We start from the raw sequence: 57,671 nt of genomic DNA on the forward strand, positions 1-57,671 counted from the left end.
TGGATACGATTCGATACTTTTGGGCATCCTTTTTAGTTTATTTAATGTTTTCGCCAAACTTTAAAAACGTCATCTCATCTTCCACAAGTCCACATGCGCCACATTGCACTCTGTATTCAGGCCCTTTATAAGAAATGTGGAAAAGATCGGATGAATGATTTCCATAATCTTCAATAATTTCTCCTGATTTCGGATCCATTTTTACAGCTTGTGGAACTTGTTGTATGATATTAAATCGAGTTCGGTTTGTTTTGCAATTCGGACAGCAATATGGACCGTGCATAAATACAACCTCCAATATTATATATTTTAAGTTCAAGTGGTTTTAACTTTATCATAACCAATTTACAATCTATTTATGTCTACAATTAAAGGATGAGAATTAGTGGATTATTCAAAACTATTAGAAGCTTATTTAAGCATTTGGAACAATAGAATCGATTCCGACGATACACTTTCACCTAAAGAAAAACTCCATGAATTAATAATAATGGAGCTTCATGACGAGCAAACCCACCCTCGAACAAGAAAAACAAAAGAAGTGAAATTTTACCTTGCGATCAAACGAGTAGCGAATTCATCGTTAACAGACTCTGAAAAAATCGCATTAATTCGATATTATACTGAGGTAATGGAAGAAATCAGTCATTAGTAATCCTAATGGCTTTTTTTTATGAGAAAAAAATTATTGAAATCTATTTGAAATAATTGATATATAAAAACGTGGAAATAAAATTTGTCAATAGCTAATCTTTGTTATTATGTGGAAGCAACTAAGAAAATATGGAAATTTAGCTAATGAAAGTTAGTGCTATATTTAAATTAGAAAACCGATAAAATAAGGATATTAGTAGAATACAGTTTTTGAAAATTAATAGTTAAAATTAATTTCTACGATTTTAGTATTCTCTTCCAAAATTATTACAAAAAACATATGATATGATTTTCTTGCAAGACAAAATCAGACATTGTAGATAACAAGGAGGAGACTTACATCCATGAAAAAAACATTCATTACTACAGCAACTGCATTAACACTTCTTGCAGCACCATTGATGAATAAAGCAGACGCTGCTACAATTCAAAATGATTCAAATAAATCTATTAAAATCGCACAATATCAGTATAAAGTTAATAATATAGATGAAGCACAATCAATAATTAATCAACTATTGGCTAAATACAATGTTAATGGCAAACATACGAATAATATTAAAAATGAAGTAAATCAATCCAAACAAAATGTACAAAAGAAGGCAACACCGGCTGATCATTCTACAACAACAGCGAAAAAACCTACGGAAAATGAAAAACATGCTAATCAAAACAAACCAAAAACTGGAGAATCAAGCAATACAACTCCAGCAAAATCAACAACACCGACTACTTCAACTACACAAAAAGCTGATTATAGTTTAAACGCTTTTGAAAAGCAAGTAGTAGATTTAACAAATAAAGAACGTGCGAAAAATGGTCTTCCTGCACTTAAGATTGATACGGAATTAAGTAAAGTAGCTCGAACAAAATCTAATGATATGGCAAAAAATAAATACTTTGATCATACAAGTCCAACATATGGTTCACCATTTGATATGATGAAGAAATTTGGTATTTCCTATCGTTCTGCAGGTGAAAATATTGCAATGGGTCAACGTTCACCTGAAGAGGTAGTTAATGCTTGGATGAACAGTGCAGGTCACCGTGCAAATATTTTAAACAAAAACTATACACATATTGGTGTTGGATATGTAGAAAATGGGAACTATTGGACTCAAGAATTCATTGGTAAATAATGTATTTATCAAAAAAACCTTCTTTTCAAGAAGGTTTTTTTGTCTTTTGAATCTAAAAGGCATCATATTTCGCAAAATTAGCGCATATAGTTTAGGGACAAGTACTAATTTTGGGGGATTGATATTATGGCATATAAATATTCTAAAGGATGGTATGTTCAGAAGTTAAAAGAAAAAGGAATCCGCTATCACCCAATAGGAAGAAAAAAACTAGACTTATACAAAACATGGGTAGTACGGAATCTTTATAATGAGCAATTAAAGAAAAATTAATATAAAAAAAAGAACTCGCTTTTTGCGAGTTCTTTATGCTTCAAGGGCATGTGTTTCATCGTTAGCTGTTTGCTGCCGCATAATATAGAGTGAATAAAGATCTTTTGAAATTTCATATAAATCATATATATATTCTTTTGCATTTAATTGATCAAATACAACTTTGCGAGATTCATTCGCTTTTATTACATATGGAAGTTTTTCTGCAGCTTTTATAGAACGAATATTTTCTTTACGAATTCGCATGAAAATCGTTTCAATACCTAATTCATAAAATACCTCGTTAAAAAATGCCTCTTTTGCATGTTTATTATACCCTTTCCCATGATACGGTTTTCCGATCCATGTACCTAAAAATCCAGCACCATTTTCAATATCGTATAAATTAATCGTGCCTATAGGATTTCCCCATTCATCAATTATTGTTCGCGAAATGAGTTCTCCTTTTTCTTCAGCTTCTATTGTATGTTTCGTTAAAAATAGAAACTCGTCATGGGAATTTGCTTTATGACGAACAAAAGGAAAGACTTCCGGGTGTACCATCAAATCGAATAGAATGTGGCTTTCTTGACCAATTAATTCGCGTTTCTTGAGCATGACGATCCCTCCAATGAGGGCAGTTTTCCCCTAAGTAGGAAGATCCACCCTCGAAATTTTTTAAAGTTGCGTAAAAAATTTCGGGGTGGGAATCGAACCCACTAGGACCAGTCAAGAAACTTTTCTGGTGGCGCACCATTTGCCTTCCCTAAATGCTGTATATAAACTTGTGTAATTATTTTCTGATTGTATATTACAATAAATTTCAGCAATTGAAAATAGGTTTTTTATTAATTTTTTTTGACTATTTATCCCTCGTTTCGACAAATTATTTTTACTTCTTCTTTTTGATAAAGTAATGATAACTAAAGTAAAGTAATAAAGAAAAACAAGCAATTAATATAATTGGTTTTATGTAGGCAGACGCTACGACACTTATCGAATTCCAATGCTGGTTTAATTGCATCCCTATTAAAAGAAAAAGAATGGTCCAAGGCAGCATAGCCGCAATCGTATAGATTAAAAATTGATGAAAGGGCATCCTTGCAATGCCTGCTGGAATTGAAATCGCATGGCGTACGATAGGAATAAATCTCGCCGTAAAAATAACGATCGTTCCATATTTATTAAACCATAATTCAGCAGCATCTAAATGACTACGTTTTATTAACAAAAACTTTCCGTATTTTTCAAAAAAAGGACGTCCGCCATACACACCGAGCCAATAAAGAAAAAGTTGGGCGATCGTTCCCCCAATTATTCCCGCAAGTAAGGCAGCAAAAAAGGATATGTCCCCATTAGAAATTAAATAGCCACCATATCCTAAAACGACTTCGCTTGGTATAACTTCAATCATTAAAGCAATAGTAATACCGAAAAAACCATATTGACCAAGTAGTTCAAGTATATTTGTGACCCAGTCAGCAGTCATATTATTCAACTCCAATTAAAAAATTCCTAAAGTTTGTAATAGAATAATCGAAATTCCAAGAATCCAAACATAATAGGCAAAGATTTTAAGAGATCGCTTCTTTAAAAAATTCACCATTCCAACAATTGCTAAATAGCCAAAAATAGCTGAAGCAACTGTCCCAAAAAGAAGTCCAGTAAGTGTTACAGACTCTACTTGTCCAGAAAAAATATCTTTCCCTTGTAACACGATCCCACCTAGAATGGCTGGTGTAGATAATAAAAATGAAAAATATGCTGCCGTTTCCCTATCTAATTTTCTAAATAGTCCTGCTGCAATCGTCAAACCTGATCGAGACAATGCTGGGAAGATTGCTGCTGCTTGAAATGATCCAATGATAAAAGCATCTGAATAACGTATATCTTCTAAATTTTTTTCGCCTTTTTTTGCTTTTTCTGCAAACCAGAGGACGAAACCAGTAACTAGAAATTCCCAACCTATTGTGCTGCCAGTCTTCGATATTTCATCAAAATAATCTTTAAATAAAAGACCGATAACAACAGCTGGTATTGTACCGACTATCATTACAAGTGATAATTTACTAAAAGGATTGCAAATCATTTTCCATAATTCACTTTTATAAACGACAATAATGGCTAATAATGTCCCCACATGTAGCATCGTATCAAGAAAAAGTCCTGCCTCATCCAACCCAAATAAATGTCTGCCGATATACAAATGCCCGGTACTCGAGATTGGTAAAAACTCGGTTAAACCTTGGATAATTCCTAATATGAACGCTTGAATATTCGATAACAAAAAATCACCTACTTTATGTATTGTAAATTTGGACAACTATTAAATACATATGCAAAGCATTCTAAGAAAATAATGAAAAAAATTATTTAGAAAAAGAAATTAATAAGTTGTTTAAATGTGAATAAACTCTATCAATTTTCATATAATAGACTGATACTTCTTGGATAGGGTGAAAAGAAATGAATATAAAAGAGTATTATTCCTCTTTGAAGAATGTGTATTTTAATCAATTAGTTATTATTGGCGTTTCGGCAACAATCTGCATATTTATTATGATCTATTTTGAAATAACGATATTTCATAAATTGATTTTTATTTCGATCGGTACATTATTAGTCTATTTCTATAGTAAATACTTTTATTTTTCATATCGAGAATCAAAAGCATCGAACCTTTTAAACTCGCAAGAAAAAGTATTGCAACATAATCAATTTTTATTATTCCAGGAAACAAACCCTAGTTTTCAATTAAAACTTTTTAAAAGTAATGGGATTTGTGAATGGGAAATTTCTGAAGTTAAAAAAGGCTCAATGATGAAAACAAAGTATCGGTCCCATTTATTTGAGTTAAAAAAACGGGATGGAAGTACACTAGCACTATTTAAAATCCCTCGTTTTCAAAAATCAGAATTAGAAATAATCGCTTCGGGTAAAAAAATGAGACTTAATTTCGTTACCAAAGGGAAAGGCAAAGAAATTTTTTCCTTAAATCAACAACAATTCTCAATCGATAAAAATTCTTCAATCCTTCAACTGTTAAAAGATGGAACTGTGTTAATGAAAAGTGAAATCGGGTTAATGCCGCTTAATTGGCAAAAGCAGTTTGCGCCCAATACGCCAATTATTGAAATGAACGAAAAAGTTGAATTGCTAGATTTTTATATTGCTGTTTGTCTACTTATCTATTGCCTACAAAAGTATAAAAAGTTGTAACTCACATCTATAGGTTTTAATTTTGTTGCTCCTATAGATTTTTTTATGGACTTTAAACCTAGTTCTTTGGTATTATTTCTTTGTGATTTCACATTAATAGGAATAATTTACATCGAATAAGGGGAGAATTTCATGGAAGTTTTTGTTGCACGACAACCAATTTTTAATGAGAATGAAAAAGTAATATCGTACGAATTACTTTACCGTAATAATAAAGTAAATGCATTTCCTAATATTGACGGAGATCAAGCAACAGCTGATGTCATCATAAATAGTTTTTTAAATATCGGTATTGATAACCTTTCATCCGGATTACCTTGTTTTATAAACTTTACAGAAAATCTACTTCAACAAAAAGTTCCCACCTATTTCCCCCCGAGAGAAATTGTTGTTGAAATACTAGAAAATATTTTACCTTCCCCTAAACTTCTTACCATTTGTACGGAGTTGAAAAATCAAGGTTATCGAATCGCTTTAGATGATTACATATTCCATGAGAAGAATATTTATTCGTTGGAATTATTAAAAGTAGTTGATATTGTGAAAATAGATTTTTTGAATACAGATGCAGTGAATCGAAAAAAGATTGAAACGATTGTTAAACAGTTTAATCTAAAATTATTAGCTGAAAAGGTTGAAACTCGAGAGCAATTTGAACTTGCAAAAAGAAGCGGGTACAGCTATTTTCAAGGTTATTTTTTTAGTAAACCTGTAATTGTTTCAACATTTGATATTCCCGCGTCATTTAACTCTTATTTTCAAATTATAAATAAATTATCTTATGAAGATGTAAGTTTTGAAGCTGTAAGTCAAATCATTGAACAGGACTTATCTTTATCGTATAAATTGCTAAAATTAATCAATTCCCCCGCATATCGACCAAAACATAAGATTCATTCCATACCTCAAGCAATAATATTATTAGGTTTAATTGAGATTAAAAGGTGGATTTACGTGTTAGCCGTCAGAGAAAATGCTGGATGGCGTCAACAGCTTTCAGATGAGGTAAAAACTATTTGCTTAACAAGAGCTAAATGTTGTGAAATTATTGCGGAAAAATATATTGGAAAGGGTCAGTCTCCAAGTTATTTTTTATTAGGCCTTTTTTCTCTAATGGATACTATTTTATCCATTCCGATGGAAACGATATTAGATAAACTCCCACTTGATGACACGATTTATAATGCTTTATGTGGGGAGGAAAATGAAATGAGAGGAGTACTGGAATTGGTTATTTCAATCGAAAAAGGGGAATGGGAACTCATGGAGCGATTATTAAATAAAAGTGGTATAGATTCTAGTAAGCTACCATCTATTTATCAACAGGCATTGAAGTGGAGTGTAAATGTGTTAAATGAAGACTATTTAGATTGAATCTTGATTGAATTCTTTTTTTGTGGCACCCTTAATAAATAAGAAGTAAAGTACTGTTTTGTGGGGGATTAAATATGAATATACAAATTAGAAAATGCCACGGTTCGGGAAATGATTTTTTACTAATTGATGAAATGTCCTCTCAGTATCATTTTAGCGAGAAGGACCGACAAAATTTAGCTATCGCTTTATGTGATAGAAAGTCATTATTAGGTGCGGATGGTATTCTTTTTACGATGAATAGTGATCATGCAGATGCAAAAATGCGTGTATTTAATGCAGATGGCTCCGAAGCTTCGATGTGTGGAAACGGTTTACGTTGCGTAGGAAGGTACGTTTGTGAGTTGCTCCAAAAAGATGAGATCGCTATTGAAACGATGAAAGCAACACTTTTAGTAAGTAAAGCTGAACCAATCTTTAATGAAATTCCAACTTATTGTGTTGAAATTTCTCCGGTTCTATTTTCTTTGTCTGCCTTACCGATGAATATGGATAAAAATCATCTAATAAATGAGAAAATTGTTGAATTGTCGGATCAATTATTATTTTCCGCTGTAGCTGTCCCTAATCCGCACTTAATTAGTTTTGTGGATAAAGATGTGCTGCGTGCTAATACGCAAGAAACGATTGCAAAATATGTTAACGGTCCGAATCCATTATTTCCGGATGGAGTCAATGTGAGTTTTGTTAAAGAGTTGGAAAAGGGAGAAATTTTTGTTCGTACGTATGAAAGAGGGGTTGGTTTTACGAATGCGTGTGGAACCGCGATGTCTTCATCCTCGCTTATTTCTTGTCTACTTTCAATGAATGAATTTGAAAGTAGTATAGAAGTTTATAATAATGGCGGAAAAGTTCGATGTGTCGTACATAAGCTTGAAGATCAATATAAAATTGATTTAATTGGAAATGCTACCTATATTTACGATGCTGAAATTAAACTAGACCGACTAAATCCCGAGTTGTTTCAATTGATCCATAAATCAAGTTTTGATGAGCAAAAGTATTATGAAGAGCTTGAAACATATGCTAATAAACGAATTGAAAAGGTACTATTAGGATAAATAAAAAACATCGACGAGTGTCGATGTTTTTTATTTACTTCTTTTCAAAAAGTTTAAAATAGGTTCAAATGGTTGACTTTCTTTTGCTGAAAAAAAGTTTCCAAAAGGGCAAGGTAATTTTTTTATTCGTTGTAAAACCGTTTGCATTGTAAATTGTTCTGGATGAAGATGTTCATTCACTTCGTTCCAAAACAACGGTGTTGCAACAAGTGCATCTTCATGACCACGCATTGAATACGGAGCAATGATTGTTTTTCCTTCTGCATGCTGAACAAAGTCAACATATAGTCTACCTTTTCGATTTTTTTTCATTCGTTCAATAGTGAATAGATCTGGCTTTTCTGTAATTAAATAGTTTGCAATAAATTCAGTAAATAAGCGTGTGTCATCCCAAGTGAATTTCCTTTCGGGTAAAGGTATATAAACCTGTAGACCTTTATTTCCCGATGTTTTAATGAAACTTATTAAGTCTAATTGGTCAAATATTTTTTTCATCATTTGACTAGCTTTGATTGCTAGGTGGAATTCCTTTCGCGAAGGTGGGTCAAGATCAAAGACAATTTCGCTTACATATGGGTCTAATATTGTTTGAAAGGGTATATGGTATTCAATTGATAATTGGTTCGCAAGCCACATTAACGATTTTAAATCGTTGCAAACGATATAGTCGATTCCATCTTTTGCATGTGTTTGAATAAAATCAGGTGCATATTCAGGACAATTTTTTTGATAAAAAGGCTCACTAAATATTCCGTGGGGGAATCGAATGACTGTCAATGTACGATTTTGCAAAAAGGGCAGCATGAATGACGAAATCTTTCTCATATAGCGTACAAAATCTAACTTGGATATTGCATCTTTTTCCCACAACGGTTTATCCGGATGGGTAATTGATATATCTGGAATATGTGCTTCGTCTAGTAAAAATTGATCATACGTACATTCTTCCGGAGATAAATCAAAGCGAAAAGCATGAAAATGCGGTTCTCGTAGTTTTTCTTCAAACCACTCCAAATAATGTATATCAATGCAAATAGATGGGTGGATTTTAAGTAAACCATTATTATTCGCGTATGAATTCTCTTTGATTACCTTGTTTAAGACTTGTTTTTTATCCGCGTCAAGGCTAAATAAAAATAAACCAAGAGGATAAACAATTTTACCCTTGTATACACCAACATGATAATATCCGTTAGAAGAATCCAACCCTATAATAAAGCATGATACTTTTTTCCAATTTTTTAGTTTAATCCATGTTTCAGTTCTTTTCCCTTCCTCCCATTTGCTATCAATTGTTTTGGCCACAACACCTTCTCCATCAAATGATTTTACGCGATTCCATACTTTCTTAAAATCCTTTTCACTCGAAATTTGTTGGATTAACGCTGGGCTAGCATTTGTAGGATTAGTCGGTACTTCGATCTTATCGATAATGTTTTTCAGCTTTTTTTTTCTTTCTACTAATGGGTGATTTCGAATCGATAGCCCATTAATTTCTAATAAATCAAACACTAATAATTTGCATGGTCGCCTTCTTGCAAATTCTTTTATTCTGTCCTTCGATTTCATACGCCCTCTAATTTGTAATTCCCCAAAATTTGCAAGTCCTGGATTTTCTAAAACAACTAATTCTCCATCTAATATTAAAGGAAAAAAATCCTTAACACGTTCGTTAATACATGTTAAATACGCTTCTATTTCAGGAAATTGGGGAAGTAGATCCTTTTCATTGCGACTCCATAAGTGCATAACATTGTGATTCCATTCTAATATCGCGCGAAATCCATCATATTTAATTTCGTATATCCAGTTACTATTCAATGGAGCGTCGGATTTCAGCGTAGGAAGCATCGGTTTCATTGATCATCACCTTCCGTTATTATTCCCACAAAAGCTTGCAGTAGTATTTCCAAAAAATTATAAGCATGAAATTCTTAATAAATTTTATGCTTATATTAAGTAGGAATTTAGGAAGGGTGAGATAGATGCATACGATATGGAAAGGAAGTATTAGCTTCGGTTTAGTAAATATACCGATTAAATTGCATGCAGCAACAGAAGATAAGGATATTAAGTTGAGAACTCTTCACAAAAAATGTCATACACCGATAAAATATGAAAAAATATGTCCAGTTTGTGAAACAGAATTAGCGATGGATGATATTGTTAAAGGATATGAAATAACAAAGGGTAAATTCATCATATTAGACGAATCGGAATTAGATGAACTAAAAAAAGCGACAGAAGAAAAAGCCGTTGAAATAATAGACTTTATAAAAATAGAAGAAATCGATCCCATCTATTTTAATCGAAGTTATTATATGTCACCGAATGAAGGAGGAATGAAAGCCTACGGTTTATTAAGAAAGGCATTGTTGGAAACAGAAAAAGCAGGTTTAGCAAAAATCATTATGCGCTCAAAAGAGCAGCTAGCAATTATCAGAGTATATGAAAATACGCTGTTAATGGAAACCATTCATTTTCCTGATGAAGTGAGGAATGTTGGGGATGTACCGAATGTTCCGGCAGATGACCAAGTATCTAAAAAGGAAATTGACACCGCCATTTTGTTAATTGAACAATTAACAACTAAATTTGAGCCGGAAAAATATACCGATGAATATCGAACAAAACTGATGGAATTAATAAATAGTAAACAAGTAGGAAAACAAGCCGTAACTCCAAAGGAAAAAGCGCCGACGACAAATGTTACTGATTTGATGGCGGCACTTCAAGCATCCATTGATAAAACAAAACCAAAGGAAGAAAAAAAAGCGCCAACGAGAAGAAAAAAAGCTCCTGCGAAAGCAAAAAAAGCACAATAATGGACCTGTGTATAGAAAAGAAACAACCTCTAAGTATATGCTAAGATAGAAAAGAGATGCAGGAGGTTAGCTGTATGAGGAAACGAACATTAACATTAGGGATTAGTGCCATTTTTCTTATCGTAATTTTTATTTGGGCTTTTTTTGAAATTGCGACCGGATTAAACGGTACAGAAATTAGGAGTTTTGATAATCAAATTATTTCATTCGTTCAAGGAAAAATATCCGATAGACTAACATCAATTATGTTGGTTATTACTTTTTTTGGTTCGGTTAAAGGTGTAGCAACCATCACCTTCTTAGTTATCTTATTACTTTTTTTCTCTCGCCATCGATTATTATGTTTGTTTTTAGTCATAACAATTGGTATTGGTGCCGGAGTATTTAACCGGATATTAAAATTGTACTTTAAGCGTGAGCGACCGGATATTCATCCGATTATCCAAGAAAATGGTTTTAGTTTTCCGAGTGGCCATTCAATGGGATCGATGATCTTATATGGGAGTCTCGGTTATATATTAGTTAAGTTGGCCAAGCATAATTGGTCAAAAATTTTTGGATTATTAGTTGGATTGATCATTATATTTGTTGTCGGTTTAAGCCGAATTTATTTAGGTGTTCACTATCCAAGTGATGTTGTAGGGGGATATATTGCTGGAGCTTTTTGGCTGTTAATTTGTATATCTATATTTGAAATCGTTGAAAAATGGCATAAACGAAGAAAAAGAATATGATCCTTGGAATCATGTCTTTTTCAATTGTTCAAGTAGGCATTCGTCCATTTTTGCCCAAAATTAAAAATAAATATTCCCAAATACCTATATATGAATATGATGCTAGGGAAGTTTTAAATAAGGGAGGAATGACCAGATGAGCGGTGCTGTTGGTGGTGTTGGTTACGGTGGCGGCTTTGCCTTTATAGTCGTCTTGTTTATTCTTTTAGTCATTGTTGGCGCAGCGTATGTTGGCGGAGGATTCAGCGGATACGGCGGCTACGGTGTTGGACCAGGGTATGGGTACGGATACGGTTGCGTTTGTTAATAATCATGTACAGTCGTTTAGAAAACTGTTTTCCTAATAATTTCAAGCACCTTTTCATAGGTGCTTTTTTTGTCTTTGGGTCTATTTTGTTTATGAATAAGAGCGGTAAATATCCCTTATTTTTCCTTGATTTTTTTTATTGCCTGTTTTAAAATAATTAATAAATATAAAATAAAAAGCAATTATTATTTTTAAGGATGCAAATACGGTTTTAGATTCACATGTTATAAAGAGTGTCTACTTTTTTGTGTGGATATTCCTTATAATATGTGAATTTTTATTTACTTCGTAAATATAAGTAACATATTAAAAAAATATTGGAGGTTGTCTATACATGACACAAGGTACAGTTAAATGGTTTAACAGTGAAAAAGGCTTTGGTTTCATTGAAGTTGAAGGTGGGAATGACGTATTCGTACATTTCAGCGCAATTGTTGGTGAAGGCTATAAAACACTAGATGAAGGTCAACGTGTAGAATTCAATATTGTTGAAGGTCAACGTGGACCACAAGCTGACAACGTAGTAAAGCTTTAATCTTATAAACAAAAAAACTGCCAACTTGGCAGTTTTTTTATTTATAAGATTAATATAGTTTTCGCCAATTTTTGACAAGGAAATCATTTGAATATAAATATTTATCAACATTGTGTTATAATGAACATATCAATGAAATCTAAGGATAGTAACTGAAATGAAATCATTAAAATGTCGATTAACCAAAAAATTAATCGATTTTTTTATGTAGTACGGAAATACTGATTTAAATAAAAAGACTTGATTTTTTCTTAGAAAGTAATAAAATAATTGAGTATCAAATGATCTTGTGCCAATAATTAGTTTAAAAAACGTCACCTTGGGTCATTAATTGACTAATAGGAGGTATACTATGGGAAATATTAAATCTAAAATTCATAGTTTGTTAAATAAAAAGTATTCGTTATTCTATTTAATTGTAATTCTTTTTTGGTTAAAGTCTTATGCTGTGTATCAAAGTGAATTTAATCTTGATATTAAGAATAGTATGCAGGAGTTTTTATTGTTTTTTAATCCAATAAGTTCTGCATTATTCTTTTTCGCATTTGCCTTGTTCTTTAAAGGACGTGCTCGTTCTATAGCATTGGTCGTTATCGATTTAGTGTTGTCGATCCTTTTATATGCAAATGTGTGTTATTACCGCTTTTTTAATGATTTTATTACGATTCCTGTTCTTTTCCAAACGAAGAACTTTGGTGATTTGGGCGGTAGTGCGGCAGCATTGATGAAACCATATGATGTTCTTTATTTTCTTGATACAATTATTTTAATTGGATTGCTTGTCTTTAAAGTAGTTAAATCTCAATCAGAAAAAATGAATCGTCGCTCTATATTTGCAGTATTTGCAGCTGCAATTGCGTTTTTTATTATTAATTTAGGCCTTGCCGAAGCAGATAGACCTGAATTGTTAACACGTACTTTTGACAGAAACTATATCGTAAAGTATCTTGGCGCATATAATTACACCATTTATGATGCTATTCAAACGACTAAATCTTCAGCGCAACGTGCGTTTGCTGATAGTAGTGATGTTGTTGATATTGAAAACTATGTTAAAGCCAATCATGCTGAACCAAATAAAAAATATTTTGGTGCAGCAAAAGGTAGAAATGTAATTTATATTTCATTGGAATCTTTTCAAAACTTCCTAATAAATTATAAACTTGATGGGCAAGAAGTTACACCGTTCTTAAACAAATTAACACATGATAAAAATACATTTTATTTTGATAACTTCTTTCATCAAACTGGACAAGGAAAAACTTCTGATGCGGAATTTATGATGGAAAATTCATTATTCCCGTTACCAAAAGGTGCCGTATTTACAACGAAAGCAGCAAACACATATCAAGCAGCACCTGCTATTTTAGGACAAAAAGGATATACATCAGCTGTGTTCCATGGAAATTATAAAACATTCTGGAATCGTGATGAAATGTATAAATCCTTTGGTTATGATAAATTTTTTGATGCAAATTATTACGATATGAGTCCGGAAAATACAATAAACTACGGTATGGAGGATAAGCCATTTTTTAAAGAGTCTATGCCTTATCTTGAAAAGCTTCCACAACCGTTTTATACAAAATTTATTTCTTTATCAAACCATTTTCCGTTTGAGTTAAATAACGATCCGAATTTCCCTGAAGGTGACTTTGGAGATACTATTGTTAATAAATACTTCCAAACAGCACATTATTTAGATGAATCAATTGAACAATTCTTTAATGACTTAAAAGCATCTGGTTTATATGATAATTCTATTATTGTGATGTATGGTGACCATTATGGTCTATCTGAAAATCATAATAAAGCTATGGCGAAGGTTATGGGAGTAGATGAGATTACACCTTATATCAATGCTCAATTACAAAGAGTACCATTATTCATTCATGTACCTGGTGTAAAAGGAAAAATTGATCATACGTATGGTGGAGAAGTTGATGTACGTCCTACATTAATGCATCTACTTGGTATTAATACAAAAGATTATATTACTTTTGGAACAGATTTATTGTCAAAAGAACATCATGAACTTGTTCCATTTAGAAACGGAGATTACGTTTCGAAAGAATATACACAAATTAGCGGTGAATGTTATAGTAATCCTTCAGGAGAAAAAGTAGATAACAAACTTTGCCAAGATAATGACAAAGTTGCAAAAACGGTACTTGAACTTTCGGATAAAGTCGTTTACGATGATTTACTTCGTTTCTATACGCCAAAAGGGTTTACACCGGTAAAACGTGAAAATTATGATTATACAAAAGATCAAACGATAAATGATACAAACAACAATAATAGTAGTAAATAAAAAATAATCCCCTTTATTAAAGGGGATTATTTTTTATTTGGTATAGCAGAGAGGATTCGTATGAGTAGAATGTTTTAAAAGAATAAAAGTATAATCGCTTCTTTTCCGAAATAAATTCCAAAGCCAATTAAACCTAGGCCGGAAACAAAAGATATCCACGTTAACAGACGAGAGCTTAACCATTTTCGAAAACTGCTAGCTACAACGGCCATTGTTACATCCCATAGAAATAATCCAATGAAAATGGCCATACTATGTAGGATAATATCGTGTGAATGAGCGGTTTGAATGGATTTAGCTAAAACAGAACCATAAATTCCAATCCAAAAAAGAATAGAAAGTGGATTGGATATCGACATAATAAAACCGGATGAAAAAGATTTCCGTAATGAATCTTTTGACCGATGATTAGTAGAAGAAAGGTTTTTTGCAGCAAACATACTTTCGATACCAGTGTAAATTAAAACAAAACAGCCAAATAAATAAAGAAAAATCTTTAAAATAGGTACCTCCAAAAAGTTTACGAATCCAAAATAAACACATAACATATAAAAGATATCTGCTGTCATCGCTCCGATGCCTAATACCCAAGAATGAAGGAAACCATTTTTTATTCCCTTATCCAATTGAGCAGCATTAATTGGACCAATAGGAGCTGCCAAGGATATACCTAAAATAATATAACTGAAAAAGACAGACATTCATGCAACCCTCCAAATATCATAACTAATATAGATTATTCAGAGGTGGTAGCTTGTACGACAAATTATAATTTAAAAAAATGAAAGGTGGTCTTTATGACCACCTTTTCAATTTCTCATCTATTAGTTTTCGTCTTTTGTCTCTTTTTTTTAGGTGTAATTTCCTCCGAAGCTTCCGTTGCATAATGCATTGCTGAGATCCGCCGTTTGCTTATTTGCTCTTGAGGATAAAATCTTCTAAACAGATAAATGTGAAAAAAGTACTCACAGAAAGCAATACCCAATCCACCGGTAATTGAAGCCCAAAACAATGCACGATAGTTGTCAATGTTCCCGTACGAGACGATTGACCATATGATCAGAAAGGACAAACCAAAATCGACGGAAGTTGCCACTACGTTATTGGTGCGGGGTAAAAGCAATTTATCCCCAATAATATATGAGATTACACCAATAACAGCAGTAATTAAAATGACACTTTGAATTGACATGCCGTAGAATAACCCGAGTATAACAAACAGAGCGATAAAGGAAGCAATGAACTTAATAGCTAATGCAGTTAATGTCTTCATTGTATGAACCCCTTTTAGGATGATATGCTGTTATTTTTTTATTAAATCGTTCATTTTATTCATAAAAAAACTACTTAACCAAAATGATTAAGTAGTTTTTTTAAACTAAGAATGCGTAAAACTATTCATTGTCGCTCTCAGTAATTTTATATTTTAAATAATTATAATTATCGGTAGGGACGGTTTTGTCGATCGTTCCATTTTTATTCTTATAAATTTCATATTCTCTATATGTTTCAACCACATAACCTTCCTCTTTATCTTTTTTTGAATTGACGAGTTTATATTCCAAAATAGGATTTAAATCATTCGTAATTGTTTTTTCATTTTCGATTGCATTTACAGGCAAACTCACATGAACATTATTTATTTCACTTTCGGTAATCGTATTTATATAAGCAAGAAAGACCAATACCCCTATTAAAAATATTGATGTAATTATTTTATATTTTTTTCTTTTCAAATTCTCCCACTCCTAACTTTATCGTAAAAACAGAAACTATCTATCAGAACCTATGCAAATTGACAAGTGTTTATGCAATTTTAATTTGTTCACCCTTTTCTTTTTTCATATTTCAATTAAATTCGTAAAAACTAGTGGTAAAAATTTAAAAAGGAGCCGATTATGCCAGTTGCTATTTGTGGGAATTCAAAGATATTTTATGACGATTATGGAGTAGGACCTGCTATTTTATTTGTTCATCCACCTGGAATGGGGAGGAAAACATTTATGAAACAATTAGCTCTTCAAAGCAAATTTCGTTTACTAATACCTGATTTTTCAGGGCATGGAGACAGCACCTCATCGGATGGAAGTATGACCATATCACTTTATATGAAAGAAATAGAAGCGGTACGAAAACATGCTGAAGAAAGTGCATTGTTTTTATTTGGGTATTCTGCAGGTGGTATAATTGTACAAGAATATGCAATTCAATACCCAATGAATGTAAAAGGTGTTATATTATCAAGTGGGTACCCAAAAATCGCAAATGAATTGTTGAAAGTGGAACATCAAATAGGGATTAATATGGTTATGTTTGCGCCAAAAATATTAGCCAAAATATTATCTATTAGCCATTTTAGTGAAAAAGCATTGCAATTAGAGCTATATGAACATATTTTGAAATCAAACCGGTTTACTTGGAGACAGTTTTATATTGAATCATTATACTTTAATTGTGTAGGAAGATTATCTTTATTAAATGCACCATTATTGCTAATGTATGGAACGATGTCAGATGTAATTAACCATCATGTTAAATTATATCCGAAAATTATTGACACTGAAATTCACTTTATTAAAGGAGCGGGACATCAGTTACCAACGAAAAAAGATAAAAAGGTGAATGAATTAATTACTTTGTTTATTAATAAACAAGTGAATAATAATTTGATTATGTAAACTTAATTGAAAAGTTTTCCATTTTTCTATGGACAAGTTTAAATGGTAAGAAAGGGGGGACAAAAGTGAATGATCGCCGATATAAGATTGCTCATAGGGAGGCATGGATTGGTGTTGGACTTGCTATCATCCATTTCCTTTGGTGGTTTGGATTTGCTTATGGGTTTGGAAGTGGAAAGGTAGAAGAATATACATATATTTTAGGATTACCTGCTTGGTTTTTTTATAGTTGTGTTATTGGCTTTATCGTTATTGTATTTTTAGTATTTATTGCAGTTAAGTTTTTTTTCAAGGAAGTTCCTTTTGAAAATGAGGAAAGTGGTGGAAAATGAATATTCAAGTAATTATTCCTCTAGTTATATTTTTACTATTATTTTTTATTGTAGGTTTATTAGCGTCACGTTATATAAAAAGCACTGATTCTTTTATTCAAGAATACTTTTTAGGTAGTAGACAAATGGGCGGTTTTATATTAGCGATGACAATGGTTGCGACTTATGGTAGTGGAAGCAGCTTTATCGGTGGCCCTGGGGCTGCATATAATTATGGATTAGCATGGGTGCTATTGGCTATGACACAAGTTGTTACCGGTTATTTTGTATTAATGGTTTTAGGTAAGAAGTTTGCGATTATTTCACGTAAATATAATGCGATTACACTGATTGATTTTTTAAAAGCAAGATATCAGTCAAATTGGGTTACAATCATTGCAGCCATTAGTATTGTTATCTTTCTGTTCTCATCTATGATTGCTCAGTGGGTAGGCGGAGCGAGATTAATGGAATCAATATTAGGTGTTTCCTACACGACTGCATTATTTATTTTTGCTGTATCTGTACTCATTTATGTTATTATTGGGGGATTCCGTGCCGTTGCTATAACCGATACTCTCCAAGGAATCGTCATGCTTGGAGGAACAATTCTATTATTAGTCGCTACTTTAATTGCAGGTGGCGGTATTGAAAATATTATGGCTGATTTGAAACATCAAAATCCAAATTTATTGAGTCCTTATGGCGCGGATCGATCATTAACTCCTTTGTACATCTCTAGTTTCTGGATTCTTGTAGGAGTCGGTGTCGTAGGGCTACCGCAAATTGCCGTTCGAGCAATGTCATATAAAAATGCAAAGGCGATGCATCGGGCAATACTAATCGGAACAGTTGTTATTGGAATCATTATGTTTGGGATGCATTTAATCGGAGTCCTCGCAAGAGCAATTGCACCAGGAATTGAAGACGCTGACACAGTAATGCCTATTATTACAATGAAGGTTCTACCTGCCTGGGCTGCCGGCATCGTTCTTGCAGCACCTATGGCAGCAATTATGTCAACGGTAAATTCCGTATTAATACTTGTTTCATCGGCGATCGTTAAGGATTTATACATAGGTTTTATAAATAAGGAGCCAAGCATTAAAAAAGTAAAACAAATAAGCTTTTTTACGACTTCTATTATCGGCATCGCAGTTCTAGTACTTGCCATTCATCCACCTGAACTCTTAATATGGTTAAATTTATTTTCTTTTGGTGGGTTAGAAGCTGTATTTATTTGGCCAATTGTTATGGGGCTTTATTGGAAAAACGGAAATAAGTATGGAGCCTTCTCTTCTATGATAATAGGAATGGGGTTATATATATTTTTTGATCGTTTCCATCCTAATCCGTTCGGCATGCATACGGTTGTGATCCCGATACTATGTTCGTTATTTATTTTTATAATCGTTTCCTTGTTTACAAAAAACAAAGCCACATTATAGGTGACTTTGTTTTTTTATAAACTGGAAATGAAAAAAACCATTCAATAAGAAATTATTATTTCTATAAAATATTTCTCGCATAATAGAATCATATTTTTAATATGTTAAAAAAAGGATGTTTTTTGCATTCTTTTTTTATTTAGGTAAAACATTCTGAAAATAATTTATAAAAACTATTTTCAAATAAGTTAAAAGAAGGTAGAATATTTAAAAATGACATTAAATTTATGATATTTAAATAGGACTAGCTTATTTAAGAGATTTTCTAAATTTCTAAGCTATCTTCATACAACGATGAAAACCAATTGGTGGAAAGGAGCGAAATAGTGGAAAATCCAGTCCTAGAAGTAAAGGCTTTACGTACTACGTTTATAACAGATGATGGTACGATACCTGTTGTAAACGGTATTGATTTCCAATTGCAATCGCAAGAAATTTTAGGAATAGTAGGGGAATCAGGCTGTGGTAAAAGTGTCACATCATTATCTATTATGGGATTAATTCCAACTAGTAATGGAAAAGTTGAAGGTGAAATTCTTTTTAATGAAGAAAATATAGCGAAGGCTACAGAGAAGAGAATGAGAAGTATACGCGGTAATGATATTGCGATGATATTCCAAGAGCCGATGACTAGTTTAAACCCTGTCTTTACAATCGGTGAACAATTAATAGAAGCCGTTCAAATACACCGGAAATGGCCAAAGAAAAAGGCAAAAGAGCATGCGGTACAAATGCTTAAAAAGGTGGGCCTTCCTAGGGCAGAGCAATTAATCAATGAATACCCACATCAATTATCCGGAGGGATGAGGCAGCGTGTCATGATTGCAATGGCACTTGCTTGTGAACCGATGCTTTTAATTGCTGATGAACCCACAACTGCCTTAGATGTAACTATACAAGCACAAATTTTAGATTTAATGAAAAAATTAAACAAAGAAACGAATACAGCCATTATCATGATAACTCATGATTTAGGGGTTGTTGCAGAAATGTGTCAGCGTGTTATTGTCATGTACAGCGGGAAAATTGTGGAAGAGGCAGATGTTAAAATTATTTTTAAGGAGCCCAAGCATCCTTATACAGTTGGTTTAATACAATCAGTACCTGATATGAGAGTGAAAAAGGAGCAATTATACTCGATACCAGGCAATGTTCCGAAGCCAGGTTCTATTGAAGTTGGCTGTCACTTTGCACCGCGCTGCCCACACGCGCATGCACGTTGCTATGATGAAACACCAAATTTAAAAGTACTTGATAATGGACAAAAAGTAAGGTGCTGGTTATATGAGGAAGGGAAGGTGGGCGTAGTAAATGAATGAACCACTTTTAAAAATTGAAAATTTAAAAAAGAACTTCCCTATTCGAGGAGGTGTTTTTGGTAAAAAAGTTGGCGAGGTTAAAGCTGTAGATGATATTTCTTTTGTCATCCAAAAGGGGGAAACATTGGGTCTTGTTGGTGAAAGTGGTTGTGGAAAATCAACAACAGGCAGAATGTTATTGAGATTACTCGAACCGAGTGAAGGGAAAATTATTTTCGAAGGCAATGACATTACTACTCTTTCTAAACAGGAGCTTCGGAAAATTCGCGGGCAAATGCAAATGATCTTTCAAGATCCATACGCCTCCTTGAACCCAAGACATACAATTGAACGGATATTAGAAGAGCCGTTAATCGTTCATGGGGTCAAGGAAAAGTCAGCTCGCAAAAAAAAGGTTCGTGAGTTATTGGAAATTGTAGGATTAAACAGTTATCATGCAAATCGTTATCCCCATCAATTTAGTGGTGGTCAGCGTCAAAGGATTGGAATTGCCAGAGCATTGAGCCTGAATCCAAAACTAATCGTTGCGGATGAACCGGTATCAGCTTTGGATGTATCCATTCAAGCCCAAGTTCTTAACCTGCTTAAAGACCTTCAGAAAAAGTATGATCTGACTTATCTATTTATTGCCCATGATTTAGGGGTTGTCAGGCATATTAGTGACCGTGTTGGGGTTATGTATCTTGGTAGATTAGTAGAGCTTGCTGAAAGTGAAGAATTATACGGAAATCCGAAACATCCGTATACTCAAGCATTACTTTCAGCAGTCCCTATTGCTGATGTGGATCATAAAAAAGAAAGAATTGTACTTCAAGGGGATGTTCCAAGTCCTGCAAATCCACCAAAAGGATGCTCTTTTCATACGAGATGTCCACTTGCGATGGATAAATGCTCTGTTGAAAGACCAATATTTAAAGAAGTAGATAAGGGTCACTTTGCAGCATGTCATCTACATGGATGATTTTGCATATAAATTTTTTTGATAGCTATTAAAAATTGGGGGGAAGAAGATGAAGAAAAAACTAACAGGATTACTCATTTTTGTCCTGGTACTTTCACTTGCTTTAATGGGATGTTCATCATCAAAATCAAATGGTGAAAAGGGGAAAGACGATGGAAAAGAAAAATCAGGTGGTGTATTAGTTTATGCACGTGGTGGAGATGCAGTAAAACTGGATCCTGCTACAGTAACTGACGGGGAATCATTAATTGTTGCAGAACAAATATTTGATACTCTAGTAAATTATAAAAAAGAAACAACTGAAATTGAACCAGGGTTAGCAAAATCTTGGAAAGTTTCTGACGATGGATTAACATACACATTCAATTTGGAAGAAGGTGTAAAATTCCACGACGGAACTGATTTTAATGCAGAAGCAGTCGTAAAAAACTTTGATCGCTGGGCAAATGGTAATGTTGAAAAGTTTCCGTATTACCAATCACAATTTGGAGGTTATAAAGGGGAAAAAGCCGCAGTTATTAAAGAAGTTAAAGCAATCGATCCAAAAACTGTTGAATTCACCTTATTCAGACCACAAGCGCCATTCTTGAAAAACTTAGCAATGACACCATTCGGTATTTCAAGTCCTGCAGCAATTGAGAAATATGGTGATAAATATATCGAAAATCCAGTAGGTACTGGTCCGTTTAAATTTAAAGAATGGAAAAGAAACGATACAATTACTGTCGTTAAAAATGAAAACTACTGGAAAAAAGGGTTACCAAAGCTTGATACAGTTATTTTAAAAGTAATAAAAGATAACTCCGCACGTTTAAATGCGTTAATTAAAGGTGATGTCGATTTAATTGATGGTATGAATCCAAGTGACATTGAAAAAGTTAAATCCGATAAAAATCTACAAATCTTTGAAAGACCTTCTATGAATCTGGGGTATCTTGGATTTAATGTTACGAAAAAACCATTTGATAATGTAAAAGTACGTCAAGCATTAAGTCATGCAGTTAATAAAGAAGCATTAATTAAAAACTTCTATGAAGGAACTGCAGAACCGGCTAAAAATCCAATGCCACCTTCTGTAAGTGGCTATAACGATGATATCGTTGACTATAATTATGACCTTGATAAAGCAAAAAAATTATTGGAAGAAGCAGGCTATAAAGATGGATTTAGTGTAGATTTCTGGACAATGCCGGTTGTTCGTCCATACATGCCTAATGGACAAAAAGTGGCAGAAGCTATCCAAGCAGATTTCGCAAAAATCGGTGTAAAAACGAAAATCGTTACGATGGAATGGGGAACATATTTAGAGAAATTAGCTAAAGGTGAAGCGCCAATGTATATCGTTGGTTGGACTGGTGACAATGGTGATGCTGATAACTTCTTGTATGCATTACTTGATAAAGATGCAATTGGATCTAATAATAACTCCCAGTACTCTAACGATGAAGTACATGATCTTTTAATTAAAGCACAAACAGAAACAGATGAAGCGAAAAGAAATGATTACTATAAAAAAGCACAAGAAATCATCCATAATGATGCACCTTGGGTTCCACTTGCTCACTCAGTTCCACAATTAGCAGGTAAGAGTACAATTGAGGGATTCTTCCCACATCCAACTGGCTCACAAAGCTTTGTTGACACATCTGTTAAATAATTATGGGGGAGTATTTACTCCCCTTTTTCATTCGAAAAATAATACATAAATTATTGGAAGGGGTGAAGGTGTTAATGGTTGCCTACACAATACGTCGATTATTACTACTCATACCAGTTCTACTTGGAATGGTAATCATTGTTTTTTCATTAATTCACGCCATACCCGGAGATCCGGCTAGAACGATTTTAGGACAATTGGCTACAAAAGAAGCAGTTGCCGACCTTACTAAACAATTAGGGCTTGACAAACCACTTTTTGTTCAATTTTTTGATTATATTAAGGATTTACTTACTGGAAACTTAGGAACTTCGTTGAAAACGCAATCACCTATAAGTGAGGAAATTTGGCCATATTTTGGAGCTACTGTTGAATTAGCTGTTGCCGCTATGATTATTGCTATTATCATCGGAGTTAATGCAGGAATCATTTCAGCATGGTTTCAGAACTCATGGTTTGATTATATTGTTATGTTAATTGCATTAATTGGAGTTTCTATGCCTATTTTTTGGCTAGGTTTAATGGAGCAATATGTATTTTCAATTAAGTTGGATATGTTGCCGACAACGGGACGAGATGATATACGCAATCCTGTGGAAGCAATTACCCATTTATATTTGTTGGATACATTATTACAAGGAAGATTTGATCAATTTATCGATGTTATAAAGCATTTAATCCTACCAAGTCTTGCTTTAGCTACGATACCAATGGCGATTATTGCTCGTATCACTAGATCGAGTATGCTTGAGGTTATGCGTTCTGATTACATTCGAACAGCACGTGCTAAAGGAATGAAAATGTTTTGGGTAGTCTATAAGCACTCGTTAAAAAATGCGTTTATTCCGGTCCTAACAATTATTGGTTTACAAACAGGGCTCTTATTAGGTGGAGCGATATTAACCGAAACGATTTTCGGTTGGCCAGGGATGGGAACGTATATTTATGAAGCGATTGAGTTTCGAGATTACCCTGTCATACAATCAGGTATTTTGATACTTGCACTAGTGTTCGTACTAATAAATTTAATCGTGGACTTATTATATGCAGCAATTGATCCACGTATCAAGTATTGATAGGGGGTTCATCAATGCCAGAACTTTCAACAAATGTAACGCAGGCAACGGCGGTCGAAGAGCCATTGATATCTCCGTGGAAAGAAGGCTGGAGAAATTTTAAGAAAAATAAGGTCGCCTTATTCGGCCTTGGTTTAGTCATCTTTTTTATCCTTATTGCTATTTTTGCAAATATTTTAGCACCGTATGATGCTATTGAACAAAAGCTCGGGGACAAGCATTTGCCTCCTTCTGCAAAACATTGGTTTGGGACAGATGACTTCGGCCGAGATATTCTAAGCAGAGTAATCTTTGGGGCTCGTATCTCATTAAAAGTCGGGTTCTTCTCAGTAATTGGATCAGCTATTGTGGGAACTACTTTAGGTATTATTGCTGGTTATTATGGTCGATGGGTTGATGGAATTATTTCGCGGATATTTGATATTTTGTTAGCCTTTCCAAGTATTTTACTTGCTATTGCTGTTGTTGCAATGCTTGGACCATCATTACAAAATGCCTTAATCGCGATAGCTATTATTAATGTACCAACTTTCGGTCGTTTAGTTCGTTCAAGAGTGTTATCCGTAAAGGAAGAAGAATACATTACAGCAGCGAAAGCTATTGGAATGGGTGATGCAAGAATATTATTCCATCATATATTTCCAAATAGTATGGCTCCGATTATAGTACAGGGGTCACTTGCGATTGCAACAGCAATCATCGAAGCAGCTGCATTAGGTTTTCTTGGATTGGGAGCACAAGCGCCAACACCCGAGTGGGGTAAAATGCTTGCTGATTCAAAAGATTTTATCATTCAAGCACCTTGGACCGTGTTTTTTCCGGGAATTGCTATTATGTTAACCGTACTTGGTTTTAACCTTATGGGTGACGGCCTCCGTGATGCCCTTGATCCGCGGATGAAAAATTAAAAACAGCAAGGGAAAATCCCCTGCTGTTTTTGACTATAAACCATTAAAACCATTATCTACAAAGTTACATTTCTCATGAATTTCTAATGTATCTTTCATGTACCTTTAGGATTCTTTCGATACTATTAGCTATGTCCTATAAGAATAAGCCGAATAGTTGTTACCCAATACATATAACTATTGCGGAATTCTTATTAATTAACTCATTATAAAGTTCTTTCTTTAAACCCGGCCATCGTGCCGGTTATTTTTTTATCAGACATTTATATAATTTTAATCGAATTTTCATTTATTACTGATAGGATTATATTCAAAATAAAGGAGGCGCATATTCATGATGTGGGTACGATTTATTCCGATTGTATTCTTTAGTCTGACAGCGATAACTCTGTTTGCCTTCCAATCAGTTGAAATTGTTCATGCTGCACTTGATTTAATTTTATCAAAATCTCGGTTAAAATAAGATTATGAAGTAAATGAATGATTGAAGCAGGTGTGAATGTGAAACGTATATTGATAATAGAAGATGAAAAAAATTTAGCAAGATTCATTGAACTTGAACTTAAATATGAAGGGTACGAAGTAAGTGTTGCCTATGATGGGCGAGAAGGTCTTCAGTTGTCGCTTCAGGAGGATTGGGATGTAATTTTGCTTGATTTGATGTTGCCAAGTCTAAATGGTTTGGAAGTTTGCCGGAGATTGCGGCAAGAAAAAGACACCCCAGTTATTATGATTACCGCTCGTGATAGCGTGATGGATCGCGTATCCGGTTTAGATCACGGTGCTGACGACTACATTGTAAAGCCGTTTGCCATTGAGGAACTATTAGCAAGACTGCGATCAATTTTTAGAAGAATCGATATTCGTGAACCGAAATCACAGCTTACATCGTATACTTTTCGCGATCTCTTTGTAGAAAAGGAAAGTAGAATTGTAAAAAAAGGCGACAAAATAATTGATGTGACGAAACGAGAATATGATTTATTATTAACTTTATTGGAAAATAAAAATATTGTGTTAACTAGGGAAGTATTATTAAATAAAGTTTGGGGCTATGAAACAGAAGTAGAAACGAATGTAGTCGATGTGTATATTCGTTATTTAAGAAATAAGATTGATAATCAAGGTGAGGAAAGTTATATTCAAACCGTTCGTGGAACAGGGTATGTGATGCGTGAATGAAGTTTCTGCGGAATTGGTATCATACATCATCGCTTAAGGTGAAATGGTCGGTTGGAACAAGTGCGGCCATTTTTTTTACCTTCTTTCTTTTTAGTTTTAGTCAGTATCATGTTATTAATAAATGGATGTTATATGAAGAAAAAAATAATATTTTACAAGCACTAAATGAAATCACAATTTTTGTGAAGCAGAGTGGTTCTTTAGACGAAAACCTTTCGGAAAATAAAGAGCTACAAAATCAAATTTATGAGAAGGATCAAATTATTAGGATATTATATCCGGATGGGAGTGAATATAGAGTTTATAATGCCGATACGGATACACCAAAATATTATATTCCTTTTCAACCTGTTCATCACAAAACAGTTACGTTATTAGAAACCGATAATAAAAAAATTTATTTAGGCCGCGCTCCCTTTCATATAAATGGGTTTACCGGCTATATTGAAATTATTCAGCCATTAACAAGGTACCATCAAATGATGGGGAGTTTGTTTTTTATCATGTCAATATTCGGCGGATTTGCCTTAATTCTTAGTGGATTATTCGGTTTTTTAATGGCAAAAAGTTTTTTAAAGCCATTACAAAAGCTATCTATGACGATGAAAAAAATACGCAAAAAAGGTTTTCATGAACGAATGGAACCAAGTAATTCGAAAGATGAAATGGGGGAATTAACAAATATTTTTAATGATATGATGGATCAAATTGAGCATTCATTTAATCAGCAAAAGAGATTTGTGGAAGATGCATCTCATGAATTACGAACCCCTGTTCAAATTATGGAAGGTCATTTAAAGTTATTAAACCGATGGGGTAAAAATGACCCGATTATTTTAGAGGAGTCCCTGCAGGCATCCATTCAAGAATTGAAACGAATGAAAAAATTAGTTCAAGAGCTTTTAGATTTGTCAAGAGCTGAACAAATTGAATCAAAAGGTTCTGATAGTAGCGCTTTGTTATTAAAAACAATACAACAAGTTATAAAAAACTTTGAACTGATTCATGAGGATTTTACATTTAAATTAGAAGTGTATGGTGAAAATCTAGACAATCCTTTAGTACAAATTAGTGAAAATCATTTAGAGCAAATATTGATTATCATTTTAGATAATGCTGTTAAATATTCGGATCAAATTCATAAAATAGATATTAGTCTCGAAGAAGAAAATGGCATGGTGAAAATTACAGTAAGAGATTATGGTGTAGGTATACCAGATGAAGACTTATCGAAAATCTTTCACCGTTTCTATCGTGTCGATAAAGCAAGGAGTCGGGCAAGGGGTGGAAATGGTTTAGGTTTATCAATCGCTAAACAATTAGTGGAAGGCTATTCAGGAGAAATTTATGCATCAAGTACACTTGGGAAAGGAACAAGCATTACGTTTACCTTACCATTAATCGAAAACCGATGATCCTTTCATCGGTTTTCCTTTTTATAATTTTTCCGCGACATCCACTTCCGTATATTGCATATCTGCATTTTTTGTCATTTTAATTTCCAACATTTCGTCTTTATATTGTGCGACTGTTCCTTTTTTCTTTATTAAAGATGGTAAAGTAATGACATGCCTATGACCGACTTCGGGTATATTTTCAATGATCACTTGGTTCGATGTGTGGAAAATTTTCACCCTTTTTAACCATTCTTCATCTTTAATTGGAATACGTACATAAATATCGTCAAAGGTTTCGAAAACATTTACATCAAATTCTGTTGGATTTGAAGATGGTTGCTGGTCCTGTGCAGATGAGTTTGTTGCTGAATTCGTTGTATTTTGATCAGTATTTTGAAACATTGAAGTTGCTCGTTTTAGCATATCTTCATGATTAAACATACATTCCCATTTTCCCGGCATAAATTGTGATAACATATTTTGGACTTGCTTTTCTATATCTTGAGGGTTTAGTTGTTTCATAATATTGTTTTTATTAAAAGGGAACATATTCCAAGGAAACATAAGACTGTAACCTCCCGAACTTTCAACTATATAATAATGTATTCAATCTTTAAGTCGATGTTATTACAGAATAAATATTGTTAGCGACTTTTAACGAATAATAGCAATCAACAGTTGAATATTTTGTAATTCGTAGTATCATTGGAGATGAAATTGGACAATTATATAATTGAAGAAAAGTCATTGGAAATTATTAGAGTTTTCTTTGTTTGTTAATTTACCCTGCTTGAGTTTAAAGCAGAATATTATTCTTTATATCAGGTTTATTGAAGAATGAATTAGTACTCATTTTAATTTTAAAAAAGTTGGTTTTTATTCTTTATATTATTACTTTACAGTGATAGAATTGTGACTGTAAGCGTTTTGGCTTATTGAATTTTTTATTACATATCTGTTTTATCCTTTTAATAAAAATTATTAGGCTTAATTGCTGGAGGTTTTTCGAAATGAAACAACAAGCATCAAAAGGTTTTTGGGAAAGTTTTTCCGGCCCTAACCTTGGTTATGTTATGGAAGTTTACGAAAAGTACGTAAACGATCCGGAAAGTGTAGATCCAGAAATGAGAGTTCTTTTTGAAGAGTGGGGAGCACCCACTATTTCTGAAGAAGGATTATCGACACATGGGCAGGCAGATATTTCGTTCCAATTGCCAACCAACCCAACAGTATTTAGTAAAATGGTAGCTGCTGTAAAATTAGCTGATAATATTCGGACGTATGGACATTTAGCAGCAGACATTAATCCGTTAAATGACCGTAATAAAGATACACGTAGAATTGAATTATCAGAGTTTGATTTGACTGAGGAAGATTTAATCAATATTCCTGCATCCTTTATTTGTCCGGACGCACCATCAAGTGTAAAAAATGGCTTAGATGCTATAAATCATTTGAAAACGGTTTATACAAATAAAATGGCCTTTGAATTTTATCAAGTCCATAATTTAGAGGAAAAAAATTGGTTGCAACGTACAGTTGAATCTGGCAAAGTACTTTTAAATCTTTCGAAAGACCAAAAAATCGGTATTTTAAAAAGATTATCCGAAGTAGAAGGATTTGAGAAATTTCTACATCGTACCTTCGTTGGACAAAAGCGCTTTTCAATTGAAGGATTGGATACATTAGTACCGTTGATGGATCAAATTATTAGTTCTTCTGTTAAAACAGGAGCAAGAACTGTAAATATAGGTATGGCACATAGAGGACGCTTAAATGTTTTAGCTCATATTCTTGAAAAACCATATGAACTCATTTTTGCGGAATTCCAACACGCACCTAATAAGGATTTAATTCCTTCAGAAGGATCTATTGGGATTACCTACGGCTGGACGGGTGATGTTAAGTACCATCTTGGAGCTGATCGTCAAGTAAAAGCTGAAAACACGACTAGCGCACGAATCGTTTTAGCTAATAATCCAAGTCACTTAGAAGTTGCCAGTCCAATTGTCGAAGGATATACAAGAGCAGCACAAGATCAAAGAAATGTAGCAGGCTATCCTACACAGGACCATGATAACTCTTATGCAATATTAGTACACGGAGATGCGGCATTCCCTGGACAAGGAATTGTAGCTGAGACGATGAATATGAGTGGGTTGAAAGGTTTTAACACAGGTGGTTCAATTCATATTATTGCTAATAATATGATTGGTTTTACCACTGAAAGCTATGACTCACGTTCTACTAAATATGCTTCGGATACAGCAAAAGGATTTGAAATTCCAATTATCCATGTCAATGCTGATGATCCGGAAGCTGTAGTAGCCGCCGCTGCTTTTGCTTATGAATATCGCAGAAAATTTCATAAAGACTTTTTAATTGATTTAGTTGGATACCGCAGATTCGGCCATAACGAAATGGATGAACCGATGACTACTAATCCAATGATGTATCATATTGTTCATAAACATCCGACTGTTCGTGAATTGTATGCAGATCAATTGATTAATGAAGGTATTATTACTAAAGAAGAAGTTGCTTCAATGGATCAAGAAATTCAAAGTAAATTGAAAGCTGCATATGATAAAGTACCAAAGAAAGAAGAAGATCCGGATACAATCATGAATCCTCCAAAATTTGTAGTTAGCGGATTTCCAAAAGTAGCAACAGCTGTTGATATAGAGGAAATTAAAGCGATAAATTCAGAGCTATTAAATTGGCCGGAAGACTTACATGTATTTAAAAAGTTAGCGAAAATATTAAAACGACGTGAAAATGTATTTGACGGTGAAGGTAAAATTGATTGGGCGCATGCAGAAACATTGGCATTTGCTACAATTTTAAAGGATGGTACACCAATCCGCTTTACAGGTCAAGATTCGCAGCGCGGCACATTTGCTCAGCGTAATCTAGTATTACATGATGAGAAAACTGGGGAAGAATATATTCCGCTTCATCACATTAAAGATGCTAAATCATCATTTGTTGTTTATAACAGTCCATTAACTGAAGCTGCCGTTGTCGGTTATGAATATGGATACAATGTATTTTCTCCGGAAACACTTGTTATTTGGGAAGCTCAATTTGGAGATTTTGCGAATATGGCTCAAGTAATGTTTGATCAATTTATATCCGCGGGTAGAGCTAAATGGGGACAAAAATCTGGCTTGGTTATGCTTTTACCACATGGATACGAAGGTCAAGGGCCAGAACATTCAAGTGCAAGATTAGAACGGTACTTACAACTTGCAGCTGAAAATAACTGGACTGTAGCAAATCTTTCAACTGCCGGACAATACTTCCATATTCTACGTCGTCAAGCTGCGATGCTTGCGAAAGATGAAGTTCGTCCGTTAGTTATTATGACTCCGAAAAGCTTGCTACGCCACCCACTAGCATCAGTAGATGGCGTTGAACTAACTAATGGTGAATTTATGCCGGTTCTAGAGCAAAAAGGATTAGATCATAATCCGGAAAAAGTGGAAAGAATTATTTTATGCAGCGGAAAAATTGCCATTGACTTTGAAGAGCGAATTAAAGATGAAGAAATTGACTGGGCTCATATATTAAGGGTAGAAGAACTATATCCATTCCCTAAAACCGAAATCAAAGAAATCATTAGTAAGCATAAAAAATTAAAAGAACTTGTTTGGGTACAAGAAGAACCTAAAAATATGGGTGGATGGACTTTTGTAGATCCATACTTAAGAGACCTTGCTCCAAAAGGTGTAAGTGTTAAGTATGTTGGACGTCCAAGACGTTCAAGTCCTTCGGAGGGAGATCCTATCGTTCATAAGAAGGAACAAACTCGTATCATTACTGAAGCATTAACAAAATAGAAAAATAGAAAAAGGAAACACATATCAAGGGAGGACAACATTGTGGCTGAAATTAAAGTGCCGGAGTTAGCTGAATCTATTACAGAAGGAACTATTGCAGGATGGTTAAAACAACCGGGAGATCGTGTTGAAAAAGGTGAATACATTGTTGAACTAGAAACAGATAAAGTAAATGTTGAGGTAATCTCTGAGGAAGCAGGGGTTATCCAAGAGTTAAAGGCAGAGGAAGGTGATACAGTTCAAGTTGGACAAGTTATTGCCATTGTTTCCGAATCTGGTGAAGCAGCTGCCCCTGCACCAGCTAAGGAAGAAAAAGCACCAGAAGTAAAAACTGAAGCACCAAAACAAGAAACAGCAAAAGTTGAATCTTCAGATACCGATAAAAAAGATCGTCCGATTGCTTCACCCGCAGCACGAAAGCTTGCACGTGAAAAAGGAATTGATTTAAGCGCCGTTTCTACTGTTGATCCAATGGGTCGTGTGCGTGTCCAAGACGTGAATGCATATTCAAATCAACCTAAAGCCGATGCAAAACCTGCTACACCTAAACAAGCTGCACCAGTTTCACAGGAAGATGGGAAACCAGTCGAAGTAGTTCGTATGTCCCGCCGTCGTCAAACAATTGCAAAACGTTTGTTAGAAGTTAAGCAAAATACGGCAATGTTAACAACTTTTAACGAAATTGATATGACAGCAGTTATGGAACTTCGTAAACGTAAAAAAGACAAGTTCCAAGAAGAACATAATGGAACTCGTCTTGGATTCATGTCATTCTTTACTAAAGCTGTAGTTGCAGCATTAAAGAAATATCCAGCAGTAAACTCTGAAATCATCGGTACGGATCTCGTATTGAAAAAGTATTATGACATTGGTGTAGCCGTGTCTACTGACGAAGGTCTTGTTGTTCCGGTTGTTCGTGATTGCGATCGTAAAAACTTTGCGGAAATTGAAGCAGATATTGCTGGATTTGCGAAAAAAGCTAGAGACAATAAGCTATCCCTTGGAGATTTACAAGGTGGGACATTTACTATCACTAACGGTGGTGTATTTGGGTCATTGTTCTCAACGCCAATTATAAATGGTACTCAAGTTGGTATTCTTGGCATGCATACGATCCAAAAACGACCTGTTGCTGTAGGAGATAATGTTGAAATTCGCCCGATGATGTATATTGCTTTATCCTATGATCACCGCGTTATTGATGGTAGTGAAGCTGTTGGATTCTTAGTAACAGTTAAAAAATTACTTGAAAATCCAGAAGATCTTTTATTAGAAGTATAATTATCATATATGAACCCTTTCCTCTGTTATGGAAAGGGTTTTATTGTGTCCCAAGCTTGAATACTCCAAAAAAAATGTGCATTCAAATTATGAATGTACAACCAAATTTTTAAGATTATTTTTGCAATTATTTATATGGTGTTAATCCTCTTTTCAAAAGTTCGTTTTTCAAAATCTTTATCCACTCACGATCTTGACCTTTTTTTTCAGCGTCTCGATAGGCTGCTACCAACATTTCATTACTCATGATTTTCATGATACAACCTCCTAGTGGAATTTATTATTTTCTATATTTTCTAATCATTGTAACGCTTTTTATTCTAGTTGAAAAGGGTTTTGGCAAAAATATTTTAATTTCTAATTTTTAATTAAGTGATTTTATATTTGAATATTCGGAAAAAGATGATAACATAAGTATGAGTAGAGTTATCCGGAATCATCATGATTATCCTCTTTGGCCTAAGTATTGTCATTCTACTCAAATCAGTTGTTAAAGTATTGTCATTCTACTCAAATCAGTTGTTAAGGAGGATATAAAATGTCATCTTTATTAAACGTTACAGTTGGTGAGTTACTTAAGCAAAAGGCTGAATTACATCCTGACCATGAAGCAGTTGTATATGCTGATCGGAATTTACGTTTATCTTATAAAGAATTTGATGATCAATGTAATTTAGTTGCAAAGGGTTTAATGAGATTAGGAATTAATAAAAATGATCATATAGCTATTTGGGCAACGAATACACCTGAGTGGCTTACCTGTCAATTTGCCACCGGAAAAATGGGCGGGGTACTTGTAACTGTCAATACAAACTATCGTACGTCAGAACTTGAATATTTATTGCGTCAATCAGACAGTAAGACGATTATATTAATGGAAAACTATCGTACGGCATCATATATTGATATGATTTATGAAATTTGCCCTGAACTAAAAGAATCTGAAGCAGGAAATTTAACAAGTACACGCTTGCCCGAACTCAAAAATGTTATTGTTATGGGGGAAACTCGCTATCCGGGTACATATAATTGGAATGATCTATTATTATTAGGAAATGAGGTAACAGATGAAGAGTTAGAAAAACGTTTGGTGTCATTAGATCCAAATGATGTTATTAATATGCAATACACTTCAGGTACGACTGGTTTTCCGAAAGGTGTTATGCTAACTCATAATAATATTGTGAACAACGGATACAATATTGCCAACTGCATGAAACTAACAAAGGAAGACAGGCTTTGTATACCTGTGCCATTTTTCCATTGTTTCGGTTGTGTGTTAGGCACGATGGCTTGCGTTTCGGTTGGTGCTACGATGGTGCCGATTCAAGAGTTTAATCCTAAAGAGGTATTACAAACTGTCCAAGATGAAAAGTGTACTGGTTTACATGGTGTACCAACAATGTTTATCACTGAATTAAATTTAGCTGATTTTGATAAGTATGATTTATCTTCGTTGCGAACGGGAATTATGGCAGGATCAAATTGTCCAATTGAGGTCATGAAAGGCGTAATTGAAAAAATGGGGGCAACTGAAATAACGATTGCTTATGGACAAACTGAATCTTCTCCAGTAATCACACAAACTAGAACGAATGATCCAATAGAGCTAAGAGTGGAATCTGTCGGTAGAGCATTACCTAATGTAGAAGTGAAAATTGTTGACCCACTTACAAATAAAATTGTAAAAAATGGGGAACAGGGTGAATTATGCACGAGAGGTTATCACGTAATGAAAGGGTATTATAAAAATCCTGATGCAACGAAAGAAGCAATAGACGAAGAGGGATGGCTTCATACAGGTGATTTGGCGGTGATGGATGAAAATGGCTATTGTCGAATTACAGGTAGACTAAAGGATATGATCATTAGAGGGGGAGAAAATATTTATCCGAGAGAAATCGAAGAATTTCTTTACACTCATCCGAAAATATTAGATGTCCAAGTTATTGGTGTCCCTGATGAAAAATACGGGGAAGAAATAATGGCCTGGATTATTCCTAAAGAAGGGGAAAATATTTCAATTGAAGAAGTGAGGGAATATTGTAAAGATAAAATTTCCCATCATAAAATTCCACGTTATGTTGAAATAACAGATAGTTACCCTATGACAGCATCTGGTAAAATTCAAAAGTATCTTTTACGTAGGCAAGCGATAGAACTTGTTGGAAATAAAAATCATTAAAATAAAAAAGAGCCTAAGGCTCTTTTTTTATTTTAATGAAAGCCAGACGCTCTTCACTTCTGTATAATTATTTAGTGCATAGGATCCCATTTCTCGGCCAATACCAGATTGTTTAAAGCCACCGAAAGGCGAGGCTGCATCGAATACATTATAGCAATTTACCCAAACTGTACCTGCACGGAGGCGATTGGCAATATAATGAGCATTCGCTACATCTCGTGTCCATAAACCCGCTGCTAACCCATATTCACTATTGTTTGCACGATTAATCACTTCATCTAAATCTTCAAAAGGTAATGCAGCAATGACAGGACCAAATATTTCTTCCTTTGCGATTGTCATTTCATCATTAACATCCGCAAAAATAGTAGGTTCAACAAAGTAACCCTCATCACGTGGTTTTCCACCACCTGTTAGTAATTCGGCACCCTCGTTTAATCCTTTTTCAATATAATTTAATACACGACTCTGTTGTTCTGTTGAAACAAGGGGACCCATTTGTGTTTGCTGGTCTAGCCCAGCCCCTTGTTTAATATTTTTTGCGTGTGAGACCATATCAGCAACGACATTATCATAATTCTTCTTTTGAATGAATACTCTGGAACCTGCACAACATACCTGACCTTGGTTAAACATTACACCATTTAATGCTCCAGGAATAGCCTTAGATAGGTCCGCATCCGGTAAAATAATATTTGGAGATTTTCCACCCAGCTCTAGCGTTACACGTTTTAACGTTTTTGATGCTCGTTCCATGATGGACTTGCCAACGACAGTAGACCCTGTAAATGCAATTTTATCAACTAGTGGATGATCAACTAATGGTTGACCGGCAGTTTCTCCAAATCCGGGCACAATATTTATTACTCCGGGAGGGAATCCTGCTTCTTCCGCAAGTTCTGCCAAATAAAGGGCAGAAAGTGGTGTTTGTTCAGCTGGTTTTAATACGATAGTACAGCCGGTTGCCAAAGCCGCACCCATTTTCCACATTGCCATCAGTAAAGGGAAATTCCAAGGGATAATTTGACCAACGACGCCAACCGCTTCGTGTCGTGTATAATTGAAAAATGGCCCACTAACCGGAATTGTTTGACCAGTTATTTTATTTGTCCATCCCGCATAGTAACGCATATGTTCAATAGCCAGGGGCACGTCGGCATTCATTGTTTCATTTATTGGTTTTCCATTATCTAAAGTTTCTAGTTGTGCTAATGCTTCTTTATGTTCTTCCATTAAATCTGCTAATTTATACATTAGACGGCCGCGAGCCGCTGCACTCATTTTTGACCATTTGCCACTATCAAAAGCTGTGCGGGCAGCCTTTACCGCACGATCAATATCTTCAGAACCGGCTTCATAAACTGTAGCTAAAACCTCGCCTGTTGCAGGATTGGGTGTATCGAATGTTTTTCCTGAAGCACTTTCAACGAATTCACCATTAATATAGAGCTTTTTCTTTCCTTGTAAAAATTTTTCTACTTTTTCATTGACTCCTACTAAAACTTGACTCATTTAAATGCCCTCCTTAAAGAATTCAAAGTTTGCTAGAAGTATGTCTTGATGCAATAACTTTTTACACCATATACGAGCGCTTACATATTAATCCTACAAGTTTATTCGAATCATTTCAATGAATATTATTTAAAAATTGAAAAAACTTTTCTACAAAATTAGTAAAGTATCGACAAAAAGAGCGTAGATTAAAGTTAATAAAAAAGCTGACAAATAATGTTGTTATTTGTCAGCTTTTTTATTATTTAGATGCTTCTTCTTCTTTTACAGGATGAGTTTGATAGAATTTTTTAGATAAGTATGTTTGTCCTATTAAGAAGGCACCACCAACAGCCCAATAGAGTGGTAAAGCCGCCGGAGCACTAAATGATACTATCAAAATCATAATTGGCGAGAGAAGACCAAACATTTTCATTTGCTTTTGTTGATCTTCAGGTAAACCGATAAGTGACACTTTTGATTGGAAATAATACATAATACCCGCAATAATTGCCATTGGAATATCTACGTGTCCAAGATCAAACCATAAGAATGAGTGAGATGCTATTTCTTTTGAACCACGAATTGCGTAATAGAATCCCATTAAAATAGGCATTTGAATAATGAGAGGTAAACAGCCCATATTTAAAGGGTTTACATCATGTTTTTTGTAAAGTCCCATCATTTCTTGTTGTAACTTCATTTGTTCTTCTTTTGATTTTGCCTGTTTAATTTTGTTTTGGATTACTGTCATTTCAGGCTTTAACTTTTCCATTTTCACTTTCATAATTTGTTGTTTTTTGAATGTTTTCATCATAAAAGGCATTAGTATTAAGCGAATAAGGATGGTTATTAAAATGATGGCAAGTCCATAGTTACCACCGAATAATTCAGCAGTAAAATGTATAACCTTTGCAAATGGTACTACAAAATAATCATGAAAAAATCCTGAATTACCCATTCCTTTTGAAGAGTTCCCTTGACATGCCGATAGTAAAAATACAATTCCAATCATTAATAAAGAAAATTTAAATAAACGTTTCATCAATTATCCTCCTAAATTAAATTAAAAATTAAAGTCAACGGATAAATGATGGTCTGGGTCCTCATTAGGCGCATCTTTTCTTCTCACACATTTCATAATCCATATTATTAGTAAATGTTGTATTTTTAATCTATGAATTAACCGTTGCTGCGGATTTATTAATTCTTCAGCAGTTGCCTCGGTTGCTATATAAGAATAGGGATTAACGATAAAATGATTCCATATATAGGCTAGGCCAATTGTAAGTAAGATACTAACATAAAAGGAGCAGACAACGGGATCGTATGTAAGGTTCAATAAATATTCCATTAGTTTTTCATCACGCACCTTAACTACTTCGTTAGATAGCATAGTATATCTTAAATAATGTGTTTTTTCAAATACACATCTACAATATTATCATATGAAACAAACTACCGTACAAATATATTATTCATTTTATTATACTCTTTGCATTTGGGCAATTATTAGCCTAAAATACTAAAGGATGTTTATTTACATTTAGGAAGGAAATAAATATGTTATTTAATCAAATTTCATTACCGATCGAAATACAAGATAAATTAAAGAATAGAATAAGTAGTTTTACAGCAAAGTATGAACAGTCAATTAGTGAAAATGGGTATATTTCTTCTGATGACTCAATTTTGCAAGATGCTTTGATCGCCATCTTACTTGGCAAAAATATTTTATTAAAAGGACCTACTGGATCCGGTAAAACAAAATTAGCTGAGACACTTTCATCGTTATTAAATCAACCGATGCAAAGTATAAATTGTTCTATTGACCTAGATGCGGAAGGTCTTCTCGGATATAAAACGATTGCACAAGAAAAAAACCAAAGTAAGATAGAATTTGTATCGGGCCCTGTTATTAATGCAATGAAGAAAGGACATCTTTTGTATATAGATGAAATTAATATGGCTAGACCGGAAACTTTACCAATTTTGAACGGAGTCCTTGACTACCGACGTCAAATTACGAACCCTTTTACTACTGAAGTGGTAAAGGCGGATAGTAATTTTGGGGTGATTGCTGCTATTAACGAGGGATATGTCGGAACTGTTCCCTTAAATGAAGCACTTAAAAATCGATTTATCGTAATAAATGTACCTTATATTCAAGGGGAAACATTAAAAAATGTTTTGCTATCTCAAAGTCAATTAAAAAATGAAGAATTAATAAATAAATTCGTAACCTTTTCTAGCGATTTAATTTCACAGGCCCAAATGGGGAAAATATCAGAAGAGGCAGCTTCGATAAGGGCATTAATTGATACATGTGATTTGGCCCTGTTTTTACCGCCATTAAGAGCGATTCAAAGAGGGATAATCGATAAGCTTGAGGACGAAAGAGAGAGAGCTGCGATTAGAAATATTGCCGAAACATTGTTTGAATAGGGGGCGTTTAAATGCAACGCTTTATCCAATTTAATGATGAAAAAGTTGATTCGATGATTGTGATGGAAATGGCAGATTTAGTTACAACCTTAACGAGGAATCCTGAGTATGAAGTAGATTTTGGTGTTCACTCTTATCTAGATCAATCCATAAAAAAAATTTATGTCAGTCATTTTTGGAATCATCGACCACAACATCTATTAATAGATGGTATAAAAAGTGATGTGTTTTTGAGAGCAATAGGAAATTTGAAATATACTGATACTCTACAAATTCAAAGATATATAAAAAGTTTAGATAATATACATTTAAAAAGTTTTGCTAAACAATTATTTATTGTTACAGAAGATCTACGAATAGAAGAATTGATAAAAAAAGAACGGCCCGGAACGAAAAAAGTATTTTATCATCGAAAAAAGGTCTATCAAAAGCATTTTCAATCACAGTTAAATGTTAATCTCGTGAAAAGTGTTTTTACTGATGCGTTATTTAGTAATATATATCTACTTTTACATTCGGAAACTCCGATTGAAACAATTCCACATTATAATGAATCAATTGATTTAGTAATTCCATATGTACGAAATACGATTTCTAAGTTTTTTGAAACGAAGTCAACGATGGATACGGTATCGATATGTCTAGAAATGCTTGAAGTACTTGATGAAGTGCTAGAACAGGATATGCTAAATGAGTATTTTCATTTACCTGAAAAAGGATTTGAGATAGAAACGGAAAATGGTATGACGTTTAATCATTTAAAGCGTAAAGACCCACTTCAAAATTGTGATGTTATGGATAATAAAGCGAATGACGATGAGGAGATCATGAATGAAGAACTACGAACATGGCATCGTGAAACAAGTGAATTAAGCAATAGTTACTTACAGTTTGATTTGGATCAGGGGACAGGAACAGATTTTTTAGGTGAAGGAGTTAGAGAAGGGGAAACGGGTGATCAAGCGTTAGCAATCGTCCAGGGAAGTGTGCAAAAGACTAGTCGGAATGATTATTCTAAATTAGAAGCGAAAGAACAAAAAAGAAATAAAACCGGACGAAATGATAACGAATTTGGAAAAGAAAATCGCTTTGCACATCCGATTTTTCTAAACTTAGACAATCCAACAAACGAAGAAATTAAACAATATCATTTATATAAAAAAGAGATAAGCACTTATCAAAAAAAATTAAAAAAACTCATTGAAAAAACGCTAGAACATAAAAGGATTGCTCCGAGAAATGATTTACAATTTGGAAGATTGAGTAAAAAGCTTTTACCGTATTTCACTGATACTAATCCAAGATTATTTTATAAGAAGCAGGAGCCCACGAGTGAAATCGATGCCGCCTTCGCATTATTAGTGGACTGTTCAGCCTCGATGTATGACAAGATGGAACAAACGAAGCTTGGTATTACGTTATTTCATGAGGCATTAAAATCGGTAAAAGTTTCACATGAAGTAGTCGGATTTTGGGAAGATACAAGTGATGCAACGAAGGAATATCAACCGAATTACTTTAAACCAGTTATAGATTTTCAAACATCTTTGCTCGGATTTTCCGGACCGGAAATTATGCAGTTAAAACCGGAAGAAGACAATCGGGATGGTTTTGCTATTCGATTAATGACAAACCGGCTTATTACACGCATGGAAAAACAAAAGTTTTTACTCGTATTTTCGGATGGGGAACCTGCCGCCTTCGGTTATGAGCAAAATGGAATCGTTGATACACATGAGGCAGTTTTACAAGCAAGAAAAAAAGGTATTGAAGTATTTAATATCTTTTTGTCAAACACGGATATTGAAGAAAGCCAGAAAAAAGTGTTGCAAGATATTTATGGTAATTTCAGTATATTAGTTTCAAATATCGCGGAATTACCAAATGTTTTATTTCCAATTTTAAAGAAATTGCTTTACAAAAGCATATAAAAAGAAATCGGCTATCGACCGATTTCTTTTTATATTCTTACCAAAGGTAATCAGTAATTGATTCGTGAAATAAATCAGTATCAATATTGCATGTTTTAGCATCAATTCCATATTGCCAACCATATAGCAACGAATTTTTCGGTCCAATGGGATTGAAATTTGGGGCTTTTTCTTTAGAAGAAATTCTTTTATTAGGAGCAGCTGTCCATAAAATAGTTTGATCCTTTATCTTTTTGTTATCCTTACTAGCTTTATTAAATTGATTATAAAGCTTTGCATCTTTATCAAATATTCCATAGATACCGGGATGGTAATGCGATTTTTCAATCGTATCAACCCATCCTTGTATAAATGCTGAATCGACCGGATATTTTGGTTCAATATCTGCGAAGATCACCGTTCCTTTAGGTGCATTGATTTCTTTTGCCAATTTTATTGCAGTTTCGGCTTCCTTAACTCCAGCTTTTTTTGTCGTGGCATTTGAAAAATGATTATAAATTAAAAGAATTTTTACCTTTTTTTCATGTAAAAATTTAATCTCCTTTTTTGTTAGACCTGTCGATACATTTCCATTGGACCCTAAATATCTTCCCCAAATAGCTGGTTCCCCATAATTTTCTTTTACACATTTGTACATTTCGTTAGTCGTTATATTTGCCGAATCTACTCCCCATATTATTTTTTTACCTTTTTTTTCGTTACTTTCGTTCTTTTTTGGTGCTTCTGATTTTGAGTGGTTAGATGGTTGCTTCATTTGTTGATAGGCAAGGGGAATAATAAGTGCTAGGACGATGGAGGCAAGTACAATAATAAGAATTTTCCATTTGGAGTTATTTGTTTGATTATTCACTTTTGCCACCTCCTTTGCTCGGATATATTATTCAAGCAATTGAAGGAAAGTGAGGGCAAAGTGAGCTTACATTTCACTATTTAAAAATATAAACTGTATTTTTTCATTTATATTACATTTTCAACTTTGTAGTAAAAAAGTTTGATCAATTCTGATAGAATGAAATTTGGAGAAATTTGCAGATGGATGTGTCGAATAATGAAGAAATGCGTTATGATTATGTTCGTTTTATGTTTATCTTTGCATATTAGTATGAACGTAGAGGCTGTAAGTCCAAAAAAACTGTCACTTGCAAGCAAGTCGGCGATACTAGTAGATAGTACAACCGGACGAGTATTATATGAAAAAAATGGATATGAACGGATGTACCCTGCAAGTCTAACAAAGATTGCCACAGCAATTTATGCCCTCGAAAATGGGAATTTGAATGATATTGTTACAATTAGTAAAAATGTAGAACATACCGATGGCACGAAGGTTTATTTAGTAGAAGGGGAACAAGTTACGTTAAAGCATTTAATTCAAGGTTTATTAATAAATTCAGGGAATGATGCTGGAGTTGCAATTGCGGAGCATATGAGCGGAAGTGTATCCGAGTTTGCGAAAAATCTTAATACTTTTCTCATGGATAAAGTAGGAGTATCAGCTACACATTTTGTTAACCCTCATGGATTATTTGCGAAAAATCATTATACAACAGCATATGATATAGCTAAGATCACAAATTATGCTATGAAAAATAAAACATTTCGACAAATTTTTGGAACGAAAGAACTCTCGTGGAATGGGAAGGAATGGAAAACGGTTCTAATTACCCATCATTTAATGCTAAAGGGTGAATTAGAATATAAAGAGGTAACAGGTGGCAAAACAGGTTATGTGAATGAATCAGGACAGACATTAGCAACTACAGCAGAAAATAAAAACATTCGATTAACCGTTATTACAATGGATGCAAAAACGAAATCTGAAGCTTATAATGACACAAAGAAATTACTTGATTATGGATTTAAATATTTTGAAACATCTAGTTTACCGAAAGGAATGACATATAAAAAGGGAGAAGAAATATATATAATCCCTCATAAAATCATGTTCACAAAACTAATTAATAGTAATGTATCCGAACATGTTTCTAAAAACGGTGAACTTAAAATTACTGATAGAAAAGGCATGTCATTAGAATCTTTTCAACTGTCCCCGATCAAGGTGAAGGCCGAAGAAAAGGAAAATACACGAGATACTTTGAAGGAATCTGATAAAAAGAAATGGTATTCCTATCCACTCATAATGATCATTGTAATAGGAAGTGCGGGATCTATCATTAAGCTATTTCGCTCCAAAAGAACAAATTTTTAAGTTTTTCATACTAAAACAGGCACTAGGTTAAAAGTAGCCTAGTACCTGATTCATTGTATAGTGCAATAGATTGCGGGACAGTCTTCACAACATATCGCGTCTTTTAAAAATTGCAAATCGTGAATCGTAATTTTCCCTTTTGAATAAGAGATTACACCTTCTTTTTTTAAATCACTTAAAGCACGATTTACATTTTCACGAGAGGTACCACAAAAGTTTCCAAGAACTTGGTTTGTTATAGGCAAATCGATGAGTATACCATCCTCTTTTTTTACTCCATAACTATTTGTCATGCGAATGAGGGTAGAGTAGAGTGCACCTTTTTTGCCATGAAGGATAAGATCACGAAACATCGTTTGTGTTTTTCTATATTGGTCACTCATCCATTTCATAAATTCAAACGCTAGAGAACTATTTTTGAATAATTCATTTTCTAGAATATCTTTTCTGATGAGAGCAACTTCTCCATCTTCTATAATCTTTGCGTTTAATAAATGTTTGGGTGAATATGAGAACAAAATTGCCTCTCCGATAATGTCATTTTTACTACAAATTCTAAATGTTAATTCTTGTCCATCAGAAGTAATCTTACTTATTTGCACTTTCCCTGACAAAATTATATATATTCCCTCACCTGTCATTCCTTCTTGAAACAGGTAATCCCCTTTTGAGATATTCATTTTTTTCTCAGTAAAACAAAGTAAATCAACTATTTGAAGAGAATGTACGGTTTTTGGCGAATGTTTTAGATGGCTCATTCATCATCACCCTTCTTTGCATATCTCATTTAATCATTTTTATAAGATAATCTATCTATAAACTACGCTAAAATAAGTAAAATGTATATATGAAATTAACGCCAAGAGTATTTTCTTGTTACTTTACTGTCTTTAATCCACATTTTCAGCATAAATTTAATAGCAATAACATTTATTATGAAAGTATTAAAAATGTTATAAAAACTGCTAAACTATATGTACAGGATGTTAGATTCAGAGGAAATTTAGGAGATGAGATTATTGTCTAAAATAATTACTGATAAATTGGACCGACCGCTTCGTGATTTGCGAATTTCCGTAACAGACAAATGTAACTTCCGATGTAATTACTGTATGCCTGCTGAAATTTTTGGTCCAGATCATCCATTTCTTCCTAAAAATGAGGTGCTTACCTTCGAAGAAATCGAAAGGCTTGTTGGAATATTCGCCAATCTAGGAGTTCGGAAAATTCGATTAACAGGTGGGGAACCGTTACTGCGGAAAAATCTTTCTAAATTAATTAAAAACTTGGTAAATATAAAAGGGATAACAGATATTGGATTAACAACGAATGGAATTTTTCTCCCTAAGCAAGCCCATCATTTATATGCAGCTGGTTTAAGAAGATTAAATATTAGTCTTGATGCATTAAATGACGATATTTTTAAACGCCTTAACGGAAGGGGTGTCAGTTCAAAGACTGTTTTAAAAGCAATTGAAATGGCAAAAGATATTGGGTTTGATGTAAAAATAAATATGGTCGTTCAAAAAGGAGTCAATGATCAGGAGATTATTCCTATGGCGAAATATTTTTATGAAAACGATATTACATTACGTTTTATTGAGTTTATGGATGTAGGCAATACAAATGGATGGAATCTTGAAAAAGTGATTACAAAACGTGAAATTTTCCATTTACTTTCTAGTTCGTTTGAACTAGAAGAAGTTGAACAAGCGTATTTTGGAGAGGTAGCGAAGCGATATAAATATAAGGAAAAAAATGCAGAAGTGGGCTTTATTCCTTCCGTATCTGAGTCCTTTTGTTCAAGTTGTACAAGAGCTAGAATATCAGCTGATGGCAACTTGTATACATGCTTATTCGCGAGTAAGGGGTATGATCTTAAAAAGATACTACGTAATGAGAAGGACGATGATAAAATCAAAGATGAGATTATCTCAATTTGGAATCATCGAAAAGATCGTTATTCTGATGAAAGAATGAGTCGCCCAAAAGAAAAAAAGCAAAAAATCGAAATGTCCTATATTGGTGGCTAATCTGATATATTTTTATTTTTAAATAATTTTACAAGCAGTATTTAACATACTTCTTTTATTGTTTTGGGAGGGAGTTCGGTAAAGTGGAAAGACGCCGACCAATTTGGGTGAAAGATGCCATTGAAAAAGTAATGGAATGGAAACGTTTAGGAAGCGTTGAATGGATATCAATAAATGAGTGTGATAACCGCTTTCTTGGTGAACCATTAATTTCAGATCACGATGTACCTCATTTTGATCGATCCCCGTACGATGGATTTGCAATCCGGTCAGAAGATACACTAAATGCAACTAGTGAAAATCCGGTATGTTTTGAAGTGATAGATGAAATTGGGGCTGGACAAGTTAGTCCGCTAAAAGTCAGTCAATTTCAAGCAATTCGTATTATGACAGGAGCGGCTCTCCCGCAAGGTGCCGACTGTGTCATTATGTTAGAACTTGTTAAAGAAGAACAACAGGAAAATAAAAAAACAATTATGATCAAAAGAAAAGTAAAAACGGGAGAAAATGTTTCATTTAAAGGGGAGGACGTAAAAAAAGGAGATCGCTTAATCCCGAAAGGAACAATTATTACCCCTGGAGTAAAAGCATTGTTGGCAACTTTTGGATATAGTCGAGTTCCGGTTATTAAAAAGCCTATAATCGGAGTAATTGCAACAGGCAGCGAACTTTTGGATGTTGATGAACCATTAGAACACGGGAAAATCAGAAATAGTAATGGCTATATGATTGAATCACAAATCGTTCGAGCAGGGGCTGAAGTTAGAAAGTATGAGAATCGAGCTGATGAAATTAAGTCGCTTTGTACCGCGATTGAAACAGCATTATCAGAATGTGATTATATTATTACTACGGGTGGAGTGTCTGTAGGTGATTATGATTATCTCCCTGAAATTTATAAACGTTTAGGTGCTAATGTTCTTTTTAATAAAATCGCTATGCGACCGGGAAGTGTAACAACAGTAGCGAATTTAAATGACAAATTATTATTTGGATTATCCGGGAATCCTTCTGCGTGTTATGTCGGTTTCGAATTGTATGTCAGACCAATTATCCGTTTTTGGCTTCATTCAGAGAAACCCTACTTAACAAAAGCAAAGGCAACATTACGAACGGATTTCCCTAAACCCAATCCTTTTAATCGATTTGTTAGAAGTAGGGTCACTTTTGACATGGATAAATTAGTTGTTGAGCCTGTAGGACTTGATAAATCGAATGTCGTTTCATCGATAGCGTGGGCTAATTGTTTAATGGTTATTCCGGGGGGGACTCGGGGATATAAAGTAGGAGACGCTGTTGATGTATTATTATTCGAGGATCAAACGGGAAGTGATGAACCATGGATAGAAATCCACAAATCTTCCAAATTGTAGGGTATCAAAATAGCGGGAAAACAACGGTAATTCAAGAAATCATTCGATATTGGACTGAGCATAATTTGTCAGTGGGAACAATTAAACACCATGGACACGGGGGAACACCTAGTACAACAAACAGGTTGAAAGATTCAGATAAACATCGAATAGCTGGCTCTATGATTACTGCTGTTGAAGGCAAAGGTGAGTTATTATTACAAAATAAAGATCGAAAATGGGCTCTTCAAGATATATTAAAAATTTATGAATTATTACCGATAGACCTTATTTAGATCGAAGGATACAAATACGAATCTTATCCTAAGGCAGTAATTATACGAAATAAAGAGGATATTAAACTTCTGGACAAATTAAATAATATTAGTGCTGTACTTACATGGATTCCACTTACAATTAGACATTCATATCCGGTTTTTCCTATTACAGAATATAAAATTTTTCATGAGTGGTTGTTTGAAAATTTATCTAAAAACGAATAGATGACTTTAGAAAAAAAGTAATTCTCAAAAAAGAAACTGGTTGAATAGACCAGTTTCTTTTATTACATTTAATTAAATCAATCATTATGGAAGTTTACTTTCAACTTTATGACATATTTCATCAGCAGAAAGCCCCGTTGCATCAATAACTGATCCCTCTATAATAACATCTTGGATTCCCATTACATTATTATCTCCGCCAGTTACAACACAACAGTCGCACCCTTTTGCATCCTGTTCATTTTTCAGTTCAACAACTTCATATCCTTTTTGTCTAAGTGCTTCTGACACATTTGTAAGTGATTGTTCAACACCAATTTTAGTCATAATTGACACCTCCTCATTATAAAATGCCTAATTTATTACTGAATTATTCCTATAAATGTGTAGAAGGTTATCTTCCATGTTTTTTTCTTGATGCATCAGCCTGAACTTGGCCTGTCTCCATATTAGTTGTTCCCTGTCCTTTCACATTCGGATTACTTAATCCTGTTTTTGAAGGATCTTTTTTTCTTTTACCCATACAATCACCTCCAATACTATTTTCTAACATTTTCATAATAGTATGTATGTATCAATTTTGAAAAAATTTATTTCGAGTAGCAAAAAAAGTTGTATAATCAATCTATATAAAAATGCTAATTGGAAAGAGAGATGTTTAATGGCAGTTGCGGCAAAGCAAAAAAAGCAAAATATTGGGTTAAATACGATTTACGGAATTTTGTTCGCTATTGGAACAGGGCATTTTTTTAATGATTCCATCCAAGCGGTAGTACCTGCAATGTTTCCAATACTGGAGAAAACATTAAGTTTAAGTTATTCACAAATAGGGTGGATAGCGTTTGTTGTGAATATGACTTCCTCAGTAATGCAGCCTGTATTTGGGTATTATGCAGATAAACGGCCAACTCCATTCTTACTTCCATTAGGAATGTTTATGAGTATGATTGGCTTAATTGGGTTCGGTTTGTCACCTAATTTCTATGTCATATTATGTTCGGTGTTTTTTATAGGAATAGGTTCAGCCGTTTTTCACCCGGAAGGATCAAGAGTGGCATATATGGCCGCAGGAGGAAAGCGGGGATTAGCACAATCTATTTATCAGGTTGGGGGTAATTTTGGTCAATCACTGGCACCCGTATTTACTGCACTTATATTTTATCCATATGGTCAAAAAGGAATTTTATCTTTTACCTTTGTAGCGGCTTTGGGAATTATGCTTTTATTATATGTTTCAAAATGGTATCAGCGTCAAATTGCAATAGGCGTAAAGACGAAGAAAAAGGTAGTATCAAATTCCAAAAATGCAATTAATCCAAAAATTAAACTGGCAATGGCTTTACTCGTATTTATCGTTTTTGCACGCTCATGGTATTCTGCAGGCATATCAAACTTCTACCAATTCTACTTAATAGAAGACTATGGTGTTAGCATTACACATGCACAAATATTTGTATTTATTTTTATGATTGCGGGAGTAATGGGGACATTTTTAGGTGGACCGTTAGCGGATCGTTTCGGAAAACGTAATATAATATTATTTTCTCTTGTTGGAGCTGCCCCATTAACACTTATTCTTCCATATGTACCGTTATTTTGGGTCATTCCGTTGTTTTTCTTAATAGGATTTATCGTTACTTCAAGCTTTAGTGTTACAGTTGTATATGCTCAAGAACTTATGCCACAAAAAATTGGGATGGTTTCAGGTCTAATTGTCGGTCTTGCTTTTGGCATGGGAGCAATCGGAGCAGTCATTTATGGAAATCTAGCAGATTTGTTTAGTATTAAATTTGTGATGATTTTTTGTAGTGCCCTTCCTTTATTTGGCTTATTAACGTTTTTATTACCAAGTGATAAGAAAGTACGTGAGCTTAACGAAAACGACTAAATAAAGTGCCATCCATTTTTTCTGCGAAAACTATGGTATATTAGACTGTACATAGTAAGTAAAGGAGTTTAAGAAAAAATGGCAAAAAGTGTAGTGATAGCTGAGAAACCCTCAGTTGCTCGTGATATAGCAAGTGTATTGAAGTGTACGAAGAAAGGAAATGGATTTATCGAAGGCGACAAATATATTGTTACATGGGCATTGGGACATTTAGTGACTCTAGCAGATCCTGAGGCATATGACAATAAATATAAATCATGGAATCTTGAAGATCTGCCTATGCTTCCGGAACGCATGAAATTAGTAGTTATAAAACAAACCGGAAAACAGTTTAATGCTGTGAAAGCACAATTAAATCGCAGTGATGTGAATGAAATTATCGTGGCTACTGATGCAGGGAGAGAAGGAGAATTAGTAGCACGTTGGATAATTGATAAAGCGAAAGTGCATAAGCCTGTCAAACGACTGTGGATTTCTTCCGTAACAGATAAAGCGATTAAAGATGGTTTTAACAACTTAAAACCTGGTAAAGCGTATGAAAACTTATATGCTTCAGCGGTAGCACGTTCGGAAGCCGATTGGTATATCGGTTTAAATGCAACACGTGCCTTAACTACTAAATTTAATGCACAGTTGAATTGTGGACGGGTTCAAACACCTACTGTGGCAATGGTTGCAGCACGGGAAGAAGAAATAAAAAACTTCAAACCGCAGAACTATTATGGCATTGAAGCCCGAACAGATACTGTTAAATTAACATGGCAAGATAGGAATGGTAATAGTCGTAGTTTTAATAAAGAAAAAATCGAGAAAATCATTCAATCACTTGGACAAAAAGATGCGACTGTTATTGCCATTGATCGAAAACATAAGAAAACATTCTCACCAGCTTTATATGATTTAACAGAATTACAGCGTGACGCTAATAAAATCTTCGGCTTTTCAGCTAAAGAAACATTGAATATTATGCAAAAATTGTATGAGCAACATAAAGTATTAACCTATCCTCGAACAGACTCACGCTTTTTATCAACGGATATCGTCAGTACGCTGCCAGAACGATTAAAAGCATGTAGTGTCGGTGAATACCGTTCACTTGCAAGTAAGATTTTAAAGAAGCCTATTAAAGCGACAAAAGCATTTGTAGATGATAGTAAGGTAAGTGATCACCATGCCATCATCCCCACTGAAGGATTTGTGAAATTCTCAGCATTTACAGATAAAGAACGTAAAATTTACGATCTTGTCATAAAACGTTTCTTAGCTGTATTATTCCCTGCCTTTGAATATGAACAACTAACCGTGCAAGCCAAAATTGGCGAAGAAACGTTCATTGCGAAAGGGAAAACAGTTATTCATGCTGGGTGGAAAGAAGTATACGAAAACCGTTTTGATGATGAGGAATCTGGTGATGAAGTTAAAGAGCAATTATTGCCGCGCCTCGAAAAAGGTGATGTATTAAAAACTAAATTAATTAACGAAACATCAGGGCAAACAAAACCACCTGCACGTTTTACAGAAGCTACCCTGCTATCCGCAATGGAAAACCCTTCAAGGTTCATGGAAGCAAACGACAAGAAACTTACGGATACGTTAAAGTCAACAGGCGGGCTCGGTACAGTAGCAACTCGTGCTGATATAATTGAAAAATTATTTAATTCATTTCTAATTGAAAAACGCGGTGGGAAAGAAATCTTTATTACTTCCAAAGGCCGTCAACTGTTAGATTTAGTACCGGAAGAATTAAAATCGCCGGCGACAACTGCCCAGTGGGAACAAAAACTTGAACTGATAGCCAAAGGAAAACTGAAAAAAGCCGTTTTTATTAATGAAATGAAAGAACATACAAAAGAACTGGTAGCTGAAATAAAAGCAAGTAATAAAAAATATAAACACGACAATATCTCAACAAAGTCTTGTCCGGACTGTGGGAAACCGATGCTTGAGGTTAACGGTAAGAAAGGGAAAATGCTTGTTTGTCAAGATCGTGAATGTGGATATAGAAAGAACGTAGCACGTATAACGAATGCTCGTTGTCCACAATGTAAAAAGAAAATGGAACTTCGAGGTGAAGGAAAGGGTCAAATCTTCGCATGTAAATGTGGATATCGAGAAAAGTTATCTGCTTTTGAAGAGAGGCGCAAGAAGGAATCAGCCGGAAAAGTAGATAAACGAACCGTCCAGAAATACATGAAACAACAAAGAGAAGAAGAACCAATAAATAATGCACTTGCGGAGGCATTGAAAGGCTTTAAATTCAAGTAGGATGTGATTGATACTTAAAAACATCTTGCACGAATTACTTAATTTGTATAAAATGTACTATTGTAAGAGAAAAGTGTACAACCTAAATACATTTATATCTTGCAAATATAAATAGATAGGTGGTAGCATCGATGAGTGAAAAAACAAAACCATATCGAGTGTTATTGTATTATTTTTATACAAAAATTGAGAACCCTGAAGAATATGCAGCACAACATTTAGCCTACTGTAAGGATTTAGGCTTGAAAGGTAGAATTCTCGTTGCTGAAGAGGGGATTAACGGAACTGTATCAGGTACAGTTGAACAAACAGATCAATATATGCAGATGATGAAAAATGATCCACGATTTGACGGGATTATATTTAAAGTGGATGAAGCCGACGGACATGCATTTAAAAAAATGCATGTAAGACCAAGAAAAGAGCTTGTCACTTTACGTTTGGAAGATGATATAAATCCTAATGAACTAACAGGAAAATACTATAGTCCAAAAGAGTTTTTTGAAGCAATGCAAGACGAAGATACAGTTGTTTTAGACGCAAGAAATGATTATGAGTATGATCTTGGGCATTTCAGAGGGGCTATCCGTCCTGATATTGAAACATTTAGAGAACTTCCGGATTGGGTTCGCAAGAATAAAGATCAATTACAAGGTAAAAAAATATTAACATATTGTACTGGTGGAATTCGTTGCGAAAAATTCTCAGGCTGGTTAGTTCGAGAAGGCTTTGAAGATGTAGCACAACTTCATGGCGGAATTGTCTCTTATGGGAAGGATCCTGAAGTACAAGGTGAACTATGGGACGGACAATGCTATGTATTTGATGAACGGATTGCGGTTCCAATTAATCATAAAGAGCATGTCATTGTAGGTAAAGATTATTTTACAGGGGAACCATGTGAACGCTATGTTAATTGCGCAAATCCTGAATGTAATCGTCAAATGTTATGTTCAGAAGAAAATGAACATAAATATTTACGCAGTTGCTCACATGAATGTCGAGTACATCCAAGAAACCTTTATATAAAAGAACACGAATTAACAAAAGAAGAAGTGGAAAGCAGACTCCAAAAGCTTGAAGAAGAGAAATCTGTTACATCATTAGGTTAAACTTAATTGGAAAAAATGCTCAAGTAGTAATACTTGGGCTATTTTTTTATACGAAAATACCTCATAGCGAATATATTTTCTTTATTTAATTAAAATACATAATGATTTTTCATGTTCAACAGCTTGTTATAATGATATTTTTTCAACGTATGAAAGATGGTGTTACCTTGAAATTAAGTAAAAAAAGGTTTATATCTTTTTTAAAAATTGCATTTCCAATTGCCCTTTTAGTGTTAATTATTTTTGAATCGAAAAAAATGGTAAAAGATATCGATATAAATTTATTGAAAAATAATATATCTGAACTTACGCCTTCGCATATTTTATTAATTGTTATTTTAGGGTTAATAGCCATTGTTCCTATGCTATTTTATGATCTAATTTTATGCAAAATCTTAAAGTTAAATTTAAAAGCAAAGGAATTATTTTCCTATTCATGGATTGTAAATACGTTTTCGAATTTTCTAGGATTCGGCGGTGTGATCGGTCTTAGTTTACGCACTTTTTTTTATAAAAAATATTATAAAGAAAAAGATGTGATTTTAAAAAATATCGCGAAAGTGTCAATCTTCTACATTTCGGGAATATCCATTTTATGCTGGTTAGTGGCAATAGGAGTATTTAAACCGATTTTTTTAGTGGAATTGAAATGGTTGAAAATTGCCGTTTGGGCGATGGCTTTGTATATTCCATTTTTAATAATAAGCTTTCAATGGAAAAATATAAAAAATGCAAAGTTTTCCTTTAAAAATAATTATTTGATTGAACTTATGGTGATTTCACTATTTGAATGGATGAGTGCGTTATTGTTTTTTTGGGTAATTGCACTATTAGTCAATGTCCCTATAAGTTTCACACAGCTATTTCCGATTTTCGTTGTTGCGTCAACTGCAGGAATAATAAGTATGATTCCGGGTGGATTAGGTTCATTTGATTTCGTCATTTTAATGGGTCTTGAATTTTATCATATAGAGACAGAAAAAATTTTATTAGTTTTATTACTTTATCGAGTTTGTTATTATTTTATTCCGTTTATTGTTGCAATCGGTTTATTTGTAAGATATTTTTGGAAACAGTTGGATGAGCAATATAAAAAAATAATTTTTGTCATCTCAAAAAATATGAGTCACTGGATACTAACAATATTAGTATTTTTCTCCGGAATCGTTTTATTACTTTCGGCATCATTGCCAGGAGTTCTTGACCGAATTAAGTTTTTAAGAGAATTCTTATCTTCTCCATTAATGGGTTTTTCACATCAATTGACAATCGTTACCGGATTTTTATTAATTTTGTTATCTAGAGGGATAGAGTACAGAGTAAGATGGGCATATTACTCGACACTTGTACTGTTAATTTTCGCTTCCTTGCTCTGCCTTGTTAAAGGGTTTGATTATGAAGAGGCCATTTATTTAGGCTTTGTAGCGGTTATGTTAGTTGTTTCCAAGAAGCGTTTTTATCGGTTGAATTTCGTAGTTACATGGGGTAGAGCTGCATTTGATTTAATGGTCATCCTTTTCTTTACATTGTTATATGTGTTAATTGGTTATAATAATTTACCTGAGAGTAAGTTGAAAATTCCTCGTTTTATTCGAAAATATGTGATTATTGATGCGAGTGATTTAATTTTGAGTGCAATTACCGGTTTATTGATCGCCGCAATAATTATGTTAATCACCTATTTTTTTATGAGACCAAGGACACCAGGATCCTATCAAATCGATGAAAACAAGGTGATGGCTCATTTAAAAAAGTATGGAGGAACCGTTCTTTCACATTTAGTCTTTTTACATGATAAAAAAATATTTTGGAATGAAACAGGGCAAGTAATGATGATGTATGAGCAATATGCTGATAAACTAGTTGTCCTAGGTGATCCAATAGGGAAAAAGGAAGAATTTTTTCATTCCATCGAAGAATTTCATGATTTTGCAGATTTATACGGATATACACCAGCTTACTATCAAGTAACAAATGAACTAATTCCTAAATTACATGAAAATGGCTACGATTTTTTTAAATTAGGTGAGGAAGCTTTTGTGGACTTACAAACTTTTTCTCTATCGGGTAGTAAAATGAAGGGCCTTCGAGCGACGAAAAATAAATTTGAAAAAGAAGGGTATACCTTTCGGTTACTTGAACCTCCCTTTTCTAAAGAAGATTTTCAAGCATTAAAATCCATTTCTGATCAGTGGTTGAACGGGAAGAGAGAGAAAGGATTCTCACTTGGATTTTTTGATAAAAGCTATTTGGAAACAGCTCCTGTAGCAATATTATTGGATCCGGATAAAAATATTATTGCATTTGTTAGTATTATGCCGGTTTATGATAATCACACAACATTATCAATTGATTTAATGAGATATATCCCGAATGTAACATCGGGAACGATGGACTTTATTTTCATTAATTTATTTGAATGGGCAAAATTAAAAGGGTATAAGCGGTTTAATTTAGGAATGGCGCCGCTCGCAAATGTAGGACTTTCAAAGTATTCCTTTATGGGGGAAAAATTAGCATCACAAATATACACGCATGGTAATTTTGTCTATCATTTCAAAGGATTAAAGAAGTTTAAGGAAAAGTATGCAAGTTCATGGGAACCAAAATATTTAGCATATAGAAAGAAAACATCATTACCAATTACAATGATACAAATTGCTTTACTTATAGCAAAAAAGCGCTCCAATTCGTAATGGGGCGTTTTTTTATTAGGATATATTTTCTAATTATAAAATTAATCCATTTTCATAAACTAACATCGTTCAGTACGAACAAAAGTCAAACTACACCAAAAAGGGGTTATGATCATGACGGTTATTAACAATATTAAGCAAACCATTTCTGGATTGAAGAGTGCTCAAGCGAATTTAGAAAGTTTTTCTTTAGCGACAGACAATAAACAAGCAAAGCAACTTTATCAATCCTGCGCTCAACAAACACAATCAATTATTGACACACTAACACCACGAATGAATGAAGTAGAGCAAGAAGAACCACAATATAAACAACAATAAGAAAATAAAAAGGATGATATGTATCATATCATCCTTTTCTAAAAGGGGTTTAAAGAAAATGACAATTGCTTCAGATATTAAGAATTGCATCGCGAGTCTTAATGGTGCTAAAAGCAATTTAAGCCGCTTCGCATTAATGAGTACAGATGCTAATGCACAGAAAGTTTTTCATGAAAGTATGTTAGAAGCAGACGAAATCATTACAGATTTACAAAATAGATTAGTCATTCTTGAACGTGAGGAGCCTCAATATAAGAGTTAAGGGAAGGTGAAGAAATGGGACTGAATTGGCTCGAAGTTATTTTACGATCGATCATTACGCTAATCGTTTTATTCTTTTTAACCAAAATGCTTGGAAGAAAACAAATTAGTCAATTGTCCCTTTTTGAATATATTATCGGGATAGTAGTTGGTGGCATTGCTGCGGAGATATCCACTGGTGTGGGACAAAACTTTTTAAATGGAATGTACAGCTTACTTATTTGGGCTTTAATTCCCGTATTATTAACATATCTTTCCTTGAAGAGTAAAAAAGTTCGAGATTTTCTTGATGGTGCTCCTGTTGTTGTAATTAAGGATGGAAAAATACAGGAAGATAGTTTAATGAAAGAAAAACATACGGTCGATGACTTGGCCTCGCTTTTAAGAAAGAAAAATGCTTTTAATATAGCTGATGTGGAATTTGCTGTACTTGAACCGAGCGGTGAATTGAACGTATTGTTGAAAAAAGAAAAACAACCAATCACTCCAAAGGATGTTCAATTGCAAGTCGCACCAGAAAAAGAACCTAAAACTGTCATTTCTGAAGGAATGATCTTAGATGAAGCACTTGGATTTACAGGTTATAATCGATCTTGGTTAAAAGCTGAATTAGAAAAATTAAATGTTGCTCTTGATAATGTTTTTCTTGGTCAAGTTGATGCTTATGGAAAATTAACAGTGGATATTTATGATGATAAAATTCAACTTCCTAAATCGCAGGAGAGAACATTGTTATTAGCGACTCTAAAAAAATGCCAAGCAGATCTTGAATTATTTACTTTAGCTACTGAATCAAAATCTGCCAGTGAAATGTATCAAAATAATGCACAAAGGTTGGAAATGATGGTAGAGAAATTGAAGCCTTACCTCAAAGAATAAGATTATTGATTAACTTAGAAAATCGTTTATCATCTTTACATAGGACTCCTTCGGATAACTATTGTAAAGTCCCATACCCATCCTAACTGGATCACCAAAGAAAAATCGTTCAAACTGCGTTTGTCTGGTGCCGAAGCTACTCATGCAAAGGTCCCAGGCGAGTCTGAAAATTTTTACACGATCGGTAGCATTTACGTTAGTGGCTTGTAAATAATTATCAAGATATGAAGATATCGTTGATTGGAACTGTTCTTTAGAAGGGAGGAGGATCATTCCACTACCACCTAAAAGTTGTATAATTTCAATTAATCGAGGGTAAATTCTCGGATAATAATAAATGGCGACATTTAATGGTTTGTAATCAGGGACCATTGTATTAAAATGATCGAGTGTTGAATGAACTCGAGAAGAGAGATGTAAAGACTTCATAATTTCGAGAGTAGAAATAATTTCACTAAGTTTGTCTTTTACGTGCTGATACTCAACAATATTAATAGAATGTACAATGGTCTCTGCCAATCCAAGAATAAATTCTGTTTTAACAATCATTCTTGCAATCGCTTGGTACAAAAGCATTGTATTAAACTTAGTTTCCGAAAACATATTACATGCTATATCTAAATTTTTGTATAAAAATACACGTTCCCATGGAACGAGAACATCATCGAAAACAACGATTGAATCCATTTCTTCAAATTTAGAAGTTAACGGATAATCAAAATGAGATTCGCCATTGACGAAAGATTCTCGGCAAATAAATTTTAAACCAGGTGTATTTGAAGGAATGGAAAAGGCGTATACATAAGCGTCCTCAATAAAGTTTCCTCCAGAAGGAAGCACTAATACTTCATCGGTAATACCACCTTGAGTAGCTAAAAGTCTCGCACCTTTTACGATGATTCCATCGCTTGTCTCACGAATAACTTTAGCTGCAATAATTTTATCGGAATCTTCGTAATATCCAATTGAACGATTTATTTGGGGATTAATAAATGTATGAGTAAAGGAGAGATCATTTTCCATCGCCATTTTGTATATGTTAAAAATATTAGTTTCATAATTCTTCTTATCTTCATGAAATATTGAATTAGCAACACCTAAAGCCATTATTCCGGTGTTTACATAATCGGGAGAACGTCCCAATAAACCTAAATTTGTTTGTGCCCATTTCTTTGTTGCCACAAATCTATTTTCCAAATCTTCTTTCGTTTTTGGTTGTTGAAAAGCAAAGTTTACTTCAGAATTTACAACAGGGGATGAAAAAGTGAAAGTATCCTTATTGGAATTAGAAAGATCATATAATGCCGCTTTACTTTTTAAAACTCCTCTAAATGCAGGATGCTCCGAAATTTTTCCTTCTATCCGTTTTCCATCTATCCATACTTCATTGTGTAAGTTGTCAATTCTAGATATATACTCCTTACCAGTAACAGTCAAAGTCAATCACCTCACAAAATTTATGTCTCCAACATAAATATATGCACAATAGTAAGAGGGACAATCAAAAAATTTTTAGAATAAATAAAAAAAGGAAATCAAATCACGGTTTGATTCCCTTTTTTCCAATTATTATTATTTATATAATTGTTCTAATTGCTTTTGTATATCATTATTTTCCAAGTATTC

General features: G+C 33.8%; 57 protein-coding genes (1 of these 57 running past the window's edge). 38 read left to right on the forward strand and 19 right to left on the reverse strand.

Annotation, left to right across the window (positions count from 1 at the left end):
- Positions 1 to 37 precede the first annotated feature (37 nt).
- On the reverse strand, positions 38 to 283 hold the full coding sequence (locus B5V89_RS08510; RefSeq protein WP_108071470.1) for a DNA alkylation repair protein: 246 nt from the start codon (positions 281 to 283) through the stop codon (positions 38 to 40).
- Between the two features lie 102 nt (positions 284 to 385).
- Here B5V89_RS08510 and B5V89_RS08515 point away from each other — a divergent pair, with 102 nt between their 5' ends.
- The 3 genes from B5V89_RS08515 to B5V89_RS08525 all read left to right on the forward strand — a co-directional run bounded on the left by B5V89_RS08515 (position 386) and on the right by B5V89_RS08525 (position 2,066).
- Positions 386 to 652 (forward strand): hypothetical protein, encoded by a 267-nt coding sequence (locus B5V89_RS08515; RefSeq protein WP_108071472.1) that lies wholly within the window; start codon positions 386 to 388, stop codon positions 650 to 652.
- Between the two features lie 346 nt (positions 653 to 998).
- Positions 999 to 1,793, forward strand: a complete 795-nt coding sequence (locus tag B5V89_RS08520) for a CAP domain-containing protein (RefSeq protein ID WP_108071474.1) — start codon at positions 999 to 1,001, stop codon at positions 1,791 to 1,793.
- A 126-nt stretch (positions 1,794 to 1,919) separates the two neighbouring features.
- The gene (locus tag B5V89_RS08525; protein ID WP_108071475.1) at positions 1,920 to 2,066 is read left to right on the forward strand and encodes a DUF2639 domain-containing protein; all 147 of its coding nucleotides are present in this window, start codon (positions 1,920 to 1,922) and stop codon (positions 2,064 to 2,066) included.
- A 33-nt stretch (positions 2,067 to 2,099) separates the two neighbouring features.
- On the opposite strand, the gene B5V89_RS08530 is transcribed toward B5V89_RS08525, so the two are convergent.
- The 3 genes from B5V89_RS08530 to B5V89_RS08540 all read right to left on the reverse strand — a co-directional run bounded on the left by B5V89_RS08530 (position 2,100) and on the right by B5V89_RS08540 (position 4,332).
- On the reverse strand, positions 2,100 to 2,663 hold the full coding sequence (locus B5V89_RS08530) for a GNAT family N-acetyltransferase (RefSeq protein WP_108071477.1): 564 nt from the start codon (positions 2,661 to 2,663) through the stop codon (positions 2,100 to 2,102).
- Between the two features lie 274 nt (positions 2,664 to 2,937).
- The gene (gene uptA / locus B5V89_RS08535) at positions 2,938 to 3,534 is read right to left on the reverse strand and encodes an undecaprenyl phosphate transporter UptA (protein WP_066229826.1); all 597 of its coding nucleotides are present in this window, start codon (positions 3,532 to 3,534) and stop codon (positions 2,938 to 2,940) included.
- 15 nt (positions 3,535 to 3,549) lie between these two features.
- Positions 3,550 to 4,332 carry an undecaprenyl-diphosphate phosphatase gene (locus tag B5V89_RS08540; RefSeq protein ID WP_066229824.1) on the reverse strand — a complete coding sequence of 261 codons (783 nt, stop codon included), beginning with the start codon at positions 4,330 to 4,332 and terminating at the stop codon, positions 3,550 to 3,552.
- 179 nt (positions 4,333 to 4,511) lie between these two features.
- Between B5V89_RS08540 and B5V89_RS08545 the strand changes: the two genes are divergently transcribed.
- From B5V89_RS08545 to dapF, 3 genes are all read left to right on the forward strand, one after another.
- Positions 4,512 to 5,264, forward strand: coding sequence for a hypothetical protein (locus B5V89_RS08545; protein ID WP_108071479.1), 753 nt, complete (start codon positions 4,512 to 4,514; stop codon positions 5,262 to 5,264).
- Between the two features lie 132 nt (positions 5,265 to 5,396).
- On the forward strand, positions 5,397 to 6,638 hold the full coding sequence (locus B5V89_RS08550) for an EAL and HDOD domain-containing protein (protein ID WP_108071481.1): 1,242 nt from the start codon (positions 5,397 to 5,399) through the stop codon (positions 6,636 to 6,638).
- A gap of 74 nt (positions 6,639 to 6,712) precedes the next feature.
- Positions 6,713 to 7,699 (forward strand): diaminopimelate epimerase, encoded by a 987-nt coding sequence (gene dapF, locus B5V89_RS08555; RefSeq protein WP_108071483.1) that lies wholly within the window; start codon positions 6,713 to 6,715, stop codon positions 7,697 to 7,699.
- Positions 7,700 to 7,729: 30 nt separating this feature from the next.
- Here the strand turns inward: dapF and B5V89_RS08560 are convergent, their stop codons facing one another.
- A complete protein-coding gene (locus tag B5V89_RS08560; RefSeq protein ID WP_108071485.1) occupies positions 7,730 to 9,559 on the reverse strand; it encodes a DNA ligase D in 1,830 nt (609 codons plus the stop codon).
- A gap of 125 nt (positions 9,560 to 9,684) precedes the next feature.
- On the opposite strand from B5V89_RS08560, the gene ku reads away from it, so the two are divergent.
- The 5 genes from ku (at position 9,685) to ltaS (ending at position 14,414) form a co-directional block, all read left to right on the forward strand.
- Positions 9,685 to 10,524, forward strand: coding sequence for a non-homologous end joining protein Ku (ku, locus tag B5V89_RS08565; RefSeq protein ID WP_066229811.1), 840 nt, complete (start codon positions 9,685 to 9,687; stop codon positions 10,522 to 10,524).
- Between the two features lie 74 nt (positions 10,525 to 10,598).
- Complete coding sequence (locus B5V89_RS08570) at positions 10,599 to 11,258, forward strand: phosphatase PAP2 family protein (RefSeq protein WP_066229808.1); 660 nt, start codon at positions 10,599 to 10,601, stop codon at positions 11,256 to 11,258.
- Between the two features lie 136 nt (positions 11,259 to 11,394).
- Positions 11,395 to 11,565 (forward strand): YjcZ family sporulation protein, encoded by a 171-nt coding sequence (locus B5V89_RS08575; RefSeq protein ID WP_108071487.1) that lies wholly within the window; start codon positions 11,395 to 11,397, stop codon positions 11,563 to 11,565.
- Positions 11,566 to 11,899: 334 nt separating this feature from the next.
- Complete coding sequence (locus tag B5V89_RS08580) at positions 11,900 to 12,100, forward strand: cold-shock protein (RefSeq protein ID WP_066229805.1); 201 nt, start codon at positions 11,900 to 11,902, stop codon at positions 12,098 to 12,100.
- Positions 12,101 to 12,452: 352 nt separating this feature from the next.
- Positions 12,453 to 14,414: a lipoteichoic acid synthase gene (gene ltaS, locus B5V89_RS08585; RefSeq protein WP_066229802.1), complete on the forward strand. Its 1,962-nt coding sequence runs from the start codon at positions 12,453 to 12,455 to the stop codon at positions 14,412 to 14,414.
- A gap of 74 nt (positions 14,415 to 14,488) precedes the next feature.
- On the opposite strand, the gene B5V89_RS08590 is transcribed toward ltaS, so the two are convergent.
- The 3 genes from B5V89_RS08590 to B5V89_RS08600 all read right to left on the reverse strand — a co-directional run bounded on the left by B5V89_RS08590 (position 14,489) and on the right by B5V89_RS08600 (position 16,150).
- Positions 14,489 to 15,115: a LysE family transporter gene (locus tag B5V89_RS08590; RefSeq protein ID WP_108071489.1), complete on the reverse strand. Its 627-nt coding sequence runs from the start codon at positions 15,113 to 15,115 to the stop codon at positions 14,489 to 14,491.
- A gap of 116 nt (positions 15,116 to 15,231) precedes the next feature.
- On the reverse strand, positions 15,232 to 15,687 hold the full coding sequence (locus B5V89_RS08595; protein ID WP_108071491.1) for a YndM family protein: 456 nt from the start codon (positions 15,685 to 15,687) through the stop codon (positions 15,232 to 15,234).
- 121 nt (positions 15,688 to 15,808) lie between these two features.
- On the reverse strand, positions 15,809 to 16,150 hold the full coding sequence (locus B5V89_RS08600; protein WP_066229798.1) for a hypothetical protein: 342 nt from the start codon (positions 16,148 to 16,150) through the stop codon (positions 15,809 to 15,811).
- 162 nt (positions 16,151 to 16,312) lie between these two features.
- Between B5V89_RS08600 and B5V89_RS08605 the strand changes: the two genes are divergently transcribed.
- From B5V89_RS08605 to B5V89_RS08650, 11 genes are all read left to right on the forward strand, one after another.
- Positions 16,313 to 17,092, forward strand: a complete 780-nt coding sequence (locus tag B5V89_RS08605; protein ID WP_107919995.1) for an alpha/beta hydrolase — start codon at positions 16,313 to 16,315, stop codon at positions 17,090 to 17,092.
- A 65-nt stretch (positions 17,093 to 17,157) separates the two neighbouring features.
- Positions 17,158 to 17,424 (forward strand): YhdT family protein, encoded by a 267-nt coding sequence (locus B5V89_RS08610; RefSeq protein WP_066229794.1) that lies wholly within the window; start codon positions 17,158 to 17,160, stop codon positions 17,422 to 17,424.
- Positions 17,421 to 18,851 carry a sodium/pantothenate symporter gene (gene panF / locus B5V89_RS08615; RefSeq protein WP_066229792.1) on the forward strand — a complete coding sequence of 477 codons (1,431 nt, stop codon included), beginning with the start codon at positions 17,421 to 17,423 and terminating at the stop codon, positions 18,849 to 18,851. The genes B5V89_RS08610 and panF overlap by 4 nt, the downstream gene beginning before the upstream one ends.
- Positions 18,852 to 19,177: 326 nt before the next feature.
- Entirely contained in the window at positions 19,178 to 20,170 is a 993-nt protein-coding gene (locus tag B5V89_RS08620) for an ABC transporter ATP-binding protein (RefSeq protein WP_376066095.1), read from the forward strand.
- Complete coding sequence (locus B5V89_RS08625) at positions 20,163 to 21,131, forward strand: ABC transporter ATP-binding protein (RefSeq protein WP_108071493.1); 969 nt, start codon at positions 20,163 to 20,165, stop codon at positions 21,129 to 21,131. Before B5V89_RS08620 ends, B5V89_RS08625 begins: the two co-directional genes overlap by 8 nt.
- A 49-nt stretch (positions 21,132 to 21,180) precedes the next feature.
- Positions 21,181 to 22,788 carry an ABC transporter substrate-binding protein gene (locus B5V89_RS08630; protein WP_108071495.1) on the forward strand — a complete coding sequence of 536 codons (1,608 nt, stop codon included), beginning with the start codon at positions 21,181 to 21,183 and terminating at the stop codon, positions 22,786 to 22,788.
- A 74-nt stretch (positions 22,789 to 22,862) separates the two neighbouring features.
- On the forward strand, positions 22,863 to 23,864 hold the full coding sequence (locus B5V89_RS08635; RefSeq protein ID WP_108071497.1) for an ABC transporter permease: 1,002 nt from the start codon (positions 22,863 to 22,865) through the stop codon (positions 23,862 to 23,864).
- 14 nt (positions 23,865 to 23,878) lie between these two features.
- Complete coding sequence (locus tag B5V89_RS08640; protein WP_108071499.1) at positions 23,879 to 24,772, forward strand: ABC transporter permease; 894 nt, start codon at positions 23,879 to 23,881, stop codon at positions 24,770 to 24,772.
- Positions 24,773 to 25,106: 334 nt separating this feature from the next.
- On the forward strand, positions 25,107 to 25,235 hold the full coding sequence (locus tag B5V89_RS20595) for a hypothetical protein (protein ID WP_258223508.1): 129 nt from the start codon (positions 25,107 to 25,109) through the stop codon (positions 25,233 to 25,235).
- 38 nt (positions 25,236 to 25,273) lie between these two features.
- Positions 25,274 to 25,954, forward strand: coding sequence for a response regulator transcription factor (locus B5V89_RS08645; protein WP_108071708.1), 681 nt, complete (start codon positions 25,274 to 25,276; stop codon positions 25,952 to 25,954).
- The gene (locus B5V89_RS08650; RefSeq protein WP_108071501.1) at positions 25,951 to 27,369 is read left to right on the forward strand and encodes a HAMP domain-containing sensor histidine kinase; all 1,419 of its coding nucleotides are present in this window, start codon (positions 25,951 to 25,953) and stop codon (positions 27,367 to 27,369) included. The genes B5V89_RS08645 and B5V89_RS08650 overlap by 4 nt, the downstream gene beginning before the upstream one ends.
- A gap of 21 nt (positions 27,370 to 27,390) precedes the next feature.
- Here the strand turns inward: B5V89_RS08650 and B5V89_RS08655 are convergent, their stop codons facing one another.
- Positions 27,391 to 27,915, reverse strand: coding sequence for a spore coat protein (locus B5V89_RS08655; protein WP_108071503.1), 525 nt, complete (start codon positions 27,913 to 27,915; stop codon positions 27,391 to 27,393).
- 446 nt (positions 27,916 to 28,361) lie between these two features.
- Here B5V89_RS08655 and B5V89_RS08660 point away from each other — a divergent pair, with 446 nt between their 5' ends.
- Both B5V89_RS08660 and odhB read left to right on the forward strand, forming a co-directional pair.
- On the forward strand, positions 28,362 to 31,193 hold the full coding sequence (locus B5V89_RS08660) for a 2-oxoglutarate dehydrogenase E1 component (RefSeq protein ID WP_107919988.1): 2,832 nt from the start codon (positions 28,362 to 28,364) through the stop codon (positions 31,191 to 31,193).
- A 42-nt stretch (positions 31,194 to 31,235) separates the two neighbouring features.
- Positions 31,236 to 32,474 carry a 2-oxoglutarate dehydrogenase complex dihydrolipoyllysine-residue succinyltransferase gene (odhB, locus tag B5V89_RS08665; RefSeq protein ID WP_107919987.1) on the forward strand — a complete coding sequence of 413 codons (1,239 nt, stop codon included), beginning with the start codon at positions 31,236 to 31,238 and terminating at the stop codon, positions 32,472 to 32,474.
- 127 nt (positions 32,475 to 32,601) lie between these two features.
- Here the strand turns inward: odhB and sda are convergent, their stop codons facing one another.
- Positions 32,602 to 32,730 (reverse strand): sporulation histidine kinase inhibitor Sda, encoded by a 129-nt coding sequence (gene sda / locus B5V89_RS08670; RefSeq protein WP_107919986.1) that lies wholly within the window; start codon positions 32,728 to 32,730, stop codon positions 32,602 to 32,604.
- A gap of 282 nt (positions 32,731 to 33,012) precedes the next feature.
- Between sda and B5V89_RS08675 the strand changes: the two genes are divergently transcribed.
- A complete protein-coding gene (locus B5V89_RS08675) occupies positions 33,013 to 34,659 on the forward strand; it encodes an AMP-binding protein (protein ID WP_108071505.1) in 1,647 nt (548 codons plus the stop codon).
- 27 nt (positions 34,660 to 34,686) lie between these two features.
- On the opposite strand, the gene B5V89_RS08680 is transcribed toward B5V89_RS08675, so the two are convergent.
- From B5V89_RS08680 to B5V89_RS08690, 3 genes are all read right to left on the reverse strand, one after another.
- A complete protein-coding gene (locus B5V89_RS08680) occupies positions 34,687 to 36,171 on the reverse strand; it encodes an aldehyde dehydrogenase family protein (protein WP_066229754.1) in 1,485 nt (494 codons plus the stop codon).
- Positions 36,172 to 36,412: 241 nt separating this feature from the next.
- Complete coding sequence (yidC, locus tag B5V89_RS08685; protein ID WP_066229749.1) at positions 36,413 to 37,195, reverse strand: membrane protein insertase YidC; 783 nt, start codon at positions 37,193 to 37,195, stop codon at positions 36,413 to 36,415.
- A 21-nt stretch (positions 37,196 to 37,216) separates the two neighbouring features.
- On the reverse strand, positions 37,217 to 37,522 hold the full coding sequence (locus B5V89_RS08690) for a hypothetical protein (RefSeq protein ID WP_142406518.1): 306 nt from the start codon (positions 37,520 to 37,522) through the stop codon (positions 37,217 to 37,219).
- A 191-nt stretch (positions 37,523 to 37,713) separates the two neighbouring features.
- On the opposite strand from B5V89_RS08690, the gene B5V89_RS08695 reads away from it, so the two are divergent.
- Both B5V89_RS08695 and B5V89_RS08700 read left to right on the forward strand, forming a co-directional pair.
- Positions 37,714 to 38,595 (forward strand): ATP-binding protein, encoded by an 882-nt coding sequence (locus B5V89_RS08695; protein WP_108071507.1) that lies wholly within the window; start codon positions 37,714 to 37,716, stop codon positions 38,593 to 38,595.
- Positions 38,596 to 38,606: 11 nt separating this feature from the next.
- Positions 38,607 to 40,526: a vWA domain-containing protein gene (locus tag B5V89_RS08700; RefSeq protein ID WP_108071509.1), complete on the forward strand. Its 1,920-nt coding sequence runs from the start codon at positions 38,607 to 38,609 to the stop codon at positions 40,524 to 40,526.
- A 37-nt stretch (positions 40,527 to 40,563) separates the two neighbouring features.
- Here the strand turns inward: B5V89_RS08700 and B5V89_RS08705 are convergent, their stop codons facing one another.
- Complete coding sequence (locus tag B5V89_RS08705; protein WP_107919983.1) at positions 40,564 to 41,376, reverse strand: glycoside hydrolase domain-containing protein; 813 nt, start codon at positions 41,374 to 41,376, stop codon at positions 40,564 to 40,566.
- A gap of 198 nt (positions 41,377 to 41,574) precedes the next feature.
- On the opposite strand from B5V89_RS08705, the gene B5V89_RS08710 reads away from it, so the two are divergent.
- Positions 41,575 to 42,735, forward strand: a complete 1,161-nt coding sequence (locus B5V89_RS08710) for a D-alanyl-D-alanine carboxypeptidase family protein (protein WP_108071511.1) — start codon at positions 41,575 to 41,577, stop codon at positions 42,733 to 42,735.
- 50 nt (positions 42,736 to 42,785) lie between these two features.
- On the opposite strand, the gene B5V89_RS08715 is transcribed toward B5V89_RS08710, so the two are convergent.
- Entirely contained in the window at positions 42,786 to 43,493 is a 708-nt protein-coding gene (locus B5V89_RS08715; protein WP_066229727.1) for a Crp/Fnr family transcriptional regulator, read from the reverse strand.
- Between the two features lie 252 nt (positions 43,494 to 43,745).
- Here B5V89_RS08715 and moaA point away from each other — a divergent pair, with 252 nt between their 5' ends.
- From moaA to B5V89_RS20445, 3 genes are all read left to right on the forward strand, one after another.
- Positions 43,746 to 44,768 carry a GTP 3',8-cyclase MoaA gene (gene moaA, locus B5V89_RS08720; RefSeq protein WP_108071513.1) on the forward strand — a complete coding sequence of 341 codons (1,023 nt, stop codon included), beginning with the start codon at positions 43,746 to 43,748 and terminating at the stop codon, positions 44,766 to 44,768.
- Positions 44,769 to 44,851: 83 nt separating this feature from the next.
- Positions 44,852 to 46,141, forward strand: coding sequence for a molybdopterin molybdotransferase MoeA (locus tag B5V89_RS08725; protein ID WP_142406519.1), 1,290 nt, complete (start codon positions 44,852 to 44,854; stop codon positions 46,139 to 46,141).
- Positions 46,108 to 46,416, forward strand: coding sequence for a molybdopterin-guanine dinucleotide biosynthesis protein MobB (locus tag B5V89_RS20445; RefSeq protein WP_244913474.1), 309 nt, complete (start codon positions 46,108 to 46,110; stop codon positions 46,414 to 46,416). Before B5V89_RS08725 ends, B5V89_RS20445 begins: the two co-directional genes overlap by 34 nt.
- Positions 46,417 to 46,707: 291 nt before the next feature.
- Here the strand turns inward: B5V89_RS20445 and B5V89_RS08735 are convergent, their stop codons facing one another.
- Positions 46,708 to 46,950, reverse strand: coding sequence for a YkuS family protein (locus B5V89_RS08735; RefSeq protein ID WP_066229719.1), 243 nt, complete (start codon positions 46,948 to 46,950; stop codon positions 46,708 to 46,710).
- A gap of 67 nt (positions 46,951 to 47,017) precedes the next feature.
- Positions 47,018 to 47,146: a YuzL family protein gene (locus B5V89_RS08740; protein ID WP_084347544.1), complete on the reverse strand. Its 129-nt coding sequence runs from the start codon at positions 47,144 to 47,146 to the stop codon at positions 47,018 to 47,020.
- 138 nt (positions 47,147 to 47,284) lie between these two features.
- Between B5V89_RS08740 and B5V89_RS08745 the strand changes: the two genes are divergently transcribed.
- From B5V89_RS08745 to B5V89_RS08775, 7 genes are all read left to right on the forward strand, one after another.
- Complete coding sequence (locus tag B5V89_RS08745; protein WP_066229717.1) at positions 47,285 to 48,511, forward strand: MFS transporter; 1,227 nt, start codon at positions 47,285 to 47,287, stop codon at positions 48,509 to 48,511.
- Between the two features lie 78 nt (positions 48,512 to 48,589).
- A complete protein-coding gene (locus B5V89_RS08750) occupies positions 48,590 to 50,776 on the forward strand; it encodes a DNA topoisomerase III (RefSeq protein WP_108071515.1) in 2,187 nt (728 codons plus the stop codon).
- A gap of 131 nt (positions 50,777 to 50,907) precedes the next feature.
- Positions 50,908 to 51,888: an oxygen-dependent tRNA uridine(34) hydroxylase TrhO gene (gene trhO, locus B5V89_RS08755; protein ID WP_107920938.1), complete on the forward strand. Its 981-nt coding sequence runs from the start codon at positions 50,908 to 50,910 to the stop codon at positions 51,886 to 51,888.
- Between the two features lie 167 nt (positions 51,889 to 52,055).
- Positions 52,056 to 54,584 (forward strand): bifunctional lysylphosphatidylglycerol flippase/synthetase MprF, encoded by a 2,529-nt coding sequence (mprF, locus tag B5V89_RS08760; RefSeq protein ID WP_235993217.1) that lies wholly within the window; start codon positions 52,056 to 52,058, stop codon positions 54,582 to 54,584.
- A gap of 114 nt (positions 54,585 to 54,698) precedes the next feature.
- Positions 54,699 to 54,905 carry a DUF1657 domain-containing protein gene (locus B5V89_RS08765; protein WP_066229705.1) on the forward strand — a complete coding sequence of 69 codons (207 nt, stop codon included), beginning with the start codon at positions 54,699 to 54,701 and terminating at the stop codon, positions 54,903 to 54,905.
- Positions 54,906 to 54,963: 58 nt separating this feature from the next.
- Complete coding sequence (locus B5V89_RS08770; RefSeq protein ID WP_107921275.1) at positions 54,964 to 55,167, forward strand: DUF1657 domain-containing protein; 204 nt, start codon at positions 54,964 to 54,966, stop codon at positions 55,165 to 55,167.
- Between the two features lie 14 nt (positions 55,168 to 55,181).
- Positions 55,182 to 56,045 carry a DUF421 domain-containing protein gene (locus tag B5V89_RS08775; RefSeq protein ID WP_107921274.1) on the forward strand — a complete coding sequence of 288 codons (864 nt, stop codon included), beginning with the start codon at positions 55,182 to 55,184 and terminating at the stop codon, positions 56,043 to 56,045.
- A 9-nt stretch (positions 56,046 to 56,054) separates the two neighbouring features.
- On the opposite strand, the gene hpaB is transcribed toward B5V89_RS08775, so the two are convergent.
- The gene (gene hpaB, locus B5V89_RS08780; RefSeq protein WP_108071517.1) at positions 56,055 to 57,482 is read right to left on the reverse strand and encodes a 4-hydroxyphenylacetate 3-monooxygenase, oxygenase component; all 1,428 of its coding nucleotides are present in this window, start codon (positions 57,480 to 57,482) and stop codon (positions 56,055 to 56,057) included.
- A gap of 135 nt (positions 57,483 to 57,617) precedes the next feature.
- Positions 57,618 to 57,671 carry the end of an ABC-F family ATP-binding cassette domain-containing protein gene (locus B5V89_RS08785; protein ID WP_108071519.1) on the reverse strand. It continues 1,566 nt past the right edge of the window, so the window shows 54 of its 1,620 coding nt (coding positions 1,567–1,620); its start codon lies beyond the right edge, outside the window — the gene reads right to left on this strand; the stop codon is at positions 57,618 to 57,620.

The sequence above is a fragment of the Heyndrickxia sporothermodurans genome, from assembly GCF_003055045.1.
GTDB classification, from domain to species: domain Bacteria; phylum Bacillota; class Bacilli; order Bacillales; family Bacillaceae_C; genus Heyndrickxia; species Heyndrickxia sporothermodurans.

What these genes read in the sequence shown, in the direction of transcription:
- B5V89_RS08510 (WP_108071470.1), bottom strand. Translation starts at nt 283, where the DNA reads ATGCACGGTCCATATTGCTGTCCGAATTGCAAAACAAACCGAACTCGA.
- B5V89_RS08520 (WP_108071474.1), top strand. Translation starts at nt 999, where the DNA reads ATGAAAAAAACATTCATTACTACAGCAACTGCATTAACACTTCTTGCA.
- B5V89_RS08525 (WP_108071475.1), top strand. Translation starts at nt 1,920, where the DNA reads ATGGCATATAAATATTCTAAAGGATGGTATGTTCAGAAGTTAAAAGAA.
- B5V89_RS08530 (WP_108071477.1), bottom strand. Translation starts at nt 2,663, where the DNA reads ATGCTCAAGAAACGCGAATTAATTGGTCAAGAAAGCCACATTCTATTC.
- uptA (WP_066229826.1), bottom strand. Translation starts at nt 3,534, where the DNA reads ATGACTGCTGACTGGGTCACAAATATACTTGAACTACTTGGTCAATAT.
- B5V89_RS08545 (WP_108071479.1), top strand. Translation starts at nt 4,512, where the DNA reads ATGAATATAAAAGAGTATTATTCCTCTTTGAAGAATGTGTATTTTAAT.
- B5V89_RS08550 (WP_108071481.1), top strand. Translation starts at nt 5,397, where the DNA reads ATGGAAGTTTTTGTTGCACGACAACCAATTTTTAATGAGAATGAAAAA.
- dapF (WP_108071483.1), top strand. Translation starts at nt 6,713, where the DNA reads ATGAATATACAAATTAGAAAATGCCACGGTTCGGGAAATGATTTTTTA.
- B5V89_RS08560 (WP_108071485.1), bottom strand. Translation starts at nt 9,559, where the DNA reads ATGAAACCGATGCTTCCTACGCTGAAATCCGACGCTCCATTGAATAGT.
- ku (WP_066229811.1), top strand. Translation starts at nt 9,685, where the DNA reads ATGCATACGATATGGAAAGGAAGTATTAGCTTCGGTTTAGTAAATATA.
- B5V89_RS08570 (WP_066229808.1), top strand. Translation starts at nt 10,599, where the DNA reads ATGAGGAAACGAACATTAACATTAGGGATTAGTGCCATTTTTCTTATC.
- B5V89_RS08575 (WP_108071487.1), top strand. Translation starts at nt 11,395, where the DNA reads ATGAGCGGTGCTGTTGGTGGTGTTGGTTACGGTGGCGGCTTTGCCTTT.
- B5V89_RS08580 (WP_066229805.1), top strand. Translation starts at nt 11,900, where the DNA reads ATGACACAAGGTACAGTTAAATGGTTTAACAGTGAAAAAGGCTTTGGT.
- ltaS (WP_066229802.1), top strand. Translation starts at nt 12,453, where the DNA reads ATGGGAAATATTAAATCTAAAATTCATAGTTTGTTAAATAAAAAGTAT.
- B5V89_RS08590 (WP_108071489.1), bottom strand. Translation starts at nt 15,115, where the DNA reads ATGTCTGTCTTTTTCAGTTATATTATTTTAGGTATATCCTTGGCAGCT.
- B5V89_RS08595 (WP_108071491.1), bottom strand. Translation starts at nt 15,687, where the DNA reads ATGAAGACATTAACTGCATTAGCTATTAAGTTCATTGCTTCCTTTATC.
- B5V89_RS08605 (WP_107919995.1), top strand. Translation starts at nt 16,313, where the DNA reads ATGCCAGTTGCTATTTGTGGGAATTCAAAGATATTTTATGACGATTAT.
- panF (WP_066229792.1), top strand. Translation starts at nt 17,421, where the DNA reads ATGAATATTCAAGTAATTATTCCTCTAGTTATATTTTTACTATTATTT.
- B5V89_RS08625 (WP_108071493.1), top strand. Translation starts at nt 20,163, where the DNA reads ATGAATGAACCACTTTTAAAAATTGAAAATTTAAAAAAGAACTTCCCT.
- B5V89_RS08630 (WP_108071495.1), top strand. Translation starts at nt 21,181, where the DNA reads ATGAAGAAAAAACTAACAGGATTACTCATTTTTGTCCTGGTACTTTCA.
- B5V89_RS08635 (WP_108071497.1), top strand. Translation starts at nt 22,863, where the DNA reads ATGGTTGCCTACACAATACGTCGATTATTACTACTCATACCAGTTCTA.
- B5V89_RS08640 (WP_108071499.1), top strand. Translation starts at nt 23,879, where the DNA reads ATGCCAGAACTTTCAACAAATGTAACGCAGGCAACGGCGGTCGAAGAG.
- B5V89_RS20595 (WP_258223508.1), top strand. Translation starts at nt 25,107, where the DNA reads ATGATGTGGGTACGATTTATTCCGATTGTATTCTTTAGTCTGACAGCG.
- B5V89_RS08650 (WP_108071501.1), top strand. Translation starts at nt 25,951, where the DNA reads ATGAAGTTTCTGCGGAATTGGTATCATACATCATCGCTTAAGGTGAAA.
- B5V89_RS08655 (WP_108071503.1), bottom strand. Translation starts at nt 27,915, where the DNA reads ATGTTTCCTTGGAATATGTTCCCTTTTAATAAAAACAATATTATGAAA.
- B5V89_RS08660 (WP_107919988.1), top strand. Translation starts at nt 28,362, where the DNA reads ATGAAACAACAAGCATCAAAAGGTTTTTGGGAAAGTTTTTCCGGCCCT.
- sda (WP_107919986.1), bottom strand. Translation starts at nt 32,730, where the DNA reads ATGAAAATCATGAGTAATGAAATGTTGGTAGCAGCCTATCGAGACGCT.
- B5V89_RS08675 (WP_108071505.1), top strand. Translation starts at nt 33,013, where the DNA reads ATGTCATCTTTATTAAACGTTACAGTTGGTGAGTTACTTAAGCAAAAG.
- B5V89_RS08680 (WP_066229754.1), bottom strand. Translation starts at nt 36,171, where the DNA reads ATGAGTCAAGTTTTAGTAGGAGTCAATGAAAAAGTAGAAAAATTTTTA.
- yidC (WP_066229749.1), bottom strand. Translation starts at nt 37,195, where the DNA reads ATGAAACGTTTATTTAAATTTTCTTTATTAATGATTGGAATTGTATTT.
- B5V89_RS08695 (WP_108071507.1), top strand. Translation starts at nt 37,714, where the DNA reads ATGTTATTTAATCAAATTTCATTACCGATCGAAATACAAGATAAATTA.
- B5V89_RS08700 (WP_108071509.1), top strand. Translation starts at nt 38,607, where the DNA reads ATGCAACGCTTTATCCAATTTAATGATGAAAAAGTTGATTCGATGATT.
- B5V89_RS08710 (WP_108071511.1), top strand. Translation starts at nt 41,575, where the DNA reads ATGAAGAAATGCGTTATGATTATGTTCGTTTTATGTTTATCTTTGCAT.
- B5V89_RS08715 (WP_066229727.1), bottom strand. Translation starts at nt 43,493, where the DNA reads ATGAGCCATCTAAAACATTCGCCAAAAACCGTACATTCTCTTCAAATA.
- moaA (WP_108071513.1), top strand. Translation starts at nt 43,746, where the DNA reads ATGAGATTATTGTCTAAAATAATTACTGATAAATTGGACCGACCGCTT.
- B5V89_RS20445 (WP_244913474.1), top strand. Translation starts at nt 46,108, where the DNA reads ATGGATAGAAATCCACAAATCTTCCAAATTGTAGGGTATCAAAATAGC.
- B5V89_RS08735 (WP_066229719.1), bottom strand. Translation starts at nt 46,950, where the DNA reads ATGACTAAAATTGGTGTTGAACAATCACTTACAAATGTGTCAGAAGCA.
- B5V89_RS08740 (WP_084347544.1), bottom strand. Translation starts at nt 47,146, where the DNA reads ATGGGTAAAAGAAAAAAAGATCCTTCAAAAACAGGATTAAGTAATCCG.
- B5V89_RS08745 (WP_066229717.1), top strand. Translation starts at nt 47,285, where the DNA reads ATGGCAGTTGCGGCAAAGCAAAAAAAGCAAAATATTGGGTTAAATACG.
- B5V89_RS08750 (WP_108071515.1), top strand. Translation starts at nt 48,590, where the DNA reads ATGGCAAAAAGTGTAGTGATAGCTGAGAAACCCTCAGTTGCTCGTGAT.
- trhO (WP_107920938.1), top strand. Translation starts at nt 50,908, where the DNA reads ATGAGTGAAAAAACAAAACCATATCGAGTGTTATTGTATTATTTTTAT.
- B5V89_RS08765 (WP_066229705.1), top strand. Translation starts at nt 54,699, where the DNA reads ATGACGGTTATTAACAATATTAAGCAAACCATTTCTGGATTGAAGAGT.
- B5V89_RS08770 (WP_107921275.1), top strand. Translation starts at nt 54,964, where the DNA reads ATGACAATTGCTTCAGATATTAAGAATTGCATCGCGAGTCTTAATGGT.
- B5V89_RS08775 (WP_107921274.1), top strand. Translation starts at nt 55,182, where the DNA reads ATGGGACTGAATTGGCTCGAAGTTATTTTACGATCGATCATTACGCTA.